The sequence below is a fragment of the Synergistaceae bacterium genome (assembly GCA_017444345.1).
GTDB lineage: Bacteria > Synergistota > Synergistia > Synergistales > Aminobacteriaceae > JAFUXM01.
In genome coordinates this window covers 1-49,376 of record JAFSWW010000128.1, presented here as the reverse complement: position 1 = coordinate 49,376, position 49,376 = coordinate 1, and the positions used below count along the sequence as shown (strand labels likewise).

At 39.7% G+C, this 49,376-nt stretch carries 37 protein-coding genes and 1 pseudogene; 28 read left to right on the top strand and 10 right to left on the bottom strand.

Annotated elements, in window-relative coordinates; genetic code table 11:
- The coding region (locus tag IJS99_10090; protein MBQ7562157.1) for an integrase core domain-containing protein at positions 1-260 on the top strand (260 nt) is incomplete at its 5' end.
- Between the two features lie 4 nt (positions 261-264).
- Here IJS99_10090 and IJS99_10085 read toward each other — a convergent pair.
- Positions 265-450 carry a phage terminase large subunit family protein gene (locus tag IJS99_10085; protein ID MBQ7562156.1) on the bottom strand — a complete coding sequence of 62 codons (186 nt, stop codon included), beginning with the start codon at positions 448-450 and terminating at the stop codon, positions 265-267.
- Positions 451-726: 276 nt separating this feature from the next.
- On the opposite strand from IJS99_10085, the gene IJS99_10080 reads away from it, so the two are divergent.
- The 7 genes from IJS99_10080 to IJS99_10050 all read left to right on the top strand — a co-directional run bounded on the left by IJS99_10080 (position 727) and on the right by IJS99_10050 (position 10,957).
- Positions 727-1,521, top strand: coding sequence for a hypothetical protein (locus tag IJS99_10080; protein MBQ7562155.1), 795 nt, complete (start codon positions 727-729; stop codon positions 1,519-1,521).
- Between the two features lie 422 nt (positions 1,522-1,943).
- Positions 1,944-3,383: a hypothetical protein gene (locus IJS99_10075; protein ID MBQ7562154.1), complete on the top strand. Its 1,440-nt coding sequence runs from the start codon at positions 1,944-1,946 to the stop codon at positions 3,381-3,383.
- Positions 3,384-3,423: 40 nt separating this feature from the next.
- Positions 3,424-6,504 carry an efflux RND transporter permease subunit gene (locus IJS99_10070; protein MBQ7562153.1) on the top strand — a complete coding sequence of 1,027 codons (3,081 nt, stop codon included), beginning with the start codon at positions 3,424-3,426 and terminating at the stop codon, positions 6,502-6,504.
- A 28-nt stretch (positions 6,505-6,532) separates the two neighbouring features.
- Positions 6,533-7,645: an efflux RND transporter periplasmic adaptor subunit gene (locus IJS99_10065; protein ID MBQ7562152.1), complete on the top strand. Its 1,113-nt coding sequence runs from the start codon at positions 6,533-6,535 to the stop codon at positions 7,643-7,645.
- Between the two features lie 184 nt (positions 7,646-7,829).
- On the top strand, positions 7,830-8,810 hold the full coding sequence (locus tag IJS99_10060; protein ID MBQ7562151.1) for a tripartite tricarboxylate transporter substrate binding protein: 981 nt from the start codon (positions 7,830-7,832) through the stop codon (positions 8,808-8,810).
- Between the two features lie 75 nt (positions 8,811-8,885).
- Positions 8,886-9,416, top strand: a complete 531-nt coding sequence (locus IJS99_10055) for a tripartite tricarboxylate transporter TctB family protein (protein MBQ7562150.1) — start codon at positions 8,886-8,888, stop codon at positions 9,414-9,416.
- A gap of 14 nt (positions 9,417-9,430) precedes the next feature.
- Positions 9,431-10,957: a tripartite tricarboxylate transporter permease gene (locus IJS99_10050; GenBank protein ID MBQ7562149.1), complete on the top strand. Its 1,527-nt coding sequence runs from the start codon at positions 9,431-9,433 to the stop codon at positions 10,955-10,957.
- Between the two features lie 83 nt (positions 10,958-11,040).
- Here the strand turns inward: IJS99_10050 and IJS99_10045 are convergent, their stop codons facing one another.
- The gene (locus IJS99_10045; GenBank protein MBQ7562148.1) at positions 11,041-13,137 is read right to left on the bottom strand and encodes a glycoside hydrolase family 28 protein; all 2,097 of its coding nucleotides are present in this window, start codon (positions 13,135-13,137) and stop codon (positions 11,041-11,043) included.
- A 136-nt stretch (positions 13,138-13,273) separates the two neighbouring features.
- On the opposite strand from IJS99_10045, the gene cobT reads away from it, so the two are divergent.
- The 15 genes from cobT to raiA all read left to right on the top strand — a co-directional run bounded on the left by cobT (position 13,274) and on the right by raiA (position 32,886).
- A complete protein-coding gene (gene cobT, locus IJS99_10040; protein MBQ7562147.1) occupies positions 13,274-14,314 on the top strand; it encodes a nicotinate-nucleotide--dimethylbenzimidazole phosphoribosyltransferase in 1,041 nt (346 codons plus the stop codon).
- Between the two features lie 91 nt (positions 14,315-14,405).
- On the top strand, positions 14,406-14,960 hold the full coding sequence (locus tag IJS99_10035; protein MBQ7562146.1) for an isochorismatase family protein: 555 nt from the start codon (positions 14,406-14,408) through the stop codon (positions 14,958-14,960).
- Positions 14,957-15,565, top strand: a complete 609-nt coding sequence (locus tag IJS99_10030) for an HAD family phosphatase (GenBank protein MBQ7562145.1) — start codon at positions 14,957-14,959, stop codon at positions 15,563-15,565. The genes IJS99_10035 and IJS99_10030 overlap by 4 nt, the downstream gene beginning before the upstream one ends.
- A gap of 22 nt (positions 15,566-15,587) precedes the next feature.
- Positions 15,588-16,094: a DUF308 domain-containing protein gene (locus IJS99_10025; protein MBQ7562144.1), complete on the top strand. Its 507-nt coding sequence runs from the start codon at positions 15,588-15,590 to the stop codon at positions 16,092-16,094.
- A gap of 25 nt (positions 16,095-16,119) precedes the next feature.
- Positions 16,120-17,196, top strand: coding sequence for a class I fructose-bisphosphate aldolase (locus IJS99_10020; protein ID MBQ7562143.1), 1,077 nt, complete (start codon positions 16,120-16,122; stop codon positions 17,194-17,196).
- Positions 17,197-17,262: 66 nt separating this feature from the next.
- A complete protein-coding gene (locus tag IJS99_10015; protein ID MBQ7562142.1) occupies positions 17,263-18,339 on the top strand; it encodes a site-specific DNA-methyltransferase in 1,077 nt (358 codons plus the stop codon).
- Positions 18,340-18,369: 30 nt separating this feature from the next.
- A complete protein-coding gene (locus tag IJS99_10010; protein ID MBQ7562141.1) occupies positions 18,370-18,666 on the top strand; it encodes an SH3 domain-containing protein in 297 nt (98 codons plus the stop codon).
- Between the two features lie 60 nt (positions 18,667-18,726).
- Positions 18,727-20,211, top strand: coding sequence for a DEAD/DEAH box helicase (locus IJS99_10005; protein ID MBQ7562140.1), 1,485 nt, complete (start codon positions 18,727-18,729; stop codon positions 20,209-20,211).
- Positions 20,212-20,274: 63 nt separating this feature from the next.
- Positions 20,275-21,399 carry an aldo/keto reductase gene (locus IJS99_10000; GenBank protein MBQ7562139.1) on the top strand — a complete coding sequence of 375 codons (1,125 nt, stop codon included), beginning with the start codon at positions 20,275-20,277 and terminating at the stop codon, positions 21,397-21,399.
- A 93-nt stretch (positions 21,400-21,492) separates the two neighbouring features.
- On the top strand, positions 21,493-22,734 hold the full coding sequence (locus IJS99_09995) for a glycosyltransferase (protein ID MBQ7562138.1): 1,242 nt from the start codon (positions 21,493-21,495) through the stop codon (positions 22,732-22,734).
- Positions 22,735-23,684: 950 nt separating this feature from the next.
- Entirely contained in the window at positions 23,685-24,095 is a 411-nt protein-coding gene (locus IJS99_09990) for a hypothetical protein (protein MBQ7562137.1), read from the top strand.
- A 229-nt stretch (positions 24,096-24,324) separates the two neighbouring features.
- Positions 24,325-25,584 carry a transposase gene (locus IJS99_09985; GenBank protein MBQ7562136.1) on the top strand — a complete coding sequence of 420 codons (1,260 nt, stop codon included), beginning with the start codon at positions 24,325-24,327 and terminating at the stop codon, positions 25,582-25,584.
- Between the two features lie 103 nt (positions 25,585-25,687).
- Entirely contained in the window at positions 25,688-30,892 is a 5,205-nt protein-coding gene (locus IJS99_09980; GenBank protein MBQ7562135.1) for a hypothetical protein, read from the top strand.
- Between the two features lie 347 nt (positions 30,893-31,239).
- Entirely contained in the window at positions 31,240-32,307 is a 1,068-nt protein-coding gene (locus IJS99_09975) for a hypothetical protein (GenBank protein ID MBQ7562134.1), read from the top strand.
- A gap of 45 nt (positions 32,308-32,352) precedes the next feature.
- Positions 32,353-32,886 (top strand): ribosome-associated translation inhibitor RaiA, encoded by a 534-nt coding sequence (raiA, locus tag IJS99_09970; GenBank protein ID MBQ7562133.1) that lies wholly within the window; start codon positions 32,353-32,355, stop codon positions 32,884-32,886.
- Between the two features lie 58 nt (positions 32,887-32,944).
- Here the strand turns inward: raiA and IJS99_09965 are convergent, their stop codons facing one another.
- A complete protein-coding gene (locus IJS99_09965) occupies positions 32,945-33,313 on the bottom strand; it encodes an acyl-CoA thioesterase (GenBank protein ID MBQ7562132.1) in 369 nt (122 codons plus the stop codon).
- A gap of 160 nt (positions 33,314-33,473) precedes the next feature.
- Between IJS99_09965 and IJS99_09960 the strand changes: the two genes are divergently transcribed.
- On the top strand, positions 33,474-34,898 hold the full coding sequence (locus IJS99_09960) for a S8 family serine peptidase (GenBank protein MBQ7562131.1): 1,425 nt from the start codon (positions 33,474-33,476) through the stop codon (positions 34,896-34,898).
- Positions 34,899-35,366: 468 nt separating this feature from the next.
- Here the strand turns inward: IJS99_09960 and IJS99_09955 are convergent, their stop codons facing one another.
- The 7 genes and pseudogenes from IJS99_09955 to IJS99_09925 all read right to left on the bottom strand — a co-directional run bounded on the left by IJS99_09955 (position 35,367) and on the right by IJS99_09925 (position 41,332).
- Positions 35,367-36,209, bottom strand: coding sequence for a hypothetical protein (locus IJS99_09955; GenBank protein MBQ7562130.1), 843 nt, complete (start codon positions 36,207-36,209; stop codon positions 35,367-35,369).
- Between the two features lie 115 nt (positions 36,210-36,324).
- Positions 36,325-37,053 carry an ABC transporter ATP-binding protein gene (locus IJS99_09950; GenBank protein MBQ7562129.1) on the bottom strand — a complete coding sequence of 243 codons (729 nt, stop codon included), beginning with the start codon at positions 37,051-37,053 and terminating at the stop codon, positions 36,325-36,327.
- On the bottom strand, positions 37,054-37,926 hold the full coding sequence (locus IJS99_09945; protein ID MBQ7562128.1) for an ABC transporter ATP-binding protein: 873 nt from the start codon (positions 37,924-37,926) through the stop codon (positions 37,054-37,056).
- Positions 37,906-38,907, bottom strand: a pseudogene (locus IJS99_09940) (branched-chain amino acid ABC transporter permease). Before IJS99_09940 ends, IJS99_09945 begins: the two are co-directional and overlap by 21 nt.
- A complete protein-coding gene (locus IJS99_09935) occupies positions 38,907-39,803 on the bottom strand; it encodes a branched-chain amino acid ABC transporter permease (GenBank protein ID MBQ7562127.1) in 897 nt (298 codons plus the stop codon). Before IJS99_09935 ends, IJS99_09940 begins: the two are co-directional and overlap by 1 nt.
- Positions 39,804-39,914: 111 nt before the next feature.
- Entirely contained in the window at positions 39,915-41,045 is a 1,131-nt protein-coding gene (locus IJS99_09930; protein ID MBQ7562126.1) for an ABC transporter substrate-binding protein, read from the bottom strand.
- 65 nt (positions 41,046-41,110) lie between these two features.
- Positions 41,111-41,332 carry a hypothetical protein gene (locus IJS99_09925; protein MBQ7562125.1) on the bottom strand — a complete coding sequence of 74 codons (222 nt, stop codon included), beginning with the start codon at positions 41,330-41,332 and terminating at the stop codon, positions 41,111-41,113.
- 241 nt (positions 41,333-41,573) lie between these two features.
- Between IJS99_09925 and IJS99_09920 the strand changes: the two genes are divergently transcribed.
- The 4 genes from IJS99_09920 to IJS99_09905 all read left to right on the top strand — a co-directional run.
- Positions 41,574-45,683 (top strand): putative Ig domain-containing protein, encoded by a 4,110-nt coding sequence (locus IJS99_09920; GenBank protein MBQ7562124.1) that lies wholly within the window; start codon positions 41,574-41,576, stop codon positions 45,681-45,683.
- A 175-nt stretch (positions 45,684-45,858) separates the two neighbouring features.
- On the top strand, positions 45,859-46,743 hold the full coding sequence (locus IJS99_09915; GenBank protein MBQ7562123.1) for a YitT family protein: 885 nt from the start codon (positions 45,859-45,861) through the stop codon (positions 46,741-46,743).
- Between the two features lie 165 nt (positions 46,744-46,908).
- Positions 46,909-48,402: a hypothetical protein gene (locus tag IJS99_09910; protein ID MBQ7562122.1), complete on the top strand. Its 1,494-nt coding sequence runs from the start codon at positions 46,909-46,911 to the stop codon at positions 48,400-48,402.
- Between the two features lie 91 nt (positions 48,403-48,493).
- Positions 48,494-49,376: MBL fold metallo-hydrolase (locus IJS99_09905; GenBank protein ID MBQ7562121.1), on the top strand; the 883-nt coding region annotated here is incomplete at its 3' end.

The window sequence follows — 49,376 nt, the reverse complement described above, 5'->3', positions numbered from 1 at the left end:
TCCGACAATTACTTGATAGCATAAATTTCTTGCAATCACTTTCAAATACTGCTTGCCCATATGATAATGCAGTTGCAGAGTCTTTTTTTAAATTTTTGAAGAAAGAGGAAATAAGTAGGCGAAAGTTTTTGCAATTAGAAGACGTAAAGCAGTCTATAATGTCTTATATTGACGGATTTTATGATACTAAACGTCCTCATAGTGCTAATAATGAATTTTCTCCTAATGATAAAGCAGCAGAATTTTGGACAAAAATTTAGTTTTTTATCTGTTTCTGTCCACTTTATTGACTATTATCCAGCCTTTATATTTTATCTGCTCCCATGAAGACGCGTTAAATTCTCCGCATGTCGGACAAGGTACGCCCCATTCTTCTTTGCTGCTTAACTCGAAATCTTTATAAATATTTGATGGCTGAGGCTCGGTGTAATTCTTCTCGTTCTTTGGCAAATTCTAATTCTTTGAGTTCATACTATGCTGTTACGAATGTGTATTGCTACTGAGAATAATACTTGTAAATATCTGATATAAGCGTTTATATAATGCAAGACCATGATTATGAAGTTTTTATAATGTAAAAATTAGAGTATACAGATGATTACTACTCATTCAAGAGATTAAATTTAAATGTAGTATAATATTTGTTATGAATTAAGCCTCTTCTTTGCTTTACGGGGAGATATTCACAATTTAGGCAAGTTAAACTAAGAAAGGAAATTTTTTATTATGATACGAAAGTTTTTGTTTACAGCCATGTTGATAATATTTATATCGGCGGGCTGTGCTTTTGCTGGTGTAGATCTCGGCGAGGGTTATCACGTTCCTGAAAATTTTTCGAGCGTCCTAATAACAAGTTCAGACGGTACAGCCATTCAAAACGCTGTATCACATATTCAAGACGGCGGGACAATTTTATTATCAGGAGATTTTAATCTGGTAATGCAAATTAACATCAAGAAAAATATCACGATTAAAGGCACTACTAATAAAGCAATTCTTGACGGCACCGCTGCAAATGACAGAGTTATAAGATGTGAAGGAAATATTACCCTCGAAAATCTTGTAATTAGGGGCGGAGATTCAAGTAACGGCGGCGGAGTAAAACTTGACGGCGGCGAAGTCAATATAATAAGCTGCGACATTACCGGCAATAAAAGTTTATTGGGCGGCGGCGGCATTTATTCACAGGCAGCTGCTCTCACATTAACAAATTGCAATATTTCTGATAATACAGTTAATTTATTAGGCGGCGGGATTGCTTTCTTGGGCGGTAAGGCTGAAATTACCGGCTGCAAAATTAATAATAACAGTGCTTTTCAGGGCGGCGGGATTGCTTTGGCATCAGTAACTATAACAATGAATAATTCTCAAGTTACCAGCAACACAGCAAAAGAGATCGGCGGCGGCGTTTATCTTCCTAGCGGCACACTCATAGCTTCAAGCTGCGATATTTCAGGTAACACGGCTTCTGCAAGTGCTGACATAGCTTTACAAGATGGAGCAACTTATACAATAAATTAAGCAGGGAGGTAACTAACAGTTAAGTAAAAATTATAAAACTGTGAGTAAACCTTAAAAATTTTAAACTTTTAAGAAAGGTAGGTGTAAAACCTTACTGGAAATTTAGTAAATTAGCTTTTATATCGAACTAATGAATAGAATATAATTTCTTTCATTGGTAAGCCTTTGAAAACTGAACATAGGCCGTTGGACGAAGAAATTTATAAGCGATAACCAAGTGAAGGTTTCGTCTGTAAAATGTTCAACCATCAATGAGCATAAGAAATTATGTACCGATACGTTAGTCGGGAATTTAAGCCTTCGGAGCGTTATACCAAACGTAAGTAGCAAAACAGGCGCAAAAACGGACGCGCTGAACAAGGAATGAAACATAAAAGTTAATTTGCAACTTTTTATAAGTTTTCAGTAACGGTAAATATAACATGAATAAAAAATTTTTTATCGGCCTATTGATAATTTCTCTTATATTTTTTGCGGGAGGCTGCGGGGGAAGCAGTAATAATTTTGCAGTTGATATAACAGACATTAACACAGCTTTATCCGGAGCATGGACAGCACAAACTAACGGCACAGCTACAATAACAAGCACTAATAATAATGACAGCAACGAGCTTGAAGAGTTCATTAAGGCATTCGGCGAAATTCCCAGCGACATTTTACAGCAATATAATAATCAGTCCAAGAAAGCAAATTCTGTAAATGCTCCTGTAACAAGGGCTATGGCACTTTTTGAGGATTGCAGCGTAGAAGAAAGCAGCGGCACACTAAAATTTACTGCTATTATAATTTTAAGCAATGACACTATATATTTGCCGATATTATTTAACGGCGTTCAACTCTCTACACAGGGCAACGGCACAGATTCATGGACAGCAGCGACTCCCGACGGCGGGACTTTGTCAATAAATATGACTTCAGACGGAAAAATTAATCTGTCAGGACGAATAAATTATCTTAATTATGATTGCGAGTTCAACACGGTTATAAATAAGAATTCTTCTAATTTAATAGATCCTGAAACAATTTTAGACGGTGCTTGGGTATTAGACGGGACTCAAGGCGGCGGCTATCTAGTTCGTGACTCAAAAATTGCTGCGGCTGTTGCACCTGAAGAGGCTTCAATATCATTTAATAACGTTTCTAATATGTCAGCTTTTCATGTTTTGAGCGTGAACTCTTCAGGCAATGTGAACGAGGAATCAACTTTACTGCAAAAAATAAATCCCTCCGTTGAAGTAACTTTGTCGCAAATATGTGATGACGTTTACAGAGTGAGAGACACGGGCGGCAATGAAAGCATTATTTTTATTGATGACACCGACAAAATTTTTATAATCAAGAATGACAGCGGGAACTCCGTGCAGACTTCAACATTTTTGCCGTTAAAGAAAGCTGATTTTAATATTGAGACGGCTTTAACTAAAACTTGGAACGCGGCTCCGGGTGATGGCGGCGGTTATGCACATTTTGACACCAGTATTTTTTCTGCTGATGATGAGATAGACTCTGAATTCCTGAAATTGCTTGAGTACTTATCATTTACTCTCAAGAATAATGCATCACTTAACTTTTCAGGCGTAAATCTTAATGATGACGGCACAATTACAGCGACAATTAATATTAATGCTGCGTTCTCATTTACTAATGAATTTCTTGAGGCACTAGGAATTATAGAGACTTTGCCCATACAAGAAAGCGGACAGTTGACTATGACGAAATCCGGCAATTTCCTATATTTTGAACTTGACGGCGATATTTATAATCTTTCGTTTATCTCTGACAATGAATTAATTTTATCTGTTCAATCCGCGAAAACAGGCGAGGGAGAAAGCGAGTTTATTTTAAGATTTAGAGTAAAATAGTCGTCAAATAAATTTATAACTTAAGGGGGAATTTTTTGCTATGGATATTGCTCGTGCGAGCATAAAACGTACTGTTGTAGTGCTGTTCATTTGCTTTCTAGTTGCTGTAGGCGGAGTATCTGCATATTTCAGTATTGGAAAACTTGAAGATCCAGCCTTCACAATCAAGACAGCTGTCGTTACAATTATATATCCCGGTTCTACAGTTTACGAAGCAGAACAGGAAGCAGCCAGCAGAATGGAAGACGCTATTCAAGCTATGGGAGAAATCAAGAAAATCAGGACTCGTTCTAGTCCCGGTCAAGCAGTTATTTATGTTGACATTAAGGACGAATATACGGCCGCAGATCTCCCTCAAGTTTGGAACGTCTTAAGACAGAAAGTTAATGACGCTCTTATTACTTTACCCGCTGGCTGTTCAGTTGTAATTAATAATGATTTCGGCGACGTTTTCGGACAATATTATGCTCTTACCGGAGACGGCTACACAATGAGAGAATTATACGATTATGCTGATTTCCTGAAAAAAGAATTAGTGCTGGTTAATGAAGTCGCTAAAGTTAATATAATCGGTGAACAGACAGAAGCCGTTTACGTTGAGTTTTCATCTTCCCGCCTGCGTTCTTTGGGAATATCTTCAAATACTATATTTGACGTTCTCAATCAACAAAATACTATTTCTGAAATGGGCAAAACTTTTTACGGCGATCAGTACGTAACAATAAATCCAACCGGCGGAATCTTAAACGTTGAAGATTTCGGCGAGACTGTTATAGGCGGAACTGAAGGCCATTTAATAAGACTCAAGGAAGTTGCAGAAGTAAGACGTGATTACGCGAATCCTCAAACAATGATGATGTATTTCAACGGCCGGCCATCTTTGGGAATCGGTATATCGACAATTACCGGCGGAAATGTTGTTACTATGGGTGAGGCTGTAGAAAAACGACTCGCAGAACTCGAAGAAGAACGCCCGATCGGTATGGAACTTGAGCCTATTTATATGCAGTCCGATGGAGTTGTCAAATCAGTCAATGATTTCGTAATTAACTTAGTTGAGTCGCTCGTTATAGTTGTCGGAGTCCTGCTTGTTTTCATGGGCATGAGATCCGGACTCATTATCGGAATAGTTTTATTATTGACGGTTGCGGCTACTCTCATAGTTATGAATCAACAGGGAATTTTCCTGCAGCAAGTTTCTCTCGCAGCAATGATAATCGCTTTAGGTTCATTAGTTGATAATGCTATAGTCGTTACTGAAGGAATGCTTGTCGGCGTTCAAAATGGACAATCCGCAGAAGATGCCGCTTCCAGTACAGTATCAGGCTCAATATGGGCAATGCTCGGCGGGACTTTTATAGCTGTACTTGCATTTGCTCCGATCGGGTTATCTCCTGACAATACCGGCGAATTTTGTCGGAGTTTGCTTCAGGTTGTAGGAATATCAATGATGTTAAGCTGGTTATTTGCTATCACTGCGACACCAGTAATCGGAAATTTAATGCTTAAGCCCGATAATAAATCAGGCGGAGATCCCTATAACAACATATTATTCAGAGCTTACCGGGCATTTCTTGAAGGCTGCTTACATAGAAGACTCATGACAATAGCCGTAGTTGTAATAATATTTGCTTTCTCGCTTATCACGTTAATTACATCAATAGAAAAAGTATTCTTCCCTTCGTCAACAGCAATGTATTTTGTCGCAGATTTATGGCAGCGTGAAGGAACTTCAATAAATGTTCAGAGGGACATGACGGAGAAACTCGCCGAACGTTTACGCAAGAATCCCGACATTAAAAACGTTACAAGCACAATCGGGGGCGGAAATTTAAGATTTATGCTGACATATTCACCTCCTGACTCTGATAATTCATTCTCGGAATTACTCGTAGAAATCAATCAGGGCGGAGATCCTAAGGCGATTTTAAGCGAAACCCAGCGAATTATTGACGAAGAAATGCCCGGCGTTATAGGAGTCTGCAAATTATTCTCAAAGGGTGCCAGCATGGCTCCTGTTATAGAAGCTAGATTTTACGGTGATGATCCTGTTGTACTGCGCGAGCTGGCACAAAAAGCCCTCGAAATCATGGAACAAGACCCTATACATAATTGTGTTAGACTCGATTGGAATGACCGAGTTACAGTATTTAGGCCGTTAATTCGTAAAGATAGAATGCAGAGTCTAGGCTTAACCCGTCCAAAGATAAATAATGCGATTTTAACAGGCACTACAGGCGTAACAGTCGGAGCCTTCAGAGACAAAAATAAATCACTCCCGATTTTATTTGGATTAATCCCCGAAGAACGCAACAGAGTTGAAAATTTAGTTTCTCTGCCTATATGGTCGCCGTCTGCAAATAAATCTGTAACATTAGGCTCGGTTATATCAGATATTGCAGTCTCATATGAAGATGAAGTAATTATGCGCAGAAATAGAAGACGAGTTTTAACTGTAGCAAGTGATGTTATTCTCGGCTCTAATGTCGCAGAGATGCAGGAAAGAATACGCCCTAAAATTGAATCTATTCCCTTACCGTTTGGATATAGATTTGAATGGGGAGGCGAGGACGAGAGCCAGAAGGACGCAATGAATGGAATGTCTAAATTATTCCTTCCGTGTTTAATACTCATGTTTACAATAATGGTATTCTTATTTAACGGGTTCAGACAGCCATTTATAATTTTTGGCTCAATACCCTTAATTGTAATCGGAGTTGTAATCGGACTTCTTTTAGCTCGTAAACCGCTGGACTTTCTCTCTATAGTGGGAATTCTGAGTCTAGTAGGAATGCTTGCTAAAAACTCAATTGTATTATTGGATCAAGTAGCTAGCGATTTTGCTTCAGGTAAAGATCGTTATTTATCAATCGTTGAAACTGGAGTCAGCAGATTAAGGCCTGTTGCAATGTCAGCAGTAACTACAGTTTTAGGAATGATCCCGCTAATTTGGGACAGCATGTTCGGCCCGATGGCTGTTACAATTATGGGCGGACTCACTGTAAGCACGGTTCTCACAATGGTATTTATACCTGTTATGACTGCGGTCGCTTATAACGTTCCAAATCCTGACCCTGACAGCGATAACAGCAGCGACAATGACGATGACGAAGACGAATAAAATTTTTTGCAGAAAGGTGATCTAAATCGTGAAAAGATTAATCGAGATAGTAATTCTTGTAGGTTTAGTATTCGGGGCATATAAGGGTCTTGAGTTCATGCGGGGCCAAGAAGAAGAAATCCCTCAGAAAGAAGTTATAAGGCCTGTAAAAACTGTTACACTCAAAAGTAACGGCAAGGGCGGTTTATGGCAGTATTACGGAACATTGCAGGGAGGCCGGCGCGTTGATTTATCATTCAGGGTGTCAGGACCTATCAAAAATATTAACGTTGAAAAGGGTGCTTCAGTCAAGAAAGGCCAGTTACTTGCGACATTAGACCCTCGCGACTATCAGACTCAATTAAGGCAGGCACAAAGCAATCAAGCACAAGCTCAAGCTCAATACGAGAACGCAGCGGCAAATTTCAAACGTTATGAGAATCTCTACAAACAAAAAGTTATTCCCAAAGCAACTTACGACACATATCAAACTGAAATGAACGTAGCTAAATCTGCATTAAATGTAGCTAGGGCGTCAACTGTTGCAGTACGTGACTCGTTAAGAGATACAGAACTCAGAGCTCCATTTGACGGAGTAATTGTTGATAGAATGGTCGAAAGTTTTCAGGACGTAACAGCAAAGCAGACAATTTTTATTTTACAGGATATATCTATGCTTGAAATAGTCTTTAATGTCCCTGAGAATGATGTTATCTGGGCGACAAAATCGACTTCTTCAGCACCTGACTCAATTCGTGCAAAATTTGACGCAATCCCCGGAAAGTCATTCCCTCTGAAAGTTAAAGAATTTGTTTTACAGGCTGATAGAAACACTAACACATTCCCAGTAATTGCCGTAATGCCTCAACAAAAAGATGTCGCTTTGCTTCCCGGAATGAATGCCACTGTAGAAGTTGAAGTGTCAGATTTTGGAGGCGGTGAAAGAGTTTACACGATTCCTCAGACTGCACTTGTTACAGTAGGAGATAAAAATTATGTATGGCGCTGTGATAACAATGTAGTAAACCGCGTTGACGTAAAGCAGGCTACACCTCATAATAACGGCTTTGTAGATATTTCAAGTGAACAGCTCAAAGACGGAAATATAATAGTTGTTGCCGGTGCTCATCTTTTACACGAGGGGCAAAAAGTCAGAATGTAAATTTTAATCGCATATAGTGTGATATATCCTTCTCTTAAGATTTTCAGGAGGGGGATATTTTTTTGTTTGAACAGGTTTATTATTTGTTTGGCTGTCTGTTGACATCTCTGCATTTATTACAATATAATCAATTTACATTCTAAATATATTTTTGCGATTTATATTATATTAAGGAGGAACAATCATGAAAAAATTATTTGCTCTTGTAATGATTCTCGTTCTAGTGTTGAGTGTCTCGGCTGCTATGGCTGAATACCCGGAAAAGTCACTCACGGCTATATGTCCATGGGGAGCAGGCGGAGGTACTGACTCATGTTTGCGCGCTTTCTGTCAGGCACTCGAAAAACAGCTTGGCCAGACAATTATCGTCGATAACAAGACAGGTGCGGGCGGAGTTACAGGACATGAAGCAATTGCGGACGCTGATCCCGACGGCTACACATTCGGAATGATTACATTTGAGTTCGTTACGTATAAGGCTCTTGATGTCTCAGATTATAAATCATACGTAAATTATGACCCTCTTTGCAGACTCAACGCTGACCCTGCCGGAATTACTGTTAATAAAGCATGGGCGGAGAAAAACGGAATCAAAAATTTAGCAGACTTCATTAAATACTGCAAAGATCACCCCGGTCAAGTTCGTATGGGCGGCTCGTCAGCTAATTCAGTTTGGCACATTGCGGGCGGTTATTTCATGAATGTTGCCGGAGTTGAACTCAAAATGGTGACTTATCCGGATGGTGCTGCGTCGGCTGTACAGGCTGCGGCTCAGGGCGTCGACATTGAGGGCGTAACTGTTTCGCTTGCTGAAGCTCGTTCATTTATTGAATCCGGTAATCTTATTTGCTTAGGACTCATGGCAGAAGAACGAATTAATAATAAAATTTTCGGCCAAATTCCCACCTGCAAAGAACAGGGCATTAACGCCGTATATTCAACATGGCGCGGGCTTGGACTTCCGAACGGTGTAGATCCTGCGAAAAAAGATAAACTTGCTAAGGCCTGCGAGGCTGCAGTCAAAGATCCCGGCTTCATTGAATACATGACAAATGCGGGACTTGGAATTGCTTACATGAACGGTGCGGAGTTTAAGGCATTTCTCGAACAGCAGGAAGAACACGACGTACCGGCGGCTATGAAAGCGGCAGGAATTGAGATTTAAGAATGATTAATTATTGAGTGGGCAGGGCGCGGTCTTGCCCATTTTTTATTATGATAGATAAGGACGTGAATTTTCTTGAGAAGGACTCAAACAAAGGCTTTTGCAAGTCTAATCAGTGCGATAATATTATTAATCTTTGAAGTATGGGCTTATATCGAGACGACCGGATTTAGAGTTCATAAGCGCGCATTTGTACAGCCTGCAACATTTCCGCAAATTATGATCTGCGGCATGTTTATATTTACAATTATATTATTCGTACAGTCTCTCATAAAAGTAACCCGCGGAATGACTGAAGACGACCCGGAAAATGAACTCTCAGCAAGTATAAATCCCTTCACAAATAAAGGCGTGGCGGCTGCTCTGTTCGTGATAATTTTATGCGTATTGTACACGTATTTATTTGACAGACTCGGCTATGTTCTAGTATCTGCGTGCGTGAGTATTATTATAATGCTGTTAATCGGGAAGCGCGATCTAAAAATTATCATCCCCGTGTCTATAATAGTCCCGTTAATAATGTGGTTCGTGTTCTATAAATTATTGACGGTAAATATTCCCATGGGCGTGCTTCAGCCTCTGCGCGACTTTGTCGACAAATTTTAAAGGGGGTTACTTGCATGAATTGGAGTTTATTACTTGAGAGCTATATAAATGTCTTCACAAGCTGGCAAGTTATCTTAATGACTTTATTAGGAGCTTTAGGCGGCGTTTTATTAGGAGCAGTTCCCGGAATGACTGCAACAATGGGAGTCGCTTTGTTGATTCCGTTTTCGTTCGGGATGGATTTAATACCGTCAATCGGCTTATTACTCGGCATTTATTGCGGGGGGATGTACGGCGGTTCGATTTCTGCAATATTAATACATGCTCCGGGGACTCCCAGTGCTGCGGCGACACTTTTAGACGGTTATCCCATGTGTCAGAAAGGCCAAGCGGGTAAGGCTTTATCAATTGCGATGTTTGCATCATTTTGCGGGGGAGTACTCGGCGCGTTAGTTATGACTTTCTTGTCGCCCCTAGTCGCTCAAATGGCCATGAAATTCACGAGTGCTGAAATGTTGATGCTTGCATTTTTCGGGCTGTCTGTAATTGTCTCTATTTCCGGGAAGTCAATTTCTAAAGGTTTAATCTCGGCATTTTTCGGGCTTTTACTCGCAACAGTCGGACAAGATCCCACGTATGGAGCTAAAAGATTTGTATTTGGATTCAGGCCGTTATTGTCGGGATTCTCGTTTATTCCGACTTTGATAGGATTATTTGCGATTGCTGAAGTCATAGCCGGAGTTGAGAGAATTATTAACGGTGAAGAGAAGCAGCAGAAATCAGAGGAAAAAATTACAAACGTTTTGCCGGACTTAAAGACTATCGGGCAGATTTGGCCGAATATTATATCAGGCGGCTTAATTGGCACAATGATCGGAGCTATTCCCGGAGCCGGCGGAGATATTGCTGTGTTCGTCTCATATGGATTTAACAAGAGCGCGTCAAGACATCCGGAATTATGGGGAACAGGAATTCCCAACGGTGTAGCTGCAACTGAATCGGCAAATAACGGCTGTTCAGGCGGTGCAATGATCCCCCTTCTTTCTTTAGGAGTCCCCGGTGATGCTGTAACTGCTGTACTTCTCGGAGCATTTATCATGAAGGGAATTCAGCCAGGCCCTATGATGTATGTTAATGAACTCCCTACAGTTTATAGAGTCTTTGCGGCTTTAATGCTTGCGAATCTTGCAATGTTAGTTGTCGGCTGCGCGGGAGTGAGATTCTTTGCTAAAATCGTATCAGTCGAGAAAAAAATGCTTTATCCCATTATATTAATAGTCTCGTTACTGGGTGCTTTCTCGATTAATAAAAATATTTTCGATGTCGGAGTCTGTGTTTTATTCGGCGTGGTCGGCTACTTAATGAATAAATATGAGTTCCCGCTCTCACCTATCTTATTAGCTTTAATACTTGGCCCGATGTGTGAACAGAATTTTGTGCGCTTTGTCGACGTAAATAACGGCAATTTCTGGGAGATTTTGAATCGTCCCATCGCTGTAGGATTCTTTCTTGTGTCAGTCGCTACTATACTTTTCTCGATTTATAATCAGCGCAAAATTAATAAACGTGAAGCAGCTAACAAGAAAAAATTATCTAGTTAATTCATTCATTCACGAGTCAATATAACAAAAGAGGCAGACTTCAAAAGCCTGTCTCTTTATTTTATGCGAGTCAAAAATTTTTATTAATCAGCTTTGCACTTCACGTTGTAATTATAAGTATTCTGATCATAGGGCCGGCCTGTTGCTACGAGCGATAAAATATGATTGCCCCTGTTCATATTCTCGGCTTCTGTGTCGGGTCTGTATGCATATTGATAGTCGGGCTTGTCTGCTAAAGAAATTTTCACGTTGAATGAATATTTGCCGTCTTCTACTTTCTTGATTTCGGCAGCAAATGGAGTAATAACAGGTGCTTTATTTCCTGCTTCAAGAGTCCCCCGGTCTAAGAATGCATTTAATGAGCCCTTACCCTCCGCAAAAATCGCATCTTTTGTCTCAATTATTCCGGTTATAGTAACAAGTTTTGACTTGTCAAAATCATCGGGCATGTTGACTCGTTCACCCTCAGAGAGTTTATATTCTTTGCCGTCCGCTGAAAGTTTAACGTCCGAGATCTCAATTTTTTCGGTGTTGTAAGTCTCAAGTTTTGCAGGATCTGACTCTAGGCTGATTTTAACGTTGTGAAGCTCAAAATTTTTCACGTTCGATAAAGTTATTGCGTTCTGGACTCCATAAACTGTAACATCTTTGACTTTAATATTAGTCATGGGCGCGCGCTCGTAGGCTTTCCATAAAATAGCGTTCTTTGCTTTAACTGGATCGTCGGGCTTCCCTGCGGTAATATTCGACATGTAGACTCCCTTTAACTGCGGAGTATAGGGCCCTAAATCTCCTTCTTTGTCCTGCGCTGAACCTAAAGTATATTGAGTCTCGCCGTACATTAAGGCATTTGAACATTTTGCGACTGTGCTGTCTTTGAAGTAAATATTTTCGATTAAGCCGCCCCTGTATGAATTAGTCTTGAATCTCAAAACCTGCTGTAAATTCAAGCTGTCGAAGTGATTATCATGTGCAAAAACGTTACTGATTCCGCCCGTGCACTCTGAACCGCAAGTAACTCCGCCGTGTCCGTCAGCAAATGTGCAATTTCTGATTATGATATTTCCGCATGACTCTCCGCCGACTTTGCCGCGATTATAGCCGTCTCTGTTTTTGCCTGATTTTATCGCTATGCAGTCATCACCCGTGCTGAATGAACAGTTTTCGATTATTACATAATGAGTCGATTCAGGGTTTACGCCGTCGTTATTATGTCCGTGCGAGTCGATTTCGAGTCCCCGAATTAAAATATTTCTGCATCTCAACGGGTGAACTTCCCACATGGGCGAGTTAATTATGCGAATATCTTCAATTAAAATATTTTCACATGCATACGGCTCAAACGTGCAGGGTCTAAGAAGTGATTTAAGCGGCTTGACATCTTTAGGAGTATCAATGTAAATAACTTCTTCTATATTGTCCCAGTTTATGGCCATTGTAGGAATCTTATCAGGGAGCGGCGTTACTCCGTCATTCAATAATCTGCGCTCGATGGGATATGCTTTGTCGCTCCATTCTTTAACGAGAACGTCAACAACTTTTGATTGTTTCTCGAATCCGTTTATTCCATTTTTCCAGCCTTGCCAGTTAAATAAATCTGCTTGAGGATTCAGAGTGCCCTTACCTGTTAAAGCTATATTTTTCGCGTGAAAAGCTCTGACCGGGGACGCGTAATTATAAGTGTCGTTGCCCTCAAAACTTGTCAAGACAACAGGATAATATTTATTAGAGATATTTCGCACAAAACGCAGCTCCGTGCCCTCTTCAAGATGTAAATTTACGTTGCTTTTGATTTCGATTGAGCCGGTATAATAAACTGTAGGATTTGAGCGAGTCGCTCCCTTTTCAGCAGGAATTACTACACGCCCGCCGCCTGCCTTGTTTGCCTCGTCAATAGCTGCCTGAATTGCTTTTGTGTAGTCCTTCACAGTTTGAGTCTGTCTTAAATGCCCATCTTTGCCGTCAGTGATAAAATATTCTTCTTCCATGTCGACAACTAAAGCCGAATATTTTGAGTCAGTAACAACAAAGTCAACTTTTGGAAATGCCGGAGTGTTTGCCTTGACTCGCTGTTCGATTGCCTTATAAATTTCGTAGTTCCAGTAGTCATCATCAGCAAATGCCGACAAAGCGCACGAAAAAATAAATATTACGCTTAAGAATAATAGCAGCTTCTTCATAAAAATATGCCTCCCATAATATAAAATTTGTAGAAAATGAATTATTGTTATTATATTTCGCTATGTGATTTCTTGTAAACTGTAAAATGTATCAGCGCAAATGATTTATAATATAGCAGGGTGAAAATGTGAAAAAATGAATCTTTATGACGCTTTAAGAAATATCAAGCCGCTTGATTATAACTCAATGAATGAGACTCGCGAACTTCACGCAAAATTTGTTAAACCGGCCGGGAGTCTGGGAGAACTTGAGAATATCGCAATAAAATTATCAGGCATAACAAGCCAAGTTAAAAATTTAATCTCGCAAAAAATTATTTATTTATTCGGAGCAGACAACGGAATTTATAACGAGGGAGTATGTTCGTCGCCTCAAGAGTTCACGCGCAAATTAATGCAGGTCTACGCAGTGAATCAAAACGCAGCAATAAATATTTTAGCTCGTCAGGCCGGTTCAGACTTGAAAATATATGATCTAGGCGTTAAAGATTTAGGAGAATGCGAAAATATTTACACTCATAAATTCATGAATGACGGCACAAAAAATTTCTTACATGAGCGCGCAATGTCTCAAGATACAGCAAAAAAAGTTATTGAATTCGCTATTAATTTAGTTCATGATGCAAAATCTAAGGGAATTCAATTAATCGGCACTGGTGAAGTGGGAATGGCTAACACAACAAGTGCGGCGGCTTGCATAATGGCGGCTTTGAATTCACGAGATGTAAATTTTATAGGACGCGGAGCAGGACTCAACGATCAGCAATTTTTACGCAAAAAAAATGTAATTCTTGAGGCTCTTGACTTTCACGGAGAAAATTTAGACTCTCCCATGAATATTTTATCCTGTGTAGGAGGTCTTGATATTGCGGCTATAACGGGATTATTTATAGGCGGGGCATTATATCGCGTTCCGGTTATAATTGACGGAGTTATTTCGATTGCGGGGGCTGTACTGGCTTGCAAGTTTAATAATTTGTGCCGTGATTTTATGTTCGCTTCTCATGAGTCTTTAGAGCCTGCTTATATCCGCGCAGCAAAATTTTTGAATGTAAATCCCCCGTTGAGACTCTCAATGAGACTGGGAGAAGGCACCGGGTGCGCGGTGTTCATGCAAATAATTAGCGATTCACTTGCAATAATTAATCAAATGGGAATGTTTCAAGAAATTTTGTAGTAATTCTTGATTGCACTCATTCAAATATTTTCCTTGCATTATATAATATGTCTGATATTTAGATTCAAGACAAGAAAGGAAATTTTTTTACATGTCAGATTTATTAGTAGTAGATTGTCAGTATGATTTTATTGACGGGACTCTTGCCTGCGGTCATTCAGTCGAGGCCGTAAATAATATAGTCGCGTTCATAAATTCGCACCATGACATAAAAGTTTATTACTCTGCGGACTCTCATAGTCTTAAGCATTGCAGTTATATTCAAAACGGGGGGACTTGGCCTGTACACTGTCAAGCGAATACTCACGGGGCTGAACTTCACGAAAATTTTTATAACGACGTAAAGAATCCTTCACAGCGTCCGAACGAGAATAATATTTTTTACAAGGGGACAAATGACTCAGTTGAAGAGTATTCAGCTTTTGAGGCAAAAAATAAAGCTGGTCAAAAAATTTGCGATGTCATAAGCAATAATGTAATTGTCTGCGGGATTGCAAGTGAGTTTTGTGTGCGTGAAAGTGTCTTAGCTCTGTTAAAGTCCGGCCGTAAAATTGAAATTCTTGATAATTCTATAGGCTGGGTAAATGAAGAGAATCACAAGAAAAATATCAGCGAGCTCGCTTCAATGGGAGTCAAAATTTTATGATTAAAAATATAATATTTGACATCGGCAATGTATTAATTAATTTCAACTGGGCTGGCTATATGCAAAAATTATTCCCCGGTCAAGATGATTTAATAGCAAAGTTAAATAATGCAGTCTGGGGCGATGGACGCTGGGAAAGACTCGACGCAGGGGACGACCCCGAAAAAGTTTGGTCAAGCATTATAAATATCTGCCCTGAGAATGAGCCGGAAATCAAGAAAATTATTTCAAGAGTCGGCGAAACTTTAACAAAACGAGCGGGGACTCATGAATGGATAAATAATTTAAAGTCTCGCGGCTATAAAGTTTATTACTTGTCAAATTATTCGCATTTCGTCATGCAAGCAAATCCTGAAGTGTTAGATTTCCTGCCTTTAATGGACGGGGGCGTGTTCTCTTGTGATGTCAAGCTGCTTAAACCTGAACTCGAAATTTATGATACACTCGCAAAAAAATATAATTTGATACCGTCTAAATGCGTCTTCATTGATGATTTATTTGCAAACGTTCAGGGAGCTATATTATACGGCTTTAAAGCTATTCAATGCGTCAATCAGGAGCAGGCTAAACAGGATTTAAATAATTTATTATTAGAATCTAATTAATTTAATTTGGAGGCACAATAAAATGAGATTTTCACGAATAAATTTTTACGTAAACGGAATAATTTTAATTATTCTCGGCTGCTTAAGTCTTTATTACCCTGTCGAGGCTTTAATGTCAGCAGGATTCTTTATCGGTCTTGGCCTTATAGCGTCGGGATTAAATGATTTCGCGGGATTCTATTATTTCAGAATGAAGAGATTTCTAATCTGGGGGATTCTTGACTTAATAGCAGGAATATTATTATTTTTACAGCCCGGCATGACAGCTTTCTTGATTCCATTTGCTATAGCTTTCTGGCTGTTCAGTGTAGGAATTTCGAGGGCTTGTGCTGCTTTATGGCTGGGAGGCGGACAAATTCCCGGCTGGTGGGTCATGCTGATAAACGGTATAGCTTTAATAATTCTCGCGTTGTTAATGAGTCTCTCTCCGGTTGTGAGTGCTTTATCTGTCATGATTGTTTTAGGTTACGGCTTAATTATTGCGGGCGTGTTAGTCATTGCAGAAGGTTGTATAATGATTAAGAAGTAAAAAAATTTCTTGGGAGGTTATTATTATGGAATTCGGAAAACTTGAAGCGTTATTAGGTTCTGAGGCCGAGTCTTTATTAACTCACAAGTGCGAGACAATTTCAAAGGATTTATTATCATTGCCGGGCTCTGATTTCGTTGATAGAGTCTTAAGCTGCACGGACAGGCCGATCCCTGTTTTGCGTTCAATGCAGACACTTTTTAGTCACGGCAGACTCGCTAACACCGGTTATATTTCGATTTTGCCGGTTGATCAGGGAATCGAACACAGCGCGGGTGCATCATTCGGGCCGAATCCGATTTATTTTGACCCTGAAAATATTATCAAGCTCGCAATGGAGGCCGGTTGTAATGCAGTAGCTACTACTCTGGGAGTACTCGGTGCAGTTGCTAGAAAATATGCGCATAAAATCCCCTTCGTGCTCAAATTAAATCATAATGAGTTATTGACTTATCCGAATCAATTTGATCAAGTTTTATTTGCGTCAGTTGAACAGGCTTATAATCTCGGAGCGGTTGCAGTGGGTGCTACGATTTATTTCGGGAGCGCGGAGTCAACACGTCAGATTCAGGAAATTTCTAAGGCGTTCCATAAAGCCCACGAAATGGGAATGGCTACGATTTTATGGTGCTATTTGCGTAATTCAGCGTTCAAAATCAAGAAAGATGACGTTGTAACAGATTATCACGCGTCGGCAGATTTGACAGGTCAGGCGAATCACTTAGGAGTAACAATCGAGGCCGATATTATTAAGCAGAAATTACCGGAAAATAACGGCGGTTATTTGGCAATGGGTAAGGGCTACGGCAAGACTTCTAAAGAAATGTACGAGAAATTAACGACAGATCACCCGATCGATTTAGCTCGTTATCAGGTCGCAAATTGTTACATGGGCCGTGCAGGATTAATTAATTCGGGCGGTGCTTCAAGCGGTGCCAGTGATTTAAGCGAGGCAGTAAGAACAGCAGTAATTAACAAGAGAGCCGGCGGAATGGGATTAATACTCGGTCGAAAGGCTTTCCAGCGTCCTATGAGTGAAGGCGTTAAAATTATCAATGCAGTGCAGGACGTTTATCTCTGCAAAGATATTACAGTTGCGTAAATAATATATAAAATTTTTGAGTCTCCTGTTATATTTATAGCGGGAGGCTTTTATTATATTTATATCATGGAAAATGTAATTATTAATTCTAACTCGCTCGAATATTTAAAGACTCTCAAGTCCTCAAGTATAGATTTAATTTTCTCTGACCCCCCGTATTATATGCGGACCGGCAAAATCTTACACCGAGTCGAAGGCACGGAATTTCGCGGCTGTAATGATTACTGGGACAAATTTGACTCTCTTGCAAGTTATGAAAATTTTTCACGTGAATGGCTCTCAGAATGTAGAAGACTCTTAAAACATGACGGCTCTATATGGGTTATAGGCTCAATGCAATGTATTTACACTATAGGGGCAATTATGCAAGAATTAAATTACTGGCTTATAAATGACGTTATTTGGCAGAAAAGCAACCCGACACCGAATTTTATGGGAACGAGACTCAATAACAGCCATGAGACTTTAATATGGGCAGCGCGTGAGAAAAATTCAAGATTCACATTCAATTATAAGACAGCAAAGGAGTTAAACGCCGAATTAAATAATCATCAAATGGGCTCAATCTGGAAATTTCCGATCTGTTCAGGAAATGAGAGGCTGAAAGATTCAAACGGGCAAAAATTGCACTCGACTCAGAAGCCCATGAAATTACTTGAAAGAATCATAGCAATATCTTCACGCATAAATGATTTAATCCTTGACCCGTTCGCAGGAACTATGACAACAGCAGCAGCAGCAAAGAAACTCGGACGAAAATATATCATGATTGAGGCTGATAAAATTTACTGCGAGGCCGGGCAAAAACGACTCGACTCCATAAAATTTGAAGATTCACCCATAGCGCGGGCAGATTTTGACGTTAAACCGGTCAGAGTCTCAATGCAGGAAATGATTTCAGCGGGATATTTTATCACAGGAGAAAAATTTTACTTACAAGACGGCCAAGAAATTGCAGAATTAAATCAAGACGGCAAATTATTATACAACGGGACAATTTTAGACATGCATACCTGCGCGGCTCAAGCAAAACACAGCAAAGCAAAACGAGTAAACGGATTCGACATTTGGCACGTGATACGAAATAATAACCTTGTCAGCATCTCAGAAATACGCGAAAATTATCGAGCAGCAATAAATTAATTTATATATTTATGAAGGGAGAATATTATAATGCGCAAATTTTTAGCACTCTTATTATTATTTGCTTTCATGTCAGCAGGAGTCATTAATGCCGCTTCAAGATTTCAGGACTTCCCAGCGCCTGGAGTCTGCACCGGTGATTATGTTCGTTATCGTGAGGGCCCCGACACTGAATCAGAAATATTAGGCCGGCTTTTTACTGGCGATAGAGTTACTGTTTTGTCTCAAACTTCAGTTGACGGCGAAATCTGGTACGAAATCCAAGACCCCGAAAATGACGAAATGTCCGCGTGGGTTTCAGGACGTTATATCAGACCAGTTAATTAATTTTTCAAGAAATATGCGATAATAAGCAGCAATAAAAATTTTTTGGAGGAATATATTATTTTGGATTTTACTTCTTACGGCCTCAGAAAAGAATTATTGCGTGCTTTGAATGAACGCGGCTTTGACTCACCTATGGAAGTTCAGGACAGAGTCTTATCTGAAGGTTGGAATCATGATTTTATTGTTCGTGCTAAAACAGGTTCAGGGAAGACTCTAGCTTTTCTTTTACCGTTAATGCAGGAATTGAAGATAGGCGAAAAAATGCCGCAGATTTTAATACTCGCTCCCACTAGAGAATTAGCACAGCAGACAGCAGAAGAGTCCGAGTTTCTCGGCAAATTTCTGAAAGTTTCTACGGCTTCACTCGTCGGAGGCATGGACATTTACCCGCAATTAAGAACGTTAAAGCACGGCGCGGCAATTATAGCAGGAACTCCCGGACGAGTCAGAGATCACATAAAGCGCGGAACTCTTGACACTAGCGAAATAAAAAATGTCGTTCTCGATGAGGGCGATTTAATGCTTGATATGGGATTTCGTGAAGAGCTGGAATCAATTCTTGACTCGTTACCTGAAGGCCGGCGGTGGCTGTTTTCTGCAACTATGCCCGATGACGTTAAAGCACTCGCAAATAAATATTTGAATGAACCTATAACGCTTTCAATCGATGACGAAGACTCACAGCATGAAGATATTTCACATAGAGTCTATAAGATTCCTTCTAAGAAAAGATTTGAGGGGCTTGTCGACGTGCTTTTATGGGAACATCCGGCAAGAAGTCTAGTTTTCTGTCATACAAAAATTGAATCTATAGAAATCGCTCAAAGATTGCAGGATCACGGCTTCAGTGCGGCGGCTCTACAGGGCGATATGACTCAAAGCGAACGGAACGCAGTATTAGCATCGTTTAAATCCGGGTCGATTCCCTGTTTAGTCGCTACAAATGTCGCAGCAAGGGGACTCGATATTGAGGGCGTTAGTCATGTTATACAATTGGGACTCCCTGACGATAAAGAGACTTTCATACACAGAAGCGGCAGAACTGGCCGGGCAGGTCATGAGGGCGTAAATCTCGTACTGCTTTCACCTCCTGAAATGCGCAAGTTCCGGGACATGCTCAAGGACACAAGCATAAAAACTGAATGGCTTGATATTCCCAGTATCGATAAAATTCATTCAGCGTGGAGAGATGCGGCCGAACAGGAAATTTTTGCGGCACCTGTTGACTCTTATTACGGGGAGTGCGTGAAGTGGGCAGCTGATTTAATTACACGTGCAGCTCCTAAAGTCATTATCGCTAAATTATTATCCGTCTTGAGCGCAAAAAATAAAGGCTATAATCTTGAAAGCGAACTAAAACACGAACTCGAACACCGAGATAAGCATAAAAATTTTAATGGCCATAATAAACAGGCTAAATCAAAATCTTATAATCACGACAAATCACAAGTAAAGCAATCAAGAAATTATACCAGTAAAAGCAAAACCGGCCGATATTCAGATAATGATAAACGAGAACGCAAAAATTATTCACGCAAGCATTGATTAAAGTTTAATTTAATGTGTTATCATAAAGCGCAATAAATTTATCAGGGGGGTAAATTTTTTATGTCATATTTAGGTGAAAATATCAAGAAATTAGGTTTTGGCTTAATGCGTCTGCCTCACATTGACGAGAACACAATCGATATTGAGCAGACTAAGAAAATGGTCGACGAGTTTTTACAGGCCGGATTCACATATTTTGATACTGCCTGGGCTTATCCGGGAAGTGAGGACGCTATGAGAGTCGCACTTGTCGAACGTTACCCGCGAGAAAATTATCAGATTGCTACGAAAAATGCCGCGTGGATTAATTGCAAGACTAAAGAAGACGCTATTAATCAATATAATACTTCTCTCAAACAGTCAGGAGCGGGATATTTTGATTTTTACTTACTGCACAATTTAGGCGACTCACGAACTAAATTTTTTGAAGACTTCAATTTATGGGAGTATTTCCTGAATGAGAAGAAATCAGGCCGCATTAAACACTTGGGATTCTCATTTCATTCAACGCCCGAACAGTTAGACGAGATTCTAAATAAACATCCTGAAGCGGAATTTGTACAGCTCCAAATTAATTACGGTGATTGGGAGAATTCGGCTATACAGTCAAGAGCCTGCTATGAAGTCGCGCGCAAGCATAACAAGCCGGTTATCATTATGGAACCTGTTAAGGGCGGGAATTTGGCGACTCCTCCTGAAAGCGTAGAAAAAATTTTGAAGGCTGCCGAGCCCGAGTCCTCCTGTGCTTCATGGGCTATCAGATTCGCCGCTGACTTAGAAGGAGTCATTACAGTATTATCCGGAATGTCTACACTTGAACAAATGCGCGATAATATTTCAGTCATGAACAATTTTACTCATTTAACGCCCGAACAGAAAAAAGTTATCGAGCATGCAAGAATCGAACTCGCAAAGATTCCTATTATTCCATGCACAACATGTAATTATTGCGCTAAAGTCTGCCCTAAAGATATAGGGATTTCTGCGTCATTTGCTTCAATGAACATGCTGACTCTTTATAATAATTTAAAGATGGCACAGCATAATTACGACTGGTACGTGAAGGGACAAGGCCATAAACCTGCTAATGACTGTATCAAGTGCGGGAAGTGTGAGCAGGCATGTCCGCAGCATATAGAGATCCGCAAAGAACTTGAACGGGTCGCAAAAACTTTCACGGCATAAACTCTCGAAAATATAATATAATTTACCGGTCTGGGATAAAAATTTTATTTCGGGCCGTTTTTTGTTATATATAATCAGGGAGGTAATTATTAATTGAGCAAAACAGTAATAGAAATCAACGGAGGCCCTAGAGGCAGTACGGCACTGGGAAGACTCATAGACCCAGTAGGCAAACCCCGCGGCTATAAAATTTATAATGCATTCCCATTACAATGGCGGGAAGATGGGCTTTTCGGCGGTAAATATAATCTTCAGGAAAACGAGATAAGAATCACAGGCAGCCTAATTTATGCGCTAAATCAAAGACTCGGGAAGTATACGGGCTTGCTTGACTGCTATAATTATTTCACGACAAAAAAATTTTTACGCAAAATCGACTCGCTGAATCCTTCATTGATACATTTACATAATTTACACGGAAATTTTATAAATCTAAGATTATTATTTGACTATATCAAGCGAAAAAAATTAAAAATTGTCTGGACTCTTCATGACTGCTGGAGCTTCACGGCTAGATGTCCGCATTTCACGATTTCACAGTGCAATAAATGGAAAACTGGCTGCCATAATTGCCCGGATTTGAAAGGCTACCCCGCAATGTCAATAGATATGACAAAATTAATGTGGAAATTAAAGCGCAAATGGTTCACGGGAATCGACCGCGATAAAATTGTAATTGTCTGTCCGTCTAAGTGGCTCGCAGATCTAGCAAGAGAGTCATATTTGGGCGGTTATGATATAAGAGTCATTCACAACGGCATAAATCTCGATATTTACAAGCCCGCGCCCGGACATTTCAGGGCAAATCACAATATTCCCCCTGAAAAATTTATAGTACTCGGAGTCGCTGCTTACTGGGGAGCCCGCAAAGGTTTTGATATATTTATGAGATTAGCGCGGGAATTAGACTCAAGATTTCAAGTTGTCATAGTCGGCAATGCAAAGGGACTCGCTGATCAAATGCCGGAGAATTTATTACACATACAACAAACTTGGAACGCTCAAGAATTAGCAGAAATTTACACGGAGTCAAACGTTTTCGCAAATCCTACTCGTGAAGAAGTGCTCGGAATGGTAAATGTTGAAGCAAACGCTTGCGGGACTCCCGTCGTCATGTACAGAACCGGCGGAGCTCCTGAATGTATAGATGACTCATGCGGAGTAGTTGTCGATTATAATGATTATGACTCACTCAAGCGCGAAATTATAAGAGTCTGCGAGACAAAACCGTTTACAAGTGAATCATGTATAAATTATGCGCATAAAAATTTTAACTATCAAGACCGCATGACAGAATATGTGAATTTGTTCGATGAGTTAATGCAAAGAGAGTAAATTTTCCGTGTGATATATTTTTCCACCGAGTTATGACATTCTGAAGTACCGTCGTAATACATCAATGCCTTAAAAAATTACCCCGGCTTCAAAACCGGGGAGCTAGTCCGGACGGGGCTAGTATCCTTAAAAGAAAGGAGAAACACTTCAAATGTCTGACAACATTAGAAGGATTCAACTGAGCTTCAGATTCAGATTAGGGCGTTTGCTTATGTCCTTAGGGTTTAAGTATAGCTCTGAATCTAGTAAGAAGCCCAAAACGAAACCCAATAAGCGTTAGTTATTAACTCGTTAAGAGTCGGGAATCTTCCCGGCTCAAATATTATTATATATCAACTCCGCAAAAATTTCTCTTTATGGCTGCTTATTAATACTATGCTATAATTTTTCAAACCGTTATTGCCGGAGCATGATAGAGTACCGCCGCAGTACATCAATGCCTTAAAAATTACCCCGGCTTCAAAACCGGGGAGGACTCATTCTGGCGGGATGAGTGCTTCTGTTAAAGGAGGTGAACTCAATGCTTCGACGCGTTAAGGCGTTTTGTCTCGGGTTTTGCATCCAAGTAGGCCGATGGATAATACGCTTCTCGATCAAATTCAACTCCACTGTCGAACGGGTTAATGACCCAAAGTAGACAACACTTAATTTAACGGTAGAGCTGGGAATTTCTCCCGGCTCAAATTATTTGTTATTATAGCAGAAAAATTTTTAGCGCAATGACTCGTGAATGCGAATATATTTTCATGACAAGAAAATTTTATCCTGCAAAATATATTATTACTCGTAAAAAAATTTATTTCTCATTATTATCATTATCACGCAAAAAATTCTCTATAACTCTTTCACTCATCAATAAATAATAAAATTTCCTGTAGCTGTAAATGTAGCTGTAAATATGCTATAATCTCTCATAAATGATATTAATCTAAATCAGGAGGGTAATATTTATGGCTCATATTTTAAAGCGGAAAATTAATAATGTCATCTACATATATCAAGAAAAAAGTTATCGCGACAAACTCGGCAGACCAAGAACTAAGCAAAAATGTTTAGGCAAATTAGACAGTAAAGGCGTTCTTATATTATCGCGCAAAATAAACCCGGAGAATTTACCCGGCACTATAACGCAATATATAATAATCACTAAAAAATTTCGCATTAAGGCAATAACTGACACTCGCAAAGAAAATAAACAAGTTAAGCCGCAATCTCTCACAAAGCCTCACAAGACCGCGAATATATCACGAACTATACACGTAAATTCACACAGGCCGCAAAAATTTTTTATTGCCAGCATAAACCGGCCAAGTTTGCAATATTTCTGTAATTTTCCGCGTCTGATTCCTATGAAATCATGATAAAATTTCTAGCAAATCTCGTAAACGCTAAAGATTCACTAATAAAGCACCGAGATTATAAGCAGCAAGTCAGTAACTTGTGAAAATCTTATGTAGAGAGGGTGAAATCAATGCCGGGATTTGAAGGCTTTACGTATCATGACAATTTAATAATTTCGTGCCCATATTTCGGCATGGAAGGAAGGAAAATTTTATCGCTCGATTCATTTATTGCCGGAGGTGTTAAAGCATGAAAAAATTTAATCGCGGGTACTGGGACGAGACATGTGCGCATTTATCGCGTTCTTTATGGCTGCCTCGTGATGAGATTTTAGACTCGCTCAACAATGAATCTTCTAATTACATATACTCAAATATAAATAATTCTTGGTTCGAGTCTGAGTGTCATTATCTCCCGTTTAACGCAGCTTATAAGACAACGCAGAAGATTCGCCTTTACCCTGACTCAAGACAGCAGGATATATTAAATCAATGGCTGGGCACTGCTCGTTACATGTTTAATCGCACGATTGAATTTCTTTCAAGCGGCAATAATTCGGACTGGCTAGAGATTAAACGCTCGTTAATGCAAGATTTACCGGAATGGGCGCAGAATGTTCCCTCACAGATTAAATCTTTCGCTGTTCATGATGCCTATATGACTTCACGACACAACGGGGGCGCAAATTTCAGAGCCAGACGAGACGCAAAGCAAACTCTTGAGATTCCTAAATCATCAGTGAATAATCGCGGCATTTATACGCATTTCTTAGGGAATATGACTCATTCGGGAGAAATTCCCAAGCCCGACGGAAATTGCAAACTCATTTATGAATCTGGGCAATGGTTTATCTGCGTACCCGTAAAAATTTCTATTGCGTCCGATAAGCAAGGGCGCGCGGTCTCTCTTGATCCGGGCATTAGAAATTTCATGACGTTCTACAGTCTTGACTCGTGCGGCAAAATCGGCCGTAATGCTTTCTCAAAAATTTACAGTCTGTGCGTTTATCTCGATGATTTATATTTCAGAATGTCGCAGGCAAATCACAGGCAGCGCGTAAAAATGAAGAGGGCGGCAGAGCGGCTTTACTGGAGAATCATCAATCTCACTGACGAGTTAACCCGTAAGACTGCATTATTCATCGTTAAAAATTTTGATGTTATAGCACTTCCGGAATTCAGGCCGGACATAACAGGAAAATTTTACTCGCGCACGGTGAGAGAAGTAATCAATCGGGCTCACAGGGGATTCCATGATTTCATCAGGACAAAAGCCGAGCAGTACGGACGGAAAATTATCGCGCAAAATGAAGACTGGACCTCGCAAACATGTTCATGGAACGGCGAAATAAAGTCTCCGGGTAAGAAATTTATTAGAGACGGCAATATCAAACTAGACCGTGATTATAACGGTGCGCGGGGAATATTTCTCCGGGCTTTGCGAGAATCCGCCATCCCTCACAATAGGGGTGCTACGCCTGAATTATTTAATCAGTGTCAGGCCGAATGATTCAAAACTTAACAAAATTTTTTAATCGCTTAACGGAAAAGGGACAGAAATTTTGATAACTGTTCGGAATACGGAAATTTTTATACAAGGAGGTTAATTTTACATGAAGAAACGCATATTTAGTCTATTTTTTGTATTGTGCTTTATGCTGACGTGTTCGGCTGCATGGGCGAAACTCCCAAATGCCTTATGTATTCTCGAGTCTGATACTGAAGGCAAAGCGGCAGATGGATATGAATATACTTCTGTAGTTAATGGTACTACAGAATTACCTGATGATTTTAATGGAATAACGTTAGGTTATGGTAATTCTAACGGTGCTTTGGCAGCATGTTATATATCCATAGGTGCAGCTGCAATTGCAAACAATCAACCTCTACAAACTGCTGATTACTCTTTAGGAAACGGCCTTACTGTTTCAGTAACACAGACTGACGCAAATCATGCCGTTCTTAAAATAACCGGTACTCCAAATAAAGTAGGGTCAGTATCTTTTGTAGTTACAAGATCCAGCCAGACAGGTACAGTAAAAAACACGGCAAGCGCAACACTTAAGGTTAAGGTGACTAATGCCCCCTCAACAAGTGCACCTACAATCTCTAACCCTACAATGCCTCAAGTTGTTCACGGGCGTGCATTCAGTGCTACAATAACAGCAACGGACAATTATGACGTAGACGAAGGCGAGTATGTAAATATTTCGATCGTTGATCCTGATGAGATTGAGAACGATGATGACAGCGTAGTTTACTTATCAAGTGAAGAACTCTCGGGAACTTACGGAATCACAGCAGAAATGAGCGGCGACAGTACATTAGTTCTCGCAGCTGATAAAGTAGCGTCTCCTACTCCCATTGATAAGACTGTTAAATTCAGGGTCTCGACCTACAACGACTACACAAAAACTGAGGAATACGCAGAAGCACACGACGGCTCGACAGTTGTTACAAGGGATTTCACGCTGAAATTTACGGCCATTGCTCCGAAAATTGAATCCGTTCATGTTGCTAGTATAGACGCAAAGAAATTATCAGGGACTGATCTCGGCACATATCCTATTACTATCGAAGACAGCGAGACAGAGGACGAATCTGTCAAGGGCGAGAAAATCAAGAAAAAGGCCGACGAGGAAACACCTGCTGTCAGAATTTACTTCAAGACTAACAAGACAACAGCAATTCCTGAAGCTGAAGAATCAGAGGAGATTCTCAAAATTGATACTATCCCGGCTGGACTCACGTTCACGCTTGACGAGACAAATACTACAGTTAGCGATAATCTTACTGTAAAAATTACTGAATTTGTTTACGTACTTGAAGGAAACCCGACAGAATCAGGGACATTCAATATCACTGTAACGCCGTCAAATACTGTTTATAACGTGAAGAACAACGGGACAAAATACACATTAACAGTCCTTGCTGCTCCCAGTATAAAGAGTCCTACGCTCGAAAAAGGACTTACTGCTATGACTTTCGGCAAAACATACTCCGGCACATCAATAACATTAGACGGCGGAAATAAGAGTCACCCGGCTTCAATTTTGAAAGCTGAGGTCATGGGCGATGATGGGAATACTTCCCTGCCTTCATTCTTGAGCATATCGTCAAATAAACTCACAGGCACATTTAACACTTACGCTCATGTTAGTGCGCTTAAGACGGCACTTGGAGCTGATGATGATGTAGTAGACGGATTTGGCGATAACGAGTCTGTAACTCTTAATTTAGAGTTTACTCTTAGCTGTGATGTCTTCCCGGCGGATACAATCCCGACAGTGTCGCGCAGTATCACAATTAGCACTGTAAAGCCGGCATTCGAGAATACCAGCAAGAACCAGAAATCAGCACAGACTAAGATAGATAATGCTAAATTAGCGGCTGGTAGTGCAATAACTGCTACTATTGAACTTGAGGCATCAGCACCCGGCAATATCGTATGGAGTTATGACAAGCTGCCCAATGGTATTGAACTTGTTGACGCTAGCGACGAAGATAATACGGCTGACACTGAAACGAAGACTTTAACGCCGACAAAGAGTAGTCTTAAATCGACCGTAAAAATTACCGGAACTCCTTCAGCACCGGCCAAGAGTTACTCTACTACAATCAGAGCACATAACGGCGCAGGACATACTGATGTTAAATTGACATTCAATATTTCAGCTCCGACTCCTGTGATTGCTTATAAGGTCAAGAGCGGCAATGACTATGTCGAATATGATGAGGACGAAGGGACTCCTTTCTCTGGTGACTTAAAGGTCGGCGATACGCTTGATATACTCGTCTATAATGCTGATCCAAATTCAGGTGCTACAAAGTTCTCTGCTAAGGGACTTCCGGGCGGAATTACTCTCAAGATGAGCGGCGACAGAGAAGCTAAAATCTCCGGAACATTCACAAAATCTGCTACAAACTCAACTGTAGAGATTACAGCACAGGATCAGGACTCATCAGCTAAGCCGTCTGCAACAGCAAAACTCACGGGCGTTAATGTATATGCCGTACCGACGATTAAGACAAGCAAGCTCAATGATTTAACGATCGGCAAATTCGACACCGTAACAGTTACCGGCGAAGGTGCACAGGAGTGGAGAGTCAGTCTTCCGAGTGTAGAAGCATACGACAACGCAGCAGAGATAGACGGCGAAACGACTTTAACAGGCCACACAGCTATAACATCTGCGGATGCAGTAACTAACACTAAGGGTGTTCTTGAGCTTAAATTAGGCAGAAAGATTGAAGTAGCTGCAGGAGAGCAAACTGTTAGAGTATGGGCACATAATGTTGCCGGCACTGTCAGCAAAGATTTGACGTTCAAGATCAAGGGCGATAAAGTCAAGATCACGACCTCAAAAATTGACAAACTGACAACGGCAGAAGGCTCTGTAACAATCGAGGCTACAGGTTCTCCTACTATAGAGTGGGCAGCTTACATCAAGGCAAGCGACGCTAAAGCAGCAGGCTTTAATAACGGCGAGCAAATTGACTTAAACAAGAATTCAGCAGAAGATGTAACTGGATTTGGCCTCAAAATGGGCAGCGACTCCGGTGAAAATATTACAATCACTAAGATTGCAGATACTCCTTTACACAAGGGCATTAAAGTAACTGTCTCGGCAGATAACGGACTCGGCGCAGCGACAAAGACATATACAATCGTTGTTGATGGAATATCTCCCGTGTGGCTGTCAGGCGATATTGATAGTGATAGTGCTGTTGACGTATCCGGCAAGACACTCGGAAGCGGCACTAAGGGCAAATCAGAAGTTGAACAGACTTTGATCACATACAATCTTGATGAAAACAAAGCTAACTTTGTTGATTTGAATGTTTCAGGCGATTTACCGCTGGAAATAACTTATGGGACTCTTCCTGGTGGAATAAGTGTAGCTATAACTTCATCGGAAGCAAACCCGAATCCCAATGTTAAAATTTCTTACACGGCCGCAAATAACAGTAACAAGAAACCGGGCTCAAATAAAATTGCATTCACGGCAAAGAATACCGCAACAGGTAAGAGCGAAAAGGTCAACGTACAATTGACAGCCCAGCAGAAGCCGAATATCGGCAATAAGACAACTCTTGCAGCTGGTAAAACAATACAGACAGGCAAGAAATTAAGCCTTAAGGGAACTCTTGACCCTGCAGACAAGACGGCGACATGGGCAATCTCAAGTGGTGATATACCGTTAGGAATAGAGTTAAACGCTGACGAGATTAAATCTATATTCGGTATCACAATGGATCCTGTAAAGGGGACACTCACAGGAACTCCTGAGAAAGTTACAAGTAAGGACACCGGCGGCGCGGACTTCATGAATATTTGGATCAATGTCTCCAACGATGCCGGCGAAGATAATGCACTCGTAAAAGTTAAGATTACAGGCAGCAAACCGAAACTTGACAGCAGCACGAAGCAATTTACATTGACGCGTGATCTCGACGTTACAGCCGCGGCCAGCAAAGTTATGAGTGAAGATTTACGCACCATAAAGGCTCAGGGCATTGCAAGTCTTGACATGAAGATGACACTTGATACTGCGGAAAATACGAAATTAAAAGCGTTAGGTTCGTCTATGGCGATAAGCACAAACGGAGTAATCACCGGAACCCCGGATAAAGGCACTAAGGGACAAACTATAAAGGTTTCAGCTGATCACTTCGGAGCGACGGCATATCTCAGCGTTAAAATTATCGTCTTAGATCCTATAGCACTCTTGAGTCCTGACAGCGGCTTGACTGTTCCTGTAACAATTACGGGCGAACTTAACGATAAATACAAAGTCAATGAGGCTGTAACAGTAGAGAATATCAAGCTCGTACTTGATAAAGAGGCTACTGATGTCCCGACCTGGAAGATCGTAACGAAACCTGACAGCAGAGTTACTCTCAAGATTACAGAGAAGGCTAAAGATAGCGTAACGTTATCGGCGACTCTCAAGAAGAACGCAATGCCAATGAAGAGCGACGGTAAGTATTTATCAAAGATACATACGTCATTCAAGGTCTCGGCAACGAATAAGAGCAATAAGCACGTATCAATGTCTGATCCGATCTCGATTGATATTGTATTCACTGGTGCCGATGATCTAGTCGATCCAGATGATGAAGATCCTGACACTGAAGAAGACAAGATAGACGAAGAGACTGCAGAGTTACACGAGACTGATAAGAAGACTGATGAGCTTGTCGAGGAAGAACTCACGAAGGAACTCGGCGAGGGCGATCTCTCAATCGGTGCAGAGAGAACAGACTCGGCACTCACTGACGAGCAGAAGGCAGCAATCAAAGCAGAAGGCTACATGATCGCAGCAATTCTTCCGGAAATTTCTGCAACAGTTGACGGACAATATGGACTCGAAGTTGATTTACTTGCAGATGTACCGGCAGGCTCTGAATTAAAGTGGCTGGCTTACCCGCAATCACCTGCGGCACCTTCTGAAGATGACGAGATAGCGGACTTCTTTGACATTGACGGCGCAGACACAACAACCGTCCCGGCAGATCACATTGTATTAGTTTACCCGTGGCTCCGTGAAGGCGTGAAATATGCTCCTGTTATTGTCGCGAAAGTCAGCGAGGCAGCACCCGGCGATGTTGTCAGCGAAGAAGGACTCGATGAAGCAGTCGAGAAAGCAAAAGAAGGCGAAGAGTCCACTGAAGAAATAGTACTTGATGAAGAAGGCAAGACTACGGAAGCACCCGCAGAGAATCAAGAGACTACAACAGAGACTCCAGCCGAAGAAGAGCCAGCTAATGACGAATCAAAACCTGAAGAGACTTCAACAGAGGCTCAATCAGAATAATTCAGACTTTAGCAATTAATTAACACATCTCCCGTCAATCACGGCGGGGGATTTTTTTTTTGCTTGACATTTACGGGCGGTTATGTAATGATTCACTCGTTTTGAAATTTTGTTAATTGGGAGAAAATTTTTACAGTGCAAAAAGTAAGACTCAATACAACCGAATATTTTAGCTTTAATTTTAGCTGCTGGTATTGGTATTATCAGGAGCTTAATTTGATTCGGCTGAGTCAGTGAGTATAAAGCACTTAATAAATTTTTTAGGACAATCAAAGAAATTTATCACCTTCTGAACAGTCGAATGCTCGGAGGGTGATATTTTTATATGTAGGGGAGTGAAGTATTAAATGCCTGCATCACTACGAATTAACACATTAACAGGAAATTATACGGTCAAGATTCAAAGAGGTTTGACGGGTCGGCTCGGACTTGAGACTCTAAGAATCTGCGCGGAAAAATACAACGAGATAGCATTAATAACTGACGAAAATATTTCGAGCTTATATTTACAGCGCGTAATAACAAATTTTCAGGAATGCCCTAGACCTGAAGGAATGAAGCTCAGAATCTGCGAATTACTTGTAAAACCTGATCAGCCCATCACGAAAATTTTTGACGATATGGCAGGGCTTGGCCTTAGTGATAAATGCTGCGTTATTGCACTGGGCGGGATGAGCGTTTGCAGTTCGGCGGCCTTTGCGTCAGGCTGTTATATGCACGGAGTAAAAATTATATTTGTCCCGACTACTTTGCGCGCCATGATTGAGACTTCAGTGGGAGGCCGGGCGGATTTAAATTTGACTTCAGGCTATCATATTGCAGGAATAACCCATCAACCCGCGCTAGTTCTTTGCGATCCCGACTGTCTAGCAACACTCCCGGAAAAAGAATATAAATCAGGTATTGCCGAGTCCCTAAGTATTGCTATAATGACAGGCAGTGAAATTCTGCGGTTTTTTCTGAATCAGTCAGATTTACGCGTAAATATAGATCGAGTAATAGACGCTTGTATAAAATTTCGCATGGAATGTTTTGACGAGGGCGGAAATAAAAGATTTCAGAATACAGCGCGCGCAATAGGTAACGCAATAGAGAGATTTTCAGGCGGACGTGTGAGTCATGATATAGCAATTTCTCAGGGTGCAGCAATAACAGCTAAGGCAGGCGCAAAACTTAAAATCTTCAGCGAGAATATATCAGCAAGAATCATAAACGCATTAAAATTAAATAATTTGCCGGTGAATTATATGGGAGATTTGAAAGCTGAAATTATTTCACGAGAAATTATGCGGGCTTCAAAGGCTCATGATAACAGCATAAAATTTGCTTTGCCTATTGATAACGGAAATTATATTTTGCGCGAAATGAATTTACACGAGCTAGAATCATTTATTTATGCAGGCATTAAGGTTTAAAATGTAATATAATACTATCAAATATTTTCAGGAGGTGCTGCAATCATGGAAATTCGCTTTGTACAGCGCGGAGCTGAAATCGATGACAAGCTCAGGGAATATATGGAGAAAAAGATTTCCCGCATGGAAAAATTTTTCAGGAAGATTCTTAACTGTCAAATCGTCGTGTCTCATCACAAGGGCAGCTTCAACGTAGAGACTACAGCAAATGCAAACGGAGTAATTTTGCGGGCAGAAGAAGACGCTTTAGAACCGAGAAAAGCATTTGACCAGTCTTTAAAGAATCTTGAGCGCAGAATCAAGAAATATAATTCTTATCTCAAAGACAGAGCACAGCTCGGAGCAGGTGAAGATTTTTCCTTCAGTCTTGATGAAGTCCCCGAACCTGACACAAATACGCCCGTAATCGACAAAGTTAAGAAAGTCCAGATTCACCCAATGGACACAGCCGAGGCAATTATGCAAATGGAACTCGTCGGACATGCTTTCTTTATGTTCCAGAATGCAGAGACGGGAGAAATTAACGTAGTCTATAAACGCAAGAGCAGCGGTTACGGTTTATTAGAGCCGATAAGCTAGTTTTACGCAAAAAAAAATTATTCCCCTCTGGTCATTCACGGCCGGAGGGATTTTATTATTATGATTCATATTTGCTTAATAGTTCATTGAGCCATGACTCGAGCGCGTTGCCATCACGTAATAATTTGCCGTCTTTGGAAGTGAAAGCGTGTTTTGTGTAACCTTCTGCGGCTAATTTATTAGAGTTCGCATTAAAAATTTTGCATGAAAAAGTTACGCTAACCCGTGAAAGTTTTGATATAGTCGTCTCGATTATAATTTCGTCCTCATAAAAGAGTGATGATTTAAATCTGCAATGAGCTTCTACAACTGGGAGTAATATTCCCTCGTCTTCCCAGAGTGCGAAACTTTTGCCGTTTGCCCTGCATAAATCGCTCCGTCCCATCTCGAACCAGTTAAAATAATTTGCGTGATAGGCGACTCCCATTTTGTCGGTCTCTGAATATCTGACTCGGGTGCGTGTTAATTGCTTGAATTCCTGCAAGTTTATAGCCCTCCTGACTTAAATAATGAATATAATATCATAATTAATTCAGTGTATAATCATTTAATAAACAGGAAAATTTTATTATTTGGAAGTGTTTATTATGCGGAAAATTTTATTTGCTTTACTTCTCGTGTTAATAGTGAGTTCGCCCGCCTTATCAGGAAATTATTATAAAGATGGTGAAGTGTTAGCAGTCTTCAGAGTTCCCGACGGCCTGCAAATTTCTGAATCCGGTGCAAGAGTCGCAAATATTGCCGCGTCAGTTAATGCCGGTATAGCAGAAAATTATGAGACTCTTTCTGAAGTTGACGGACAAATTTTTGTGTTAATACGTTCAGAAAATAAGACGACTCAAGAATTAATTGACTCGTTAAAAGCAAATCCGGAAGTTATAAGCGTCTCACCTAATTATTATATTTATTCAAGTGAAATTATTATCCCTAATGATCCTAGTGTTGATCAATGCTGGGGACTTGATAAGATTCGCGCGCCTGAAGTTTGGCCGAACACAACAGGGAACAAAAATATTTATGTCTGTGTGATTGATTCGGGAATGTATAAGCACCCTGATTTACTCGAAAATATTTCGCTTGATTTATGTCAGAATTTCGCAACAGTCAGCGGCGAACATGATTTAAATTTTACAAGCTGGGACGTTGACAGGATAGCACACGGGACTCACGTTTCAGGCACTATCGGAGCAGTCGGCAATAATAATATCGGGGTCGCCGGAGTAAACTGGCAAGTAAACTTATTTTCTGTCAGAGTCTTTGACGACAACGAATACGAGACAATAAGCAAAGAAATACGGGCAATAAATTATATTATCTCAATCCTGCAAAAATATCCTGATTTAAAACTTGCCGCAATAAATATGTCTCTCAGCGCATGTTTACCCGTAACGCCCGAAAAAATGTGCGATGATGTTTATTATATGGCATTCAAGGCACTTGATAATTTAGACAGGACTCTAGTAATTGCCGGTGCTGGTAATTCAGGACTCGAAATAAACAAGCCTGCTCCGTTCGATGATCCTACAAGTGCAAATGATTTTAAGACAGGGGGATATTTTTATCCGGCAAATTTCACGGGACTTAAAAATTTTATAACTGTCTCAGCAATTGACTCAAGTGATTTAGCAGCACATTTTACTAACTGGGGAGAAAGTGTCGATATTTCTGCTCCCGGAGTAGGAATCTTAAGCACTTATTCACCGCTCGCAAATAATAGACTTTATAGAGTCTTAAGCGGGACATCAATGGCAGCACCTCACGTAACAGGAGCAGCAGCTTTATTATTATCGGCATTTCCCGACGCTACACCTCAGCAAATAAAATCGGCCCTGCTTAATGGAGCTGACAAAGAAATAAATCCCCTTGTGTATCCGTATGATTATTCAGTAAAACTTAATTTGAGGGCAGCAATAAATAGAATTGACTCGCAAATAAAATCAGGAGACATTCCCGCAGAGTCAAGAGATATACAAATCCAGCTCGTTGAAGATAATAATATTTATAGAGCATAACGGAGGGATTATCGGGGTCGTAATAAGTACGTTGATAAGGGTTATCAGGAAAATACGCCCATTTACTATACTCATTTGAATGGAAACTCCCCAGTTTAAATTTTATATATAAATGTTGGGGGCTATATGTAACACAAGCAAGTTTTTTATTGTTACTGAGATCTAGTTCAGCCATATTATTATTATTGCAGTAAAGATCTTCTAAATTTACGTTACGGCTTACATCCAAGTATTTGATTTTATTATAAACACAGTTTAGATACTTTAAATTTACATTGCAGCTTACATCTAAATTTTTGAGTTTATTACCGCCACAGTGTAACTCTTTTAAATTTACGCTGCGGCTTAAATCTAAGTATTTAAGTTTATTTCAATAACAATTTAGATATTTTAATGCTCTGCAATTATCAATGATGAGTTGTGTTAATGTGCTGTTACCACTCAAATTAGGTCTAATATCAAGAGATACTAAATTATATTATTGCTCAGGTCTAATACATCTAGACTTGTGCTTATACACTGCAAATATTGAAGATTTATATTATTACTAAGATCTAAGTTTTGTATGCTATTATGACTAATATCGAGATGAGTTAATTTTTTATTATTACTCAGATCTAATTTTGTTATTTTGCTGTAATTACATCCTAAAGATTGAAGCTCTGTATTTCTGCTCAGATCTAAGTTATCTAAATTGCCTCTATTATAACAGCTACTATAACAGTTACAATATAAGCCTTGAAGTTTTATATTATTGCTAAGATCTAAATGATTTAAATTACGACTAACTATGCTTAATTTTATGAGTTCCTTGCTGTTACTTAAATCTAAGTTGCTTATCTCATGTACTTCTAAACTTAAATATTGAAGTTTTTTGCAGTTACTTAAATCCAAGTTGCTTAATTTTGCATATAACTCTAAATATTGAAGTTCTGTGCAGCCGCTTATATTTAACTCTATTAGATTAGTGCTACTTGTTCTAAGTTCTTTAAGTTTTGTATTACGACTGACATCTAATTTTGTGAGATTGGGGGAGGTACCAGTACTTAAATATTCAAGATTCGTAAAATATTCAATGCCTGCAAGACTTAGCACATCATAACCTCCTTCAGAGATAGATCTTACTGCTGCAATTTCTTTATCGCTCAATATGCCGTCTCCGTTCGAGTCAAAATATTTTACATATTCGCGAAAATGAGGATCAGGAAAATGCGCCGCATCAATACGAACAGACAAATTAGCAGCCCATACAGACGAATTTATAACTAAACTCAACGCAAGAATTAATACATAAACCGCAAATTTTCTCATTTAGACATTGCTCCTCTCTTGACAAAAATATATAGCCGTGAAGTGCATTTATTATAACAAAATGCCGAGCTGATTACTCAAACCCGGCAAAAAATTTATCATTTTACTTTATGACTTATCCGCCTAAATATGCCGCCTTGACTTCGGGATTATTCAAGAGTTCCGCGCCTGTACCTGATAGACTCACTGCTCCGACTTCTAAGACATATGCTTTATGAGCTATTTTCAGGGCTGCAAATGCGTTTTGCTCGACAAGTAAAATAGTTCGTCCCTGTGAATTAATCGTCTTGATTACCTCAAAAACTTCGTCTACTAGAATCGGCGCGAGTCCCAGTGAAGGCTCATCAAGCATCAACAAATCCGGACGACTCATTAATGCCCGTGCGACTGCTAACATTTGCTGTTCACCGCCTGAAAGAGTCCCGCCTTTTTGTTTGCGTCTTTCTTTGAGTCTCGGAAATAGTGAATATACATACTCTAAATCTTGCGCGATCCCCTGCGAGTCCTCACGAATATATGCGCCGAGATTCAAATTTTCCTGCACTGTCAAATGCGGTAGAATTCGCCGGCCTTCAGGACTTAGAGAAATTCCCAGCTTTACGTGATCTTCTGCGGGTTTGCCTATTAACGAGACTGCTTTATTATCACGCGGTGAATTATAAATTATTGTCCCGTCATGAGCTTTAACGAGTCCCATTATTGCACGTATTACGCTTGATTTTCCTGCACCGTTCGCGCCTATCAGTGTAACGATTTCGCCGTAATTTATCTCAAGTGAGACATTTTTTACTGCGTGAATAGCACCGTAATTTACATTTAAATTTCTAACTGTCAAGACTCTCATTTATTCCCCGCTCCCTTCGTCAAAATCTGAAGCCCCCGCACCTAAATATGCCTCAATGACTCTGGGATTTGCCTTAATTTCCGCCGGAGTCCCTTTCGCAATGTGAACGCCCTGATCTAAAACTTGAATATAATCACATACATTCATTACGACCTTCATATCATGCTCGATTAATAATATAGTCAGGTCAAACTCATCGCGCAATTTCCTGATAAAATTCATTAACTCTTCACTCTCTTGAGGATTCATGCCCGCTGCAGGTTCGTCAAGCAATAAAAATTTAGGCTCTGTTGCAAGTGCCCGGGCAATTTCGAGTCTTCTCTGTGCTCCGTATGGAAGTGAAGAGGCTTTCTCATCGGCAAATTCAGCGAGTCCCAGCTGTGATAATAAATTCATTGCGCTTGCTTTAACGCTTGAGTCCTCCTGTATAACGTCCGTGAAAATAAACGGAGTCAGAGTCATCCACCATGAATATTTTTGCCTGATTCTCGCGCCTATCATGACATTCTGCAAAACTGTCTCATGCCCGAATAGTCTTATATTCTGAAATGTGCGGCTCATTCCGGCTTTGCAGACTTCATCGGGACTCAAGCCTCCTATTGACTTCCCTAAAAATTTTATGCTTCCTGAAGTGGGCTTGTAAAATCCGCTTATGACGTTAAATGCGCTTGTCTTGCCTGCTCCATTTGGCCCGATCAATCCCATTATTTGGCCGTGCTGTATATCAAAGCTCAAATTTTCTATTGCAGTGAGTCCCCCGAACTTCAGAGTCAAATTTTCAACTTCAAGAACTGCACCCGAATATTTATTTTCTGAGTCTTTGCGCTTGGCCTTACTCTTAGGAAATAATATATCCCACGAAAATTCACGCATTCCCATAATTCCTTCACGCCTGAAAATTATCACAACTATCAAGAGCAGCGAAAAAATTACCATTCTCATGCCGGGGATTCCGGGAATATTAAGACTCCCTATTGTAATAGGATTCTCGACGAAACGCAGCCACTCTAACATTGTAGTAACTAGTACAGAGCCTATTATTGAGCCGGTTATACTTCCAAGCCCTCCGACTACTATAATCATTAATATATTATACGTCTGAGTTATCATAAACATTCGCGGGTCTATAGTCGTTATCAAGTTGCCCATCAATGCACCGCCGAGTCCAGCTCCGAAACATCCCAGTGTGAAAGCTAAGACTCTGACTCTAAAAGTATTAATTCCCATCATACGGGCAGCAACTTCATCATCACGCACAGCACGTAAAACGCCCCCGAAATTACTACGCAGCATACATACTAGACAAAGCAAAACTATTGCTAAACAAGTCCAGCTCATAAATAAAGTAGTATAAGCCGGAATCCCCTTAAGTCCGAGCGAGCCATTTGTGAGTCTTGCTGAATTCGTGATTAATATTCTTATAATTTCCGCAAATCCCAGTGTAGCAATTCCTAGATAATCACCGCCGAGCCTCAATACAGGCAAAGCAACGAGCCACCCGAAAAACGCAGCAATTAACCCCGCTAAAATTATTGAGACAATAAAAGGCGTGTTCACATTCAGGAGCCACGGATAAATATCTTCTAAAATCCACATTGACTCTTTCTGAGCAGGCGACAAGACTAATAAAGCTGACACATACGCCCCGATCGCCATAAAACCAGCGTGGCCAAGTGAAAACATTCCGGTAATGCCATAAATTAAATTTAGACTCAGTGCGAGAATTGCATTTATTGCTATTAAATTTAATATTCTCTGCCAGTAGCCGTTAAGTAAATCCGGTGCTTTATCGAGAAATAATGCAAATAATATTACGCTTATTATAGTGAGTAATAAATTTCTTATTTTATGCATTATATTTTATCCTCCAGTTTCTCGCCTAATAAGCCCGTCGGCCTGAATAATAATATCAGGATTAAAAGCAAAAACGCAAATGCATCTTTGTAGCCTGACAGAGTCGGGAAGAATGCTACTGACATGATTTCGACAAAGCCCAGAATCAGCCCGCCTATCATTGCGCCCGGAACTGACCCGATTCCGCCGAATACTGCCGCGATAAATGCCTTAATTCCCGGAGTCATTCCCATAAAAGGCTCAACACGGGGATAACGCAAAGCCCACATTATGCCGGCAACTGCTGCCAAAGCTGAACCGAGTCCAAATGCAAGAGCTATAATTTTATTCACAGAAACGCCTAACATTCTAGTCGCCTCAATGTCGAACGAAATAGCACGCATAGCAAGCCCCGGCTTTGTCCTATAAAGCAGCCATAATAACGCGCCGACTAAGATAAACGCAACAACAGGAACGAGAATTCCCAAGGGAATCACGCGAATATCACCGGATAATATTATAGGAGTCATTAAAATTTTAGGCTGTACAACTGGGCGGGGCATTCCTGTAAAGACAACTACGGCGAAATTTTCTATAAAGAATGATACTCCGATTGCGCTTATTAGTGCGGAAATTCTGGGAGCTTCTCTCAATGGCTTGTAAGCAATTCTATCAACTAAGAGCCCGCATATAGTCGTCAAAATTATAGCAATTACTACACCTACAGCCCACGGCAAAGCATACACAATCGTAGCAAAATATACAAAATATGCTCCTAACATGAAAATATCTCCGTGTGCAAAATTTATTAAACGCAAAATCCCGTATACCATTGTATAGCCGACTGCAACGAGCCCATATAACGAGCCTAGACTCAACGCATTAATAAAATGCTGCACAAATATATTCAGATTCAAATTTACACGACCTTTCACGCAAATATATATATATAATAAAGGAGAAGGATATTTATTTACCCTTCCCCCCTAGAAATTTGCAAGTTAATTATTATTACAGGTTACAGGGCTTTATACTTCAGGTTTAACTATTCCGATAAAAGTTTTCTTGCCATCGCGAATCTCAACAATTCCCATATCTTTCTCTGCGTCATGAGTCGCGTTTATCGTAGTCATTCCTGTAACTGTAGGAAGATCTTTAACTGTTTCGAGTGCATCGCGAATTTTTGCGGGGTCAGTGCTTCCTGCTCTCTCGATTGCGTCCTTCAACATGATATAACAGTCATAACCGAGCGCGCAATTTACGTTAGGGGCTTTGTCAGGGTGAATCTTATTCCATTCTTCAGTGAAGGCCTTTGCTACCGGATTCATTTCGGGCATTGAAGGATCATACGCAAATGTAGTGTGTAAGAAACCTTCTACAGCATCGCCGCCGAGTGTTACAATTTCGGGGTTGTCCATAGCGTCCGCACCGATAAATTTAAATTTTGCGCCGAGTTCCTTTGCCTGCTTTAACACAATAGCACCCTCTGCAAAATATGCCGGTAAGAATACGACTTCAGGATCTGCCGCGATAAGAGCTGTTAACTGCGCTGTAAAATCCGTGTCGCCCGTCTGATAGTTCAAATTAGCAACAACTTGGCCGCCCATTTTCTTGAATGAATCCCTGAAAAACTTCCCGAGCCCTACGCTGTAATCATTAGAAATGTCGATTAAAGTCGCCGCTCTCTTTGCGTTTAAATTCTTAAATGCGTAAGTTGCTGCCCCTGCGCCTTGAAATGGGTCAATGAAGCATACACGGAAATAAAATTTTTTGCCCTGAGTTACAAGCGGATTAGTGCATGAAGTCCCGATTACGGGAATCCCGGCTTTCTCGGCAACTTCTCCGCCTGCCATTGCTAGGGACGATCCATAAGTGCCGATTATCGCATTAACTTTGTCATTCTCGATCAGGCGTGTTACTGCGTTTGCTGCTTCTACCTTGTCGGACTTATTATCGACTATAACAAGCTCCACTTTTTTGCCGGCTATTTCAGGAAATAAAGAATGCGCTAATTGAGTCCCCTCAAGCTCTAACTGACCGCCGAAAGCATTTTGACCAGTCAAGCAATTGAATATACCGACTTTGATAATCTCATCATCAGCAAATGCAGCACTGCAAAGCATACATACAAGAATTAACGCCGCTAAAATTTTACGCATGATAACAACTCCCTTATAAATAATAAATAAATCTAAATGTGAAATATTTAAAAAATTATATCACGCTATAAAATTTTCTTGATAGATAATATTACACAAAGCAAAATTAACGCGCATATAAACGAATAATTTATATTACAGCCGCCCCCGCCGCTACCTGAGAAATAATTTATTGGCTCATTATTATTAAATTCTGACTCTAAAATGTCATAAGCTGCTTTAACGTCAAGAAATCCATTTTTAGAGACTCGCCCGGTTCCGTCAAGTGATTCATAAGGGGCAAACATTTTTTTGATTCTATAGCTATTACTATTGCAGTGCTAATTTATTTCAATATGTAAAAAATTCAAATAATCTTATAAAAGCATTAAGAACTTATGGTGCTCCTTAGCTTTTCGCGATGGTGGTATCTATTCAGATAAGATTAGAAATATATTCTTTTACGAATACGATGTACATTCACCCATATTACACTATAAGTATAATGTGGATATATATAGAGATTTAATAAATGATGCTAATAATAATATGATAGTGAATATTTGCATTGATAATTCTGATAACGACGAAATAACCCCTCACCCTGCGCCTCCTTCACCGCCGACTCCCGCAAATATGCAAGTTGACGTACTCGGACAAGGTAAAGACACTGATATACTAATTGCCGGCATGAATGAAAAAATGTATTTTGACTCAAATGGTTATCAAGTTGACGAGAAATATATACGCAATCGTTCTTACAACACATACGGCAAAAAGGGACTGACAGCGGACGGAAATACGCGCTTAATTTTACGAGTTCAGACAAATAAACCCGGCTATGTGTCATTTAATTTTGATGAAGATTTCGGCGCAACTTTTGAGTCTCTTGCATATCGCACTAACATGTTTACGACTGCAAAAATTTCGACTACTTATTTAGACGATAATAAATATCAGGCTTCAGCTGTCTTAATAGCTCCTGAGAGATTCCCAGAAAATAAAAATTTTCCGTCTGACTCGTTCACTGTCAAAGTAAAATTTGAGGCTGATGACGGCACAACATCAGAAGAAAATATAAATCTTACAATTGAGGCTGCACCTGTCATGTTAATTCATGGTATGTTCAGTAATTGCAATGAGACTTTTAATATAGGCAAAAATAAGGGCGTTTGGCATGAACTCGTTACTAAAGGCTATAAAGTTTATTCATGGGACTATTTTAATATAGATCCTCCCAGTAAAGTTTTGGCACGGGATTTTAACGGATTATTCAGAACATTGACGAAAATTTTTGCTGAATACTCAGCGAGAAAAATTGCATGTACAAGAACTGATATAGTAGCTCACGGAATGGGCGGACTAATGGCGCGAAAATTTTTGCACAAACCTTCAGGAGAAATACTTGACGACGGCAATAACTGGACAAAACGTTCATATAAGCAGGGAGCTATAAGACGAGTTATAACTATTTTAACACCTCACAGGGGGAGTCCGTGGGCTGATATTTTGTGTTCGGATAATAACCGCGATAAACTTCTTGATTTATTAAATAATCCTGCATTAATTGATCCTGCTTTCAAAATATTTATAGCGACAATTTTAACGAGTAATATAATACTCAATCAAACGGGATTAAGTGAGCTTCAGACAAATATAAATCGTGATTACGGATTTCCTGAAAATGTGCCGATGTACGCAATCTATGGAGATATACGGGGGACTCTCACAAGAAAATCTATATGGGAACTTTTCAAATTCGGATGGAGTAAAGGCGATAATATTAATATTGACGCTGTAGAATTCACGGATTTAGAGTCCGTTGCTTTATTTCATATACCGAGAGCAATAAAAAAATATATTCCCAAACTGGCCGGAAAAATGAACGCCGCAATTTTCATAATTGATAATATACTTCCATTCATGAAAATATTTTCATATGTTGCAGCAAATGTAATTTTTTCAAGTCAAGCACACGACACAATAATATCCGGAACAAGTGCAGCGGGGGATTTCGCCGGACATAGCAGTGTATACGCTGATGATTTATTAAGTCCGTTAGAAGAAACGCTATTAAAAATAGATCACGGGCACTGGGAAATTTGCAAACAAAGAGATGTAGGCTGCGAGGTAGCATTACTCTTGAAAGGCAGTAAAATCAGCTTTAAAACTTTCGGAGCGGGTGCAAATGCTTTAAAATCATCAAAATCAACAATCAGCAAAATATTAGCAGCAAAACAAAATATAACGACAGGAAAATTTAACTTTATAGACGGACTTACACTAAAAGCAGAACCGGCAGTATTTAAACTTTCTGAGAGAAATACTCAAATTGTAAATCTCACAGTAACAAGTCAAGTATCTATATCGCATGATATATATTTCTCTATTGTGAACGGCGGAAATTTTAATCTTTTCACGATTCCTGCTAATGGCAAAAGCAGCACAAAATTTGAAGCAAAAATTAAATTTACAAGTCAGGATACAGGAATGATAAATATTTCTTGTTTCTCGCAAAATCCTAATAATTCAGACGGAACAAGCATGTATATTTCAAATGTTGTGCAGGTTGTTGCGCTTAATGATTTAAATAATATAAATATAGTCAAACTTGATTTTAATGGAGATTCAACACTTTATACAAATAAGGACTCAGAGACTCCCGCGGGACTCTACGCAATTGACGAAAACGGGAATTATTACGATATATCATCGCCATTAAACGGCACTGAATGGACTTCAACGGAATTTGCAAAAGTCAACGATAACGGCTGTATTTATGGACTCAAGGAAGGTAGCACGACATTAACAGCAAAATTTAAGAATTTAACCGAGTCAATAAATATTACAGTCGGCCCCGCTATTGTTTATGATGATAATGAGTCAGACTTGCAAATTATAACGGAGTCTCTTGATAAAGCATTCACAGGGAAGAAATATAATTTTACTCTCAAAGCCTCAGAAAATAATATAAAATGGTCTCACACGGACGAACTTCCCCCGGGACTTGATTTTAACGAGTCTGGCATTATAAGCGGCATTCCTACGAAATCAGGCAATTATACATTTATTATTATTGCGTCAAACGGGACTGACTCGGCCTCGAAAAAATTTACTATTATTGTGAATGCGTCAGGAGCTTCACTCGAAATCACTACAATGACTCTTAAAAACGGGACTGACGGCAAAAAATATAGTTTTTCACTCAAGGCAAAAGGCGCAAAATCTTTAACATGGCAAGCTGCGAATCTTCCCGACGGCCTGGCAATTAACGAGTCAACCGGCAAAATTTCAGGCACTCCTAAAGAATACGGCAATTTTGAGAATATAATTATTACTGCCTCAAATGGGAATGACTCAATACAGAAAACTTTCTCGCTTGTAATAAATCCCGTCTTGCCTAAGTTCTCCGGGAAGTTACTAGCCGGCTACGTTTATAAAGAATATCGCTCATCACCGTTAAAAATTTCTAAGGGGTCAGAGCCTATCACATGGAGCATTAAAGAAATATTACCCCCCGGACTTGAATTTGATTCAGAAAACGGCATAATTTCAGGGACTCCGACTCAAGGCTTTAACGGCAAAATTACTATAATTGCTACAAATGCCGCCGGAGAATCTGCTAATAAATTAACGCTTAAGATAACAGCCGAGAAACCCGCAATAACTTCAATAAATAATTACGGACTCAAATCTGCAATAATCGGCGAAAATTATATAATTTCCTGCACAGGAACAGGCACGCCCCCTTTGAGCTGGGATTTTACGGGATTCCCTGAAGGCATGAGCTATGACGTAAAAACTGGTATTCTTTCAGGAATTATTAATCAATCAGGAAAATTCAAGATTAATATAAATCTCTCTAACAGTTCGGGCAAAACCGCAAAGAAAAAATTTTCCTTACAAATCTATAATCCGCCTGTAATTACAAGTGATTCACTTCCTGAAGCAATTTACAAGACAAAATATAATGCGATTCTCACAGCAACCGGCGACAAAACTATAAAGTGGCGCGCTGATAATCTCCCGGCAGGTTTAAAAATTTCTAGCAAGGGCAAAATTTCAGGGACTCCGACTGCGGCACCGGGGGAATATAATATTACTGTTACTGCTTATAATAGCAAGATTCCCGCTGAATATTCGCAACGTGAGACGAGTAAAAATTTTACGCTCATAATAAATAATAATCCTGACCCGAAAAAAGCATATATAACTCCGCAAAATTCAATTCTTGCAAATAATGACGAGTCAGAATCGGACTCAAGCTCAAAATTTGAATCAGAAATTATTAACGAGCCTGAAAAAATTATTAGCTCAAACGAGAATTTATTTATAGGCCCTGAACGTGATATTAATTCTATCAATATAAATATTTCTGATGATTATATAATTGCTGCTGTATTGCCTGAGATTCACGTTAATAAAAGCGGTCTCTATGAACTTGAAATCGAACTAGACGAGAACGCAGAAATTAACTCAAAATTATACTGGCTGGCATGTCCGCAAAATCATGAGCCTTCAGAAGATGACTCAATCGCTGAATTCTATAACGAATCAGGCCAAGAAATTTTTACAGTCCCGGAAAATAAATTAATTATTGTCTCTGCGTGGCTGAATAAAGATATAATTTATGCGCCTGTTATTCTTGTCAGCAAATAAATAAATTCGCCCGGCCTCCTGTTATGACACAATGGCAGGAGGTTATTTTTTCGCAAAATTTTTCGTAATATTTCATGCAAATTTTATAAAGCAAAAATATATCTGTGCTAATATTATTACACGTGCAAAATTATATTTTTATTTCAAGGGAGGAATCACCGCACGAATGAATAACATGAAAAAATTTTTCCGGGCATTCTTTGCCGTAATCTTTGACGCAATCAAACAGGACTGGAAGGGAGTACTTGTCATAATTTTCGCGAGTCTTCTTCAGGCCTTTGCTGTAAATTATTTCACACTGCATTATAAATTTCCTGATTTAGGCGTGTCAGGTATAGCAGTACTTACTAATTACATGTTTGGAATTTCGCCGAACTGGGTAATCTTGACCGGAAATATTTTATTAGTCATATGGGCATGGCGTGATTTGACAGTGAGATTTCTTGCTTTGACTTTAACGGCGATATTTACATTTTCGACGGGACTGCAGATTTTCGCAAATTTTCCGCTGCCTCTACCTGATGACAAATTCATGGCTACTGTTATTACGGGATTAATAAAAGGCTTTGCGGGCGGCTTGATGTTGAACGTTGGAGGCTCAGGAGGCGGGACAGATATAATTGCTGTTGCTTTGCGTAAACGACACGGAATAGAGATCGGCAAATTTTCTATAATTCTGAATCTCGTAATAATTTCGCTTTCAATAGGCGTTATAGGTCTTGAGTCAGCAGTTTACGGGATTGTCGGCTTATATGTGAACGGCGTTACAGTTGATAATATTACTCACAGTTTTGATAAACGCAAGCAGGCATTTATAATCACAAATATTCCCGACGAAGTAAGCAAATTCATAACTGATTTAGGCAAGGGAGTAACGAGACTTGAGGGTAAAGGAGGCTATACAGGCCAGCCCAGACCGGTTTTATTAACACTTTTAGAGCCCAGACATGTAATAATGCTCAAGCGTTTTTTACGTGAACATGATGATAAAGCATTTGTATCAATTTGCGACGCTTCAGAAGTATTAGGGCGGGGCTTTAAGAGTTGGAGGTCATTATAATAAAATATTCATGTAAAGGGGGGTAATAGATAAAATTATTAATTATTTACAGTCAGCCTTAACAAGAATAAATATATTATATATTACATAAAGGAGTGAAATAATAATCTGCTGCAAAAGTTAGGGCGGCTATAAAAATATATCTCGCAGCAGTATTTATAAATTATGAGTGATTTCAGCATAGGCAGCCTTCTTGATGACAGCAAGAGGGCATCTTTACAAAATTTTTCGGAGAATTTACCAACTACGGCGTTGAAATTGCCCACTGAGGCAGCACCGAGATCAAAACGGGATATAGTTTCAAGAGTTGCATACTTACTCGGCATTGATGATAGATATTTCGGACTTGGCCAGCTAGATAACATGAATCCGCAATTTTATCGCAGCGTCTATGAAGAATTAAATCAAGACAAGGAAGCTCGTATAGTTAGGCACTTATGCAGACTCAGAACAAAACTACAAAGAAATTTCCGCGATATTTACACCGAAATGAATTCAGATTTAAAGAATATAGACTCAATTCCTGATTTAGTCCCTCAAGATTCTTTGCAGGCTCTTGAGCAGGACGGGATCCCATTTGTCAGGGCAAAACGAAAACTTGAAGATTATATTGTCGATGTACATAATTATTTGATTCCTCATGTGCCTAACTGTCAAAAATTTCTCCCTGAATGGATCAAATGGAGCTATATTCGTAATATGTTCTTTATTCCTAAGGGTAATACTGTAGACGGCAATAAAGAAGCTGCGAGATCTTATAATGAATACAGGGATTTATATCCGTATCAGGCATTTATAAACTGGTACCCATCGGACGGAGACGGCAATATTTTAAGGGACGACGCGAAATTTTTGCCGATTTTGTACGAACGCAATCGAGATAGATTCTATGACATGAGCAAGGTAACAGACGCAGGCGACGCGGCACTCACTGACCCTGAAGAATTCTTTAAACGTTCAGAAAGAGTCATTATTGCTATAGACTGCGAAAACGCTGACCCGTGCAAAGTTATAGGCATAATTAAGGATTTAGACGCGAGGGGACTCACCGGCAAAATAGCAAAAATTTTACTCGTTGATGATGAGCATACTTCTTCACAATGGCGGGCATTGAGGCGCAACGAAAATTTACCGCTTGAATATTATTTGACTGATAGAGTCAAAGATGAGAAATCAGCCGTAGATGTTGCTTTGACAATAAAATTTTATCGTGAAGTCGCTCAAAACAAAGTAGAAGGCCACCCGATTGACTCTGCTGTGATAATTTCAAGTGATTGCGATTTCTGGCCTTTGATTGAATTAACGCCCGAATTAAAATTTTTAATCATGCTCGAATATGACAACTGCGGACAGGCTTATTATCAACGTTTGCAGAATAACGACATACCATTTTTCTATATAGACGAATATTTTATGTCAGGAAATGTCGAACTCAAAACAGAAGCAGTCTTACAGGAAGTTATACACGAAATCGAAGAAAATTATTTAAGCAAGTTAAATTTACTCTCTGTGATTAATAGGGCGTTGTCAAAACTTGATTTAAAGATGACCGATCAAGAAATTAGTCAGTTCCTAGAGAAATATATAACTATTATGAATGTAGGATTTGCCAAGAACGGCAGCGCAATACTTCAGAATAAGCCGACTTTGAAAGATTAAAATTTTGTGAGGGGAGAGTCATTTCTCCCTATTTTTATATCTCTAATTTATAATATGCTCATGAACTTAATTTCAAGAGGAAAATTTTTTCATGAATGAGAGAGAAATTTATTTTATGCCTTTAGGGGGAGGCCAGCACGTAGGAGCAAGCTGTTATTTTTTGAGGCTCGGAAATTCTAATATTATTCTGGATTCTGGAATTGGCACAAATAAAGGCTTAACGTTTGAACCTGATTTTATGCCGCTTCTAACGTCTGATCTTAATTTTTTATTGAGCTTGAATCAAATCGGCTATATTTTTATTTCTCATGCTCATACAGATCACACGGGTTATCTTTTAAAGCTCATGCAGTCGGCCTCAAATGCAGGTGTATATATGACAGCAGCTACAAGACTTTTAACAGAGTATCAGCTATATGACAAAAAATTTAATGATTTTGCTGCTATAAATAGGGAAGAACAAAGACTCGCAGCTCAATATTTATTACAGCGTATAACAGAAGTAAATTATATGCAGTCAAAAAAATTTAATGATTTCACAGTGTCATTTTTCCAAGCCGGGCACATTCCGGGTGCTATGATGACATATTTTGAGACTTCAAGAAAGAAAATTCTTTACACCGGCGATTATTCGCAGCATTCTACAGCTTTAACAGGAGGTTATATACTCCCGCAAAATTTGGAAGTTGACACTTTGATTTTATGCGGACTCCATGCAAAACAGCCCGATTATGTCAGATATTCTGATGATTTATATAAAAATATTGACGAAATTTTGTATTATGCCGCAAAGGGGCAAAAAGTTATATGCCGTTTATCGCAATTAAGCAAGGGAATAGAATTTATTAAGATCCTGAATTCAAAAAATTCTATTCATGCGCCTATTTTTATAGCTAATGAGACCATGAAAATAATTTCCGTCAGGGAAAGACTAGCAGAGCCGATCTTAAATATTGTTAATCACTCAATGAATA

What these genes read in the sequence shown, in the direction of transcription:
- IJS99_10080 (MBQ7562155.1), top strand. Translation starts at nt 727, where the DNA reads ATGATACGAAAGTTTTTGTTTACAGCCATGTTGATAATATTTATATCG.
- IJS99_10075 (MBQ7562154.1), top strand. Translation starts at nt 1,944, where the DNA reads ATGAATAAAAAATTTTTTATCGGCCTATTGATAATTTCTCTTATATTT.
- IJS99_10070 (MBQ7562153.1), top strand. Translation starts at nt 3,424, where the DNA reads ATGGATATTGCTCGTGCGAGCATAAAACGTACTGTTGTAGTGCTGTTC.
- IJS99_10060 (MBQ7562151.1), top strand. Translation starts at nt 7,830, where the DNA reads ATGAAAAAATTATTTGCTCTTGTAATGATTCTCGTTCTAGTGTTGAGT.
- IJS99_10050 (MBQ7562149.1), top strand. Translation starts at nt 9,431, where the DNA reads ATGAATTGGAGTTTATTACTTGAGAGCTATATAAATGTCTTCACAAGC.
- IJS99_10045 (MBQ7562148.1), bottom strand. Translation starts at nt 13,137, where the DNA reads ATGAAGAAGCTGCTATTATTCTTAAGCGTAATATTTATTTTTTCGTGC.
- cobT (MBQ7562147.1), top strand. Translation starts at nt 13,274, where the DNA reads ATGAATCTTTATGACGCTTTAAGAAATATCAAGCCGCTTGATTATAAC.
- IJS99_10035 (MBQ7562146.1), top strand. Translation starts at nt 14,406, where the DNA reads ATGTCAGATTTATTAGTAGTAGATTGTCAGTATGATTTTATTGACGGG.
- IJS99_10030 (MBQ7562145.1), top strand. Translation starts at nt 14,957, where the DNA reads ATGATTAAAAATATAATATTTGACATCGGCAATGTATTAATTAATTTC.
- IJS99_10025 (MBQ7562144.1), top strand. Translation starts at nt 15,588, where the DNA reads ATGAGATTTTCACGAATAAATTTTTACGTAAACGGAATAATTTTAATT.
- IJS99_10020 (MBQ7562143.1), top strand. Translation starts at nt 16,120, where the DNA reads ATGGAATTCGGAAAACTTGAAGCGTTATTAGGTTCTGAGGCCGAGTCT.
- IJS99_10015 (MBQ7562142.1), top strand. Translation starts at nt 17,263, where the DNA reads ATGGAAAATGTAATTATTAATTCTAACTCGCTCGAATATTTAAAGACT.
- IJS99_10010 (MBQ7562141.1), top strand. Translation starts at nt 18,370, where the DNA reads ATGCGCAAATTTTTAGCACTCTTATTATTATTTGCTTTCATGTCAGCA.
- IJS99_10000 (MBQ7562139.1), top strand. Translation starts at nt 20,275, where the DNA reads ATGTCATATTTAGGTGAAAATATCAAGAAATTAGGTTTTGGCTTAATG.
- IJS99_09990 (MBQ7562137.1), top strand. Translation starts at nt 23,685, where the DNA reads ATGGCTCATATTTTAAAGCGGAAAATTAATAATGTCATCTACATATAT.
- IJS99_09985 (MBQ7562136.1), top strand. Translation starts at nt 24,325, where the DNA reads ATGAAAAAATTTAATCGCGGGTACTGGGACGAGACATGTGCGCATTTA.
- IJS99_09980 (MBQ7562135.1), top strand. Translation starts at nt 25,688, where the DNA reads ATGAAGAAACGCATATTTAGTCTATTTTTTGTATTGTGCTTTATGCTG.
- IJS99_09975 (MBQ7562134.1), top strand. Translation starts at nt 31,240, where the DNA reads ATGCCTGCATCACTACGAATTAACACATTAACAGGAAATTATACGGTC.
- raiA (MBQ7562133.1), top strand. Translation starts at nt 32,353, where the DNA reads ATGGAAATTCGCTTTGTACAGCGCGGAGCTGAAATCGATGACAAGCTC.
- IJS99_09965 (MBQ7562132.1), bottom strand. Translation starts at nt 33,313, where the DNA reads ATGGGAGTCGCCTATCACGCAAATTATTTTAACTGGTTCGAGATGGGA.
- IJS99_09960 (MBQ7562131.1), top strand. Translation starts at nt 33,474, where the DNA reads ATGCGGAAAATTTTATTTGCTTTACTTCTCGTGTTAATAGTGAGTTCG.
- IJS99_09955 (MBQ7562130.1), bottom strand. Translation starts at nt 36,209, where the DNA reads ATGAGAAAATTTGCGGTTTATGTATTAATTCTTGCGTTGAGTTTAGTT.
- IJS99_09950 (MBQ7562129.1), bottom strand. Translation starts at nt 37,053, where the DNA reads ATGAGAGTCTTGACAGTTAGAAATTTAAATGTAAATTACGGTGCTATT.
- IJS99_09945 (MBQ7562128.1), bottom strand. Translation starts at nt 37,926, where the DNA reads ATGCGTGAATTTTCGTGGGATATATTATTTCCTAAGAGTAAGGCCAAG.
- IJS99_09930 (MBQ7562126.1), bottom strand. Translation starts at nt 41,045, where the DNA reads ATGCGTAAAATTTTAGCGGCGTTAATTCTTGTATGTATGCTTTGCAGT.
- IJS99_09925 (MBQ7562125.1), bottom strand. Translation starts at nt 41,332, where the DNA reads ATGTTTGCCCCTTATGAATCACTTGACGGAACCGGGCGAGTCTCTAAA.
- IJS99_09920 (MBQ7562124.1), top strand. Translation starts at nt 41,574, where the DNA reads ATGATAGTGAATATTTGCATTGATAATTCTGATAACGACGAAATAACC.
- IJS99_09915 (MBQ7562123.1), top strand. Translation starts at nt 45,859, where the DNA reads ATGAAAAAATTTTTCCGGGCATTCTTTGCCGTAATCTTTGACGCAATC.
- IJS99_09910 (MBQ7562122.1), top strand. Translation starts at nt 46,909, where the DNA reads ATGAGTGATTTCAGCATAGGCAGCCTTCTTGATGACAGCAAGAGGGCA.